Source organism: Luteibaculum oceani (assembly GCF_007995015.1).
GTDB lineage: Bacteria > Bacteroidota > Bacteroidia > Flavobacteriales_D > Luteibaculaceae > Luteibaculum > Luteibaculum oceani.
The window spans coordinates 57,672-115,342 of the sequence record NZ_VORB01000005.1; the positions used below are offsets into that span (position 1 = coordinate 57,672).

Genomic DNA, 57,671 nt, shown 5'->3' on the forward strand with positions numbered 1-57,671 from the left:
CATCACTTGTATCCACTACACGTAAACTATACTTAGCGGGTACGATGTTTAGTGGATCGACTATTCTGATGTCCAAAGGTCCAAATTGTTGCTGGTACTTAAGAGAATCCGTAGCAAAATTTGCACTGGTAGCAATTGCCAAACGAGACTCCTCAGTTAAACGCGTGTAAACACCACCGTTTCCTTTTCCTTCTAATCTGGTAATTTGAAGTTTATCTCCAAACTTAGATCTAAGCACGGTACCACCATCTTGATTATCTCTCTTGTGAGGAATACCAGATACCGCTCTAATAGATCCACCGGTTGCAGATTTTCTAGAAGGTGCATAAGGTTCTGGCTGTCCAGATCCTGTCATCGTATTGTATGGCTCATACTCATTGAAACCATAAGCAATAGCAACGAAGTAGTAAGGCTTGTTATTTACAAGTTTTCTATCCGTTCCTTTAGCAAATGCATCTTCAGTAACGCGAATAGCTTTTACTAATCCTTTATTCATTTCCTGTCCTGGAGCTGCTTCTACTTTCACTTCTGGGATAGGAATTTTAAGCTTAGGGTCAGTTGTATAATTAACTAGCTCTGCAACAGGTCTGGTTAAATCAGGTTCCCCGGTAGCAGTATCTGTGTAGTAATTAACTATATCTGACTGGGAAATTAGTACCGCTTTGCTAGGGTCGTTTAGGTCTGACACAGAAACGGTAGCATCCTTAAGTTGATACACCTGGTAACCTTCGAAGTTATAGGTTCTATCTTCAGCATCGTTAGGAATTTCAGGTCTGATTTTCTCGTACTTCTCTTGGAAGTTATTAGATGTTTGAGGGTTCTCTAATGTTAAGATAATCTCTCTATCTAATTCAGTAACGTTTACAGTAGGTGCATCAGGACCTTCGAAGATTTGGAAACAGTTATCGAACAAACTCTGTGCGATATCATCCACAGTTCTCAGTTTCTCAACTGAAGTAAGGTTGTTTCCTGTTTCTGCTCTTGCCCATACCACACCAACAGTAATGTTATTTACCTGTCCTGGTGTTAGGGTAAATGGTCCAGCAGATTGCATAAATCTTCTATCCCCTTGTGGTGTTCCAGCAGTAACCTCAGTCCAGTATACATTTCCGTTTTGAGCAGGGTAATCCACACCTCTTGTTCCGAATGAAACTGGATCGGTATCTCCTGGGAACATGAAATCACAGAATGCATCTTGCGCTACAACATCAGTAGGATACCCAGTTTGAGATCCTGAGGTAGGTCCGTGAGCTTGTCCACCATAAACGAATGGGGTAAAGTCTTTCCACAAACCAGATAGGTAGTTATAGTGATCTCTTGCAGAACCTGGATCTCCAGTTGCACCCGTACCACGGGTATAGTATACGAACTTACGCATACCGAAACGCTCATTATCAATGACTCCATCACCGTATCCAATACCTAAACCTAGGTAAGGAATACCATTTCCACCAAGACCAAGTGAATCGTTCCCGGAAATAGCTTCGTCATAAGTAACCGTTTTATCTCCAAAAGGAGCTAAAATAGGATCGTAAGGACCGTAGTTATCTACTCCATCATCATCCTGATATGGCCCTTGGAAGAAGTCGATACCAACTGCAGGAGGAATAGCACCATAACCAGGAGAGTTAGCTCCAGCTTGATCGTCGTTATCTCCATTGTAACAGTATCCTAATCCACGCTGAACGTCACATCCAACATAATCATCATCAGAAAAACCAAGATCGGTATCCACCCACTGACCGAAATAAGTGTTATTAAGCGTTTGAGAACCTTGGTTAATTAAAACGTAGTTACAGAAAGTCATGTTGTTGATAGCAGTCTGATCCGCAAAGGCGAAAGCCTGAGCACGAATCTCCATACCAATAGGACCACCGTTAGTTGCGGTGTGCGTATTCCCCTTATCGTTGAATACCCAATAAATAGTTGTATCACCAAAAAGTGGTACACGTCTAGATGAATCTCTACAAACTACAGTACCTGCTAGGTCATATCCAGGATAATCCCCTTGATCTGGCGTATACATACCGTCACCATTGAAATCGAAATAAGGAGCTAATTCTCTATCGTAACCAGCTAAACCGTTATTCGCTATTTCTGACCATTCAATAAAGGCATCAGGAGTTTCATAATTAAGGAAAGCCTCATTCGCAGCTGCTTCACCTTGCTCTGAAGCAATTTTCCAGTATGCATCATGCTTAAGTGCTTCAACCTTAGAAGCTCTCCAAAATCTGTCGAATTTCCCACATACGTCGGAAGTAATCTCGGCAGAACCATCGGTTAACAGAGGACCAGGATAAAAGTCATCACTACCTTGCCCTCTAAAGGTTACTGCAGCAATTTTAAGATCACCGTTTGGTCCTAAACCTCCCATCCAAAGTGCACCGGAGAAAATGGAGTGAACACCACCATTCTTTGGCACTTCGTAGAAAGCTGTACTATTCGCACGGTTCATCCACATGTTCCCACCATTCTCTATCCTAGCTCTAACGTTGTTAAAACTAAGCTGAGCAATAGCGGTGGCTGGTGCACAACCAGCTGCCGACTTGCGGATGCTATTTTTATTTTCTGCATTTCGCAGATATTCAGGCTCTCTTGCTTCTACAAGTCCGGTAAAAATTCCGAGACTCAATAGCAACAAAATATGTCTCATACCTATTTGTTTCATAATATTCTTAATGTCTCTGTTCGGATTTTAGAAATCTAGTCTTGCACCAATTTGAATGGTTCTCGGAGCTCCAAAGTTAAATGGACGAGTATTCCACAAGCTGTAGATATCTCTGAAAGAAGCTTCGCTAACCTGGTTTCTAATGATTTCTTGGTAACGTGGATCTGTTAAATAACCATCGTCATCCGGAGTACCTGTAAATGGATAAACTCCAAATATGTTTCTGGTATTTAATACGTTGTTTACAAGTAGGAATACGTTTAAGTTCATTCCTTTCTTCGTATCGTCACCATCCACTTTTCCAAGTGTAAATGACTTATCAAATACTAGGTTAATGTTAGTATTCCAAGGAAGGCGAGAACCGTTAATGGTTCCTTCTAGTCTTGATGCGTTTGGATCTGAAGAAGCAGTATACGGAGTTCCAGAACCTACTGCCAATACCGCGTTTGCTCCGAAATCTTCGAAGATTTTTCTAGCGAATCCTTCAGGACCATTGTAGTTTTTACCCGCTCCAAAACGGTAATCTACACGAGCATTGAACTTGTGTCTTTGGTCGTTATTAAGTGGAGCAATTGTTCTAAGGGTTGAGAAGTCGGTTGCGTTAAGGTTAACCACTGCACCACCTGCGTTAGAACCCGTACCATCAGCAAACTGAAGGGTATAGTTAACGTTTAATCCGATGTTGTTCGTTGCACGTAAATCGTACTCAATAGTTAATCCTTTTACGGTACCAAAATCCAGGTTATCAAAAGAGTAGTAATCCTGTGGGTATGCTCCAACATACTGGAATACCTGGATTTGATCTCTCATTTCTCTATAGAAAGCCTCGATTTTTAAAGCAGAGCTTTTGTTAAGCGCCTGCTGGAATCCAACTGCGTAATCTACAGTCTTCTCTGGAAGAAGGTTAGGATTACTTAATGGACTATTTGCAGAAGAACCAATATTTCTAATGAATTCGTAACGAACAAGATCAAGTGCGTTACTAGAAACTGGTCTACGTGTTAAGATATCGTAGTGAGCGAAGAATAATGCCACATCCGAAATTGGGAAAGAGAATGCTACCCTTGGCATTACGTTAATCTGAGGAGTATAGTCCTCGAATGCCGCAGCATTAACATCACTCTTATCATTTCTATCCTTTAAGTAAGGAGCAATTTCTGAAGTAGAAGTACGAATTGCATCGTCGGTAGAAACCTGACCTCTTGCGTTAAAGAAGGTATTCCCCTCTCTAAAACCTAAAATTTGAGTTGGGTTGTCTAGGTTGTCAACATAAACATAAGCATCATCACTGATACCGGCTGGAATTACAACGTCAGGACCAAGATTGATGTTATCGTTAGATCTATAATCTCCAGCAGTATATGCATCTCTAAATAAATAAGGATCTTTTAATACAGATTGGTTCGCATCGAAACGGTCAACTCTTAATCCAACGTTAAAGATGATATCATCGAAAGAGAATTTATCCATAATATAACCTGCTGCATAAACAGGCTGGAATGCTGCAACTGGCTTTTCTAGGTTACCGTTTGCATCTCTTTTATTGAAGTAATCCTCAATTGAAGGGTTGTAGTTAAGCTTGTTTCCATAGATATCGAAACCTCTGTGGTTTACTAATCTACCACCGTTGTTAAGTAATTCAAGTGGAGAGAAGAATTCGATATTGAATTGAGATGGATCTAAAGCATCGATGTTAATGAAATCGTCTCCATCTGGATCTAATCCTAGTGATGCTCTTAAGCTTCTATCGAAGTAGCTTTGGTTAGCAGAGTCAATACGCGTAGCGTAGTTAACATAAAGAGCTCCATTTATTTCAGTTGTATCAGGAGAAGGAGTAAGCACCTGAGCTGTATCTCCATTAGCATCGAAAATAACAACTGGCTCATTGAAAAGCTCCTTGATGTGCGAGTTAGCACGTGCTCTCATTACAGACCAAAGGTTGTTGTTACGGTTTCTTTCGTCACCAGCTAATCCGTTAAAAGACCAGTTTCGGTCAACACGCTGCTCGTACTCAAATCCTAGTGTTACCGCGTGGTTACCAAGGTCGGCAGATCCTGAAGCAGAAACACGATACTGGTTATCATCATTGATCCCGTATCCACCTACTGGCATACCTAGGTTGGTAAAACGACCATAAAGACGATCTGGACCATCCCCGTTTCTAAAACCTACTAGGTTATCCATACGATCGTAACGCTGAGAGTTTTGATCGAACTCATTAAAGAAAGCCTCTACATAGTTAGAGCTTAACTCGTTTACCATACTTCTTTCGAAGGTTACAAGTGTATCTCCGTCAACTGCGTTTCTTACGAAAAGTGGCTGTCCGTTGAAAATGGTATCAAAAGCCCACTGAGCACTATCCTTAAAGATGTTGTACTTACCATTGTAACCATATGCAAAGTAGTTATCTCCGTGTAGGGCACTTTCAGTTTTGTCGTAAGACTTACTGTAGTCCAACATAATAGAGTAATAAAGATTCTTAAGAAGACCTTCACTCTCTTGGTCATTAAATAATCTGTGTGAGAATCTTACATAACCACGGTAATCTAATGAAGTGGTAATCGGGCTGATATCCGCATTCATTAGGTGGTTAACAAAGCTATACCCGTTATTCTTAGAGAATACGGCAGAACCACCGAAGGTAAGGTCCATATCGTTCCCAAGATCAACAGTTAATTTGGTTTGAAGGAAAGCGTTTCTATTCTCAGTATTAATACTGGTAGGAACGTTAGTGAAGTCGCTTTTTCTTAGGAAAGAAGAGTTATAGTTAACCCCAGACTCCGCACCTGGCACACGAGAAATAGGATCTGCGATTAATGCAGCTCTTGCCTCATCAGAAAGTACGTTATGCCCAATAATAGAAGGTTGTCCATCTACATTAGAGGTATAGTTACCAGAAACTCTATATCCTATTAAAGACTCGCCCTTAGTTCCGTCTTCGTTCTTCTTTCTGATTAGCGGACCAGAAAAAGAAGCCTCAAGAATGTTGGAACCGAACTTATCTAACAAGTTAATTTGTTGGTCACCTACTTTAAACCCAGAAGTAATAGCCTCAACCGAACCATTAAATTCAGAAGCAGGACCTCTAGTAGTAATAGAGATAATTCCACCTGTAGCATCCCCGTAGTTAGCAGGAACCCCTCCGGTAATTACGTTTACCTCTTGAAGTGCACTTTTTGGTAGCGAAGAAGATCCACGCACTTTCACCCCATCGATGTAGATGAAGTTTCCACCCGTTCTAGACCCTCTAATAGAAATACCACCACCGGTACCGGCAGTAGATACCCCACCAACAGTGGTTGCAATACCAGCCGCAGAACGCGTAGGCATCTTAGCAATCTCTTCAGAAGTTACAGAACCCCCAGAAGCTCCACCATCTTTGTTAATAAGAGGTTTCTTATACTGTACAATCTCAACCTCACCTAAATCAACACCCGAAGTTAACTTCATGTCTTGGAAGGTGATAATGTTAGAACGTACAATTACGTCGGTAACTCTTTTGGTTGTGTAACCAACAAAAGAAGCCTGGACATCGTATTGCCCTGGATCTATAGGTTTGATGGTAAACTTACCGTTAAAGTCAGACGTAGTCCCTTTAATTTGCTTGTCCCCTTTGAAAATTGCCACGTTTACAAATGGCAGAGGCTCTCCGGTGCTCTCGTCGATAACTTTCCCTTGAAGCGTACCGCTACCTACTTGAGCGTAAGTAACAGTCGCACAAATGAAAGCGACAAGTAGAGCGCATAACTTTTTACCCATAAACTACTTGATATAATTAAGGTTGATTTTTAGCAGCGGACAAAATTAACCTTAATTAAGACAGAATACTAAATGTTAAGCCCCTGTTACTTTTCTCTTATGTGGTGAAATCTTTAATTCCTAAAAAATTAAAAAGGGGCAATAAAGCCCCTCTTTTAAATCCGTCGATTCTATTTTACCGTTTATCTAAAGTTTTTTAATTGGAATGACGCTTTTTATACCGCTTATGTTTTTTCAAATTTTTCTTCATGCGCTTTTTAGTCTTAGAAGACTGACTTTTAGCATGTTGCTTGCTTTTTCCTTTATAGCGAAATCCTGCAGCCTTTTCTTCTCTAGCCGCTATCTTACGTTGTAAGCGGACTATCTTTGCGTTACTGGGAACTTTCGCTTTCTTTTGGATGGCTATCAGTCTTTTTTTCAGGCGCTTCACCTTCGCCTCTTGCTTTCTAGCCTTGCGTTCCCACTTATCTATCTTTTCCTTTTTTGCTCTTTGATTTTTTGGTTTCTCCTGAGCAGTTAAATTTGCTGCAGCTCCAAATAAAATAAGAGAGAAACTTAAAAAGCTAAGAATTCGTTTTACCCTTTTAGTATTACTATTTGCCTTCATGAAAAATTCTTCTTTCCTAACGATTTACTCCTCAATACTATTGTTTTTATTCCTACTTGCTTGTAAGAAAGAGGAAAATAATTTCATCCCCGTCCCCGCGGTTGACTTCACAGTAAACATTAATAATCCACAATACATAAATCTAAAATCGACAGGAGGTTGGGTTTATGTTAGTGGAGGAAGTAAAGGCATCATTTTGTACCGATCAAGCGAAGAAAACATAAACGCCTTCGATAGGCATGCCACCTACCAACCAGATAATAATTGTAGAGTGATGGTTGATTCCTCTGATATTGCCGCCATTGATACCTGTAGTAATAGTCGCTATTTACTTAGCTCTGGTAATCCAATCTCAGGCCCTGCTACCCTGCCCCTTTACCAGTACGAAACCACCTTTAATGGTGATGTTTTAAGAGTATTCAATTAAAAAAGGGAAGCGAACGATCGCTTCCCTTCTTTTATATTTTAACTGGTTTTAGTGTTTTACAATCCGTTCCATTTTAACTGAACCTTGAGACTTAACGATTAACATATACACCCCTGCAGATAAATCTTCTGCACTTATTTTAAGGTGGATATGCTTGCTGGTTGAGTTCCCGTTAAATAGGGTTTTGATTTGTTTTCCGGAAAGATCCATAAGAGCAATCTCAATTTGCTCATTTAAAGCTACCCCAACGCTCACATTTAACTCAGCTTTAAAAGGATTGGGAAATACTGATAGTTCCTCTAAAACACCAGAGATGCTTGTAGTCTCTTCGAAGTCACCGCTTTTTCTCCCTTTACCTTTTCCGCCACTTCCGGCCGAACCACCATCGTCATCGCTTGCCGTTGGAGGTACATAAGCTTCTGCCAATCCATCGTCTAAACAAGTTGGATTTGTTCCACAAGCACCCAGATAGTCATCGTGCTCAGCTAAGTGATCCGCAACCGCATTTACAGAAATTGAAATGGTATGTGCATTTGCAGGATTCCCCGGTGGAACATGACAGATATCCACCTTACCAGGTTTGATATTCCCCTTTTTATCGCGCGAACGGATATCGATAACGCATACCATTATGGCGTCTGAAATTTCACACCCATTTGCATCGGTTACCGTTACCACATATTCGGTGCTGATTTCAGGACAAACTTGCTGGTCGGTTCCATCGAAACCATTAGACCAAGCGTAGGAATATGGAGCAACTCCACCTGAAATAGATAGACCAATATCTGCGCAAGCAGCTGGATCGTACCCTAAATAAACCGTTTGATTATCGCTAACAGATAATGACAAAGGAGTAGGTTCCGACAACGTATAGCTCGCAGAAATTGAAGTTCCATTTGCATCGGTAATTACCACACCATAAGATCCGGCAATCAACCCTGATACATCCTCGGTAGAAGCACCATGGCTCCAGTCAAAGCTGTACGGTAAACATCCACCCTCAACTGTTAAATCTATGCTACCGTCGGCAGCTCCAAAGCAGCTTATGTTAAATCCACCCTCAAATAAAGAAAGTACACCCGACTGTATTAGAGGCTCTGGAGTAACAGTTACCACAAAAGAACAAGAAGTACTATTTCCTGATGGATCGGTTGCAGTGTACGTAACCGTTGTGCTACCTACAGGGAATTCATCTCCTGAGGCATGACTAGAGCTAACGGAAACCGAACAATTATCTGAAGCAACTGGCTCTTCCCAGAATATTTGCGGGTCACAATCATCTCTTTGCGCTACTATAGAAATATCTGCTGGGCAAGAAATACTTGGCGCCTCCACATCTGCTACTTCAACTACAATCTCGCATGAGGAACTGTTTCCACTTGCATCTATTGCCGTTACGGATACGGTTGTACTTCCAAGAGGAAACTCACATTTTGCTGGCAATCCAGCATAAGTTAAATCCACGATTTCGCAGTTATCTGAAAAAAGGCCTAAGTCTATCTTATACAATTTAACTCCTATCCCACCGTAGTAGCTACTTACAATATCCATCCAGTCTCCCGATCCTCCCCAGAAATATAGGCGAAAAGTAATGCTTCCTTTTACGGTACCTAAACTACTTAAATCGTACTCTAAGATTTGACCAAAGGCCGGATTGGTGGCAATTTGATCTATATCACTTGCAAAACCATCTACACTAGATCTAATGCTCGATACCGTTCCGCCTTGCTGGAAATAAGAATACTTTTGAAACGCAAGTGAAGCCAAAGCAGTAAATTCATTCAAACTAACGGTAAACTCAACGTACTGAGATACATCGACTGTAGATGACTGAGAAACCGGACCAACGGGTTTAACGTGATAATTATATTGGTTAGGATAACCCACCCCAAATAAAGGACCTCCTGTGACTCCAGAGCTGGTAGATGCTGGTAACACATGACTAGCCGAGGTTTGATACCCCACAGGATCATAATGAAGAATTTCTTTTTTCAATTGAACTGAATGACAAGCCCCAGGATCAGTTGATGTACTGATATTAGTATGGCAAGTCACCGTGGGAGGAATTTCATCATGGACAATTACCGTTGCTAGACAGGAATCCATATTACCTGTATTGTCAGTTACAAAAAGTAGCACCTGATTACTTCCTATATCATCACAAGAAAATGCTGATTTACTAATAGAAAGTTGCATAGGACCGCAGGTAACCGAGGACCCATCATCTATATCACTGGCACTTAAAGACGCAGCACCATTTTGGTCGAGGTAAAGCGTTACATCTTTACATCTGGCATCTATCACACAGTTATTTACTACGAGGGTAAAAGACTGGATTGCAGTCCCACCCTGATGATGGTTTAAATCCTGTGCTTCAAGATTAATTTGTAGAGTCCCTACATCTGCAGCACCTGGGGTTCCTGAAAGCGTACCCGTTCCATCACCATTATCCACAAAAGAAAGCCACGCCGGTAATCCTGGTGCATATAATTTAATGGAATCTCCATGGATTAAGTCCGGATCTGTTGCAACAACTTGATATGAATAAGCCTGTCCTCTATTTGCCTCCACAACGGGAGTGGAAGTAAATGTGGGTTGCGTATTTAAAAGAATCGCAATTTCGTGCTTAGCCTGATCTCCATAGCTATCTTCAGCTGTAAACACTACGTGCTTATGACCCCAATCGGATGCCGTGGTATTCCACGAAAAATTGCCAGATGTTGGGTTTCCCGCTGGGGATGGTAAAGGACCGAAACTAGCTCCTGGATAAAGCGGGATCAAATTGCCACCCATATCTTTTCCATTTGCAGCAATTATCTGCACAAGGTCATTAACATCTGGGTCGGAAGCTTGAACTGGGAAAGATATAGTTGCCCCCGGTTGATACACCAAGTGCACCAATTCCTGGGGAGTAGGTCCTACATCAAAGACCGGTTTGAGCGAAACGATGATCGACACATTGGTACTGGTTTGCACCCCAATATTATCGGTGGCAACAAAGTTAATTACCGAGGTTCCTAAGTCACCTACCCCAGGAGTCCAGTTAAAAGTAGTTTGCGATGGATTACTCCCAGAAGTGGGCAGGCTTGGCGAAAAGGAAGATCCTGGAGGATTACCTACCGCATTAAGCGATACTGTACTTCCAGCATCTGTATCTGACGCTTTTACTGTGAAATTCACATTTTGTCCAGGCGATACCTGGTAAATAGTTCCACTGGCAGGCGTTACCGAATAATCGAAAACTGGAGGTGTACTGGTTTGAACGATTTGAATAAGGAAATCGGCCATGGTTTTAGACTGACCATCCTCACCTACAATACCTACTGCCCATAATTGGCCAACAGGTTTACCAACGGTATTCCACGAAACAACACCGGTTGAAGGGTTCACTGACAAACCACTCGGATTATTAGAGTTACCCATTTCGTTGTAGGTCGCTAAACGATATGAGAGGTTATCGCCATCTGGATCTGTAAAAGGAACTTGGAACTGAGCATTGGATTGTCCAGTTTGCACGGCCACGATGGGTGGAACCGAGGTAACTGGTGAATTATTGTTGTTACCAATATTTACAATGGTCTGCACATCCCAATATGCTCCTCCATTTCCAAGACCACCGATTCTACAACAGCTTCTCCAACGAGCATTGTAGTTACCATTAGCCCCGTAGGTTTTGGTGATTTCTGCTTCACCAAAAAACCATCCTGTCGAGGAATTTCCTTGAGCAGAAGTTACCGTTACCGAAATATTGGCACTACTACCATCGCCAAATTGCAAAGATCCAACGTTAACAGACTGTCCAACCTGTTGATTTGCCCACCTTCGGAAAGCAACGGAAACCTTAAATTTAACTTGGTTGGTGCTGTTGTTGATCTTTTGCCAACTGATAGAGCCATACCTAAAATGACTCGCCTCTGCGACAAATGCGGTACTAAGAAATAGTCCAATTAAGAAGACTACTTTAATTAAACTGTTGTGCCAAAAAAGATTGCTTCGTTGGACTTTTCCTGGTTGGGATGTTCGGTAGGAGCAGCAATTAACTCCATCATCCCCGTTTTTAAAGGTTTCCATAACATACTGGATTTGTTTAACAAAAATTTAGGGGAGCAAGGAACCTCTAAATTCCAATAATGTCCAATTATCAATTTATAATCAGTAGACATACTGACTATCATTAGTTTAATTAAACCACTGATTTACAGACCGATAATACTATTATATCGAATACCTTTTGTTTTTATTTATAGACAGATTACTTGCCGCTCTGTATAAAGCGTAGAAAACAACAGACCAGTGACGGGCACAGAAAAAATTAGAAATCTAAAATATGCGAAGTGATTTGTTCGAAAAGAATTAAAGCAGGAATACAGTAAGAAAGGAAGAGCTTAGCGTAATTTTTGCTTTATTTGAGCAATAAATCACCACAACCATGAGAGCACTTAGAGTTTTATTATTTGTGTTTATAGCTGCGGCTTTTACTCAATGTAAGAAAGAGGGATGCACCGATCCAAACGCCAATAATTACAACACCGAAGCCAAAAAAAGCGATGGATCTTGTACCTACCCTGTTATAACTGTCAGACAAGGAGGGGATGATGGAGACGTAACCGGAAGAGGAGGAAATGCTACCGCAACCCATACCTGGAACAACAGCTTAAATCAGGCAGAGTTAAACATGGATATTACCTCATCTAAAGGAGGAACTTATACCATTGTAGTTTTGGATGCCGATAATAACGAAGTGTTGAATGAGACCCTAACCGCAGGAGTAGGAGACGATTCCCTTACCCAATGTTCGGCTGCAGGAGTACCTGGAGAATGGAAGGTAACCATTACCCTAAGCAAGTTTAACGGAGACGGTAGTTTTACCCTTTCTGCTGGATGTTAACTCCTTGGATTTAAGGATTTCTTTACAAAGAGATAATATAGAAAGTTTGAAGTAATGTATACTTTTAAAAACCATGCAAAAATCTCCTGTCCATTAGACTGATTATTTGCAAGAGACGCAGCCACTAGAATGGTTCGCGAATAAAAATAACTCTATCAATGTTAAGATTTAAAACATATTTCTTATCCACTGTCTTAACAGTTATCATGTTCGAAGCAATTGGTCAAAGCCAGAATTTTATTGACACTGGTATGGTATGGCAGGTTGAGAATGTATATAATTTAGAGCAAAGGGTGGGTTCGCCTGAGTTGATTATTCATGAATACCTTTTCTTTAAAGGTGACACAACTATTTCGGACACTGTTTATAAGATTTTAGTGGCAAGGCAATTTAAAGCCACCGAGATACAGAATGGAAGTACCCATATAGATTCTACATTATATGAGCCTTATCCCAAGGCCTATTTCTTCGAAGACACTATAAGCGGAATTACTTATATGCGGATGCCTGACGGTGAAAAGGCTTTTCCAAGGTTTTATAACAATCTTCAGGTGGGTGATACTGTGCAATATCAATTATTAGAATTAGATAGAAACGGTAATGTGTTCACCAATTTGATTGTAAAGTCAATTGCTCCTGTTACATACTTTGGCCAAATTCGATATAAGATTGAATTTAAGTACAATAGTGAAATTCCTGATGGATACTTCATTACAGGTTTAGGTGGTTCAAATGGCCTAATTAAATACTTACAATGGGTAGAAAATTATGATAGGGGTCAGATCAATTGTTTAAGATATGAAGGGGATTATGAGAAATTTTTTCAAAACGGAGGCATGGATTGTGAGTTCAAACACTCCCCTACTGCAATATCCGAAAGGGTAGTGCGGAATTTTAATTTTCACTTATTTCCTAACCCTGCAAAAGATGTGCTTAATATCACGGTTGTAAATGATCGATTGCAAACAATTGTTGTGCAGAATATTGCAGGTGAAATCGTTGAAAGTTTTTCTGGAATTTCAGAAAGGACCCTCACAAACAATCCAAATAAAATGGCTATAGATATCAAGAACCTAAGTGAAGGGGTCTATTTAGTTCTTGCAGTGGGTGAATCTGGATATAGGTATACTTTAAGATTTTTAAAAAAATAAACCTCAATTAATAATGAAAGTCAAATAAAATGAGTTCAATAAGAGCAATTTTTGTACTACTGTTTTTGTTAGGAAATTATGTTTTCTGTTTTTGTAACATAATAAAGGTAATATACTTTATTTATTGTAACAAAATAAAGGTGAATCACCCTGATTTTTGTAACAAAATGAGGGTATTTTAAGCTTGTTATCATTCTACAGCAGCAAGTAGGTCACCTAATTAGGTTAAATAGGATCAATACAAAAAGTTGCGCAGAAATTGAATAATCAGACCATCACAAAAATTTATTATCATGTCTTATTTGAGCCTCCTTATGCTATTGGTAACAGAATACCTCGTTAATTATGTTGATGTAATAAGGCATGAAAGTCGAGGAAGCGGCTGCATCTCTATTTTGAAGAATAGAATAAGGCTCCAATGGAGTACGCCAAAAGTATTAATAATGAACCTTAAAGATAAGACACTAATCGAAATGAAAACCCTATTTTTAGCTCAATAATTTTAAGTTTTTTTTAATGTTTTCAATTTCTCGGGGTCTTTGGGTAGGATTTTTTTTTCGTAAAAACTTCGTGAAATTGAAAAGGCTGTTTCCTTATTTGTTTGCATTAATTAGTCATGTAGTTTATTCTCAGGACTCTGAAATAGTTAAGGAGGGAAATCATTGGGTTTCATCCTATGTAGAGGAGGACGCTTCATCCTCTACTAGATGTGGTGGGATTGAGGAATTTTATTTTCAAGGCGATTCAGTTATTGGTGATTCGACTTATGCGATCCTATGGGTAAAGGTATGGAATGAATATTGCTCAGGTCCAAATTCAAATTACAATCATAGTTATGATAATCCCGTTCCAGAAATATTTGGTTTTTATTATGAGAATAAGGTAGAGAAAAAGATATACATGGTACCCAATGACCATGCATCTGATTATTGTGATGAAGGGTTGATACTAGTATGGGATGAGTTGCTGGAGGTTGGAGATACCTCAACTACCTATAAATCCTCTTATGGTTGTGTAAGATTTAGGGTTGATTCTATTGTTGTTTCAACCGATAGTTTAGCACCAAGGAAAAAATATTTCATTTCTAGTGCTGATAATCACTTTGTGATTAATCCTAATACTTTTTTTACGGAGGGAATAGGTCCAACAAATGAATTTGGTGGAGGGGTGTTTTTGGGATTTAATACTTACATACCCGACCATAATAGACAATACTTCTTAGATTGCTTTTACCAGGATAGTGTCAAAATTGTAGGGGGTGATTGTATTCTCGATATGACTACTAATATTGAAGATTTTGATAATCTTATAGATGTGGTGGTATATCCAAACCCAGCTCGTGAAATGGTTGGGGTGCAGGTGAATGGTACTTTTGATTTAAAAGTAATAAACATTCATGGAGCATTAATTTACAAGGAGGATGACATCAATAGTAATCTGGAAATTGATACCAAAAGCTTTACTAATGGGATATACTTTTTGATCATTATTCAAGAAGGTTTGAATGAAATAATAACAAAGAAAATTGTAGTAGATAAATAATTTAATGAGGAGAAAGTTTATTGAAGTTCGATTAATATTTATTGTATCATGTTTCCTTTCAGGTTCAATGGTTGCCCAGAATGTGTTTACACAGGATGACAATTTATATAATCAGTTCCAGCAATTTTATGAACAAAATCAATCAATAAGCCCTGACAGTGGTTTAGGAAAGAAATTTAATCGTTTCGTCAAGTTTATTGGTCCACGGGTTTATCCCCACGGTTCTTTAGCGGAGTTAAACAATGGGTTTTATGATTATTTTATAAAATATGAGAAAACTAGATCTGTAAACGCAAGAAGCTGTTATCTTTACTTACTTTAAAGCATCAAATAGTACTATCCACCACTTAGATTAAGGTTATGAGGATCAAAATATTTTATCTAATTATCTTTTTATTGACACAAATTTTTGATGGCAGGAGCCAGGAAACCAAGCTCGTAAACCATGATATGATTTGGTCTATAACAGATGTAATTTATTTCGATACCAACCCAAATTCTTTCAAAAAATTATCCCTCTCGAAGTACTACTTTTTCGATGGAGACACTCTTATTGATGACACCCTATACGATGTTTTAAAATCTCGACTTTATCATGTTTATGGAACTCAGGCAAATGGCGACAGCATAAACGACTCCACTTTACATGATCCAGAAACAGCAGCTTTTTTCTTTGACGATATAAATACTGAAATCACTTTTATGCGCCTTCCCGAGGGTGAAAAAGCCTTTCCAAGATATTTTTGGAATCCCGAGGTGGGCGATACCATTCGGTACCATATGATAGAATACCAGCCAGATGGTAGTTATTATTTCGATTTGGTGGTTGACAAAAAAGATACCGTGGAATACTTTGGAGAGGAAAGATATTGGATTGAATTTGAAGAAAACCCTGAGATCCTTCAACAGTATTTCATTACGGGTCTAGGAGGGGGAAATGGGTTAATTCATCATGTGCGAAATTTCAACTTTCCTGACCTCTCATATATTACTTGTATGAGTAAAAATGGAGAGTTTGAACAATTCTATTCTAACCAACAAAACTCGGATTGCCATTTTGAACACGATCAGCAGACAATAACAAACATTTTAAACAGAAAAATGGAAAGCTTTGCGGTTGAGTTATCTCCCAATCCAGTAAATGAAATATTATCCATAACCTATAATAATCAACAAATAGAGGGGATTCAAATCATCTCTAATTTAGGAATAGTAACGGTTTCGAACAACTTAAGACACCGTCATTATGAAGATAGAAAACAGATTGAAATAGACTTCAGTTCCTTTCCATCTGGGTTATACATTGTGAACTTTACCAGCAAAAACGGCTCTGTGTATAGTCGTAAGGTGGTAAAAAGATAATTTCCGGAATCGCTTTATCTACGAGCGTGTACAGGTCCCGATAGCTATCGGGACGAATCTGAGGCCTAACTATGAAATTTTTTACAAAAAAAAGCGACCCAGATAACTGAATCGCTTTACGTAGTAGCGGGGACAGGACTCGAACCTGTGGCCTTCGGGTTATGAGCCCGACGAGCTACCAACTGCTCCACCCCGCAATGTGGGCGCAAATATATGTATTATTGCATCTCAAACAAACAACAACCAAAAAAATATTTTTTTCCATGCACAAAGCTGGCTTCGTTAATATCCTTGGTTTGCCCAACATGGGGAAATCTACTCTGCTAAATGCCGTCTTTGGTGAAAAATTGGCCATCGTTACGCCCAAAGCGCAAACCACCAGACACCGCATGATTGCAGTATATAACGAAGACGACCTGCAAATTGTATTTTCGGATACCCCAGGGATTATTCAAAAAACCCATTACAAAATGCAGGAATCGATGATGGCCGAAATTAAACCGGCATTCGAAGATGCCGACGTGTTTGTTTGGGTACACGACGCGAAAACACCCACCGAAGGGCTTGAGGAAATCCTGAAAAAAATTGATAATTCTAAAATTCCTACCCTAGTTGTCATAAATAAAGTAGACCTTTGCACCCAAGAACAATTGCTAAAATCGGTCGAACACTGGCACAGCCTTTTACCTAAGGCTGAAATCCTCCCAATATCTGCACTTGAGGGTCTTAACCTGGATCTACTCCTTAAAAAGGTAAAATCGTGGTTACCAGAAGCTCCAGCTTATTACGATAAGGAAGAATTAAGTGATAGACCCATGCGTTACTTTGTAACCGAAATCATTCGCGAGAAAATTTTCTTGTCTTTCCAACAAGAAATACCCTACAGCTGCGAAGTGGTTATTAATAGCTACAAAGAAAAAGATGGTTTAGACGCAATTGAGGCTTATATAATTGTAGAACGCGACTCCCAAAAAAATATCATCATCGGAAAAGGTGGAGAGAAAATAAAACATCTGGGAATCGACGCTCGAAAAGAAATTGAAGCTTTCCTACAAAAAAGAGTCTTTCTTAATTTGCAGGTGAAGGTGGATAAGGACTGGAGAAATAATCCAGCCAAACTAAAAAGATACGGATTTACAGAGTAGTTATGGGAAATGTAGTTGCCATTGTGGGGCGCCCAAATGTTGGAAAATCAACCTTGTTTAATCGCTTAACCGAGTCTAGAGACGCTATTGTTGATTCGGTAGCTGGTGTAACCCGAGATAGACACTACGGAAAAGCAGAGTGGCTTAACGTAGAATTTGGGTTAATCGATACCGGTGGATACACCCACAATACCGACGATATCTTTGAATCTGAAATTAGAAAGCAGGTAAATCTCGCCATCGAAGAGGCAAACATTATCCTTTTTCTTGTTGATGTGAATAGCGGAATTACCGATTTCGATGAAGCTATTGCCAACCTACTTCGAAAATCGAAAAAGAAGGTTTTTGTTGTAGCCAATAAGGTTGACACCTACGATAGAATTGCAGACATACACGAATTCTACAAATTTGGTCTTGGAGAGGTTTATCCCATATCCAGCTCTAACGGTTCGCAAACGGGTGATCTTTTAGATGCTCTTATCGCCGCATTCCCAGAGAAAACTCCAGAAGAGGAAATAGACATTCCAAAATTAGCGGTAGTGGGAAGGCCCAACGTAGGGAAATCTTCCCTTATAAACGTTCTTACCGGTAAGGAAAATAACATTGTTACTCCCATAAGCGGAACAACCCGCGACTCTATAAATACCCGTTACCAAGCCTTTGGTTTCGACTTTATGTTGGTGGATACTGCGGGAATTAGAAAGCGATCTAAAATTACCGAAGACCTAGAATTTTACTCGGTAGTTAGGTCTATGAGAAGTATTCAGGAAAGTGACGTATGTCTTCTACTACTCGATGCCAGCCTGGGTATCGAAAAACAAGATTTACATATCTACTCAGAGATTATAAAGGCCAAAAAAGGTATCGTTATTCTGGTGAATAAATGGGATTTGATTGAAAAAGAATCAAAAACCATGGAACAGTTTAAAAAATCCATTTTAGAACGCATTGCTCCTTTTACGGACGTTCCAATTATTTTCACCTCAACCATTACCAAGCAAAGAGTTCACAAGGCTCTTGAAACGGCAATGGAGGTATATCAGGCTAGAATTCAGAAAATCCCCACTTCTAAGCTTAATGATGTTATGCTAGAAGAAATAGAACGCTATCCTCCTCCAGCAATCAAGGGTAAATACATAAGAATTAAGTACTGTATGCAACTTCCAACGCATACCCCTGCTTTTGCCTTCTACTGTAACCTACCCCAGTATGTAAAGGATCCATACAAGCGCTTTTTGGAAAATAAAATCAGAGACCACTTTAATTTCCACGGGGTGCCGATTTCTATTTTTATGAGGAAAAAGTAATTCCGGACAGTGCGGCAGCACTGATCCAGAATCCCACTAGGCCACTTTTTGAGTTTAGGTGCGGGCTTATTTGAAGCTGTGCTTCCTAATTAAGATTAATTAGGGTTGGAATGGTATTTAAAATGGTGGTTTATGTGAAAATTGATATTGCTTAATGATTTCAATTTAAATCAAAGGGTCCCTGATCAAGTCAGGGACTTTTGCTTTGATTTAAAGTTTGGAGTAAATTAAGGTATGCCTACCACTGCAAAGTTTTATTTATACATCACAACCAATAAGTATCGCGGTACTCTTTACGTTGGGATTACCAACAATCTTCCCAGAAGGATATTAGAACACCAAAGTGGTTATGGAGGTAAATTTTCCTACACCTATAATTGCAAACTTCTTGTTTATTTCGAGCCACATGACTGCTACAAAGTTTTGCAAAGACGAGAACAGGTAATTAAACGCTGGAGGCGAAACTGGAAGTTAGAATTGATTGAAAAAAACAACCCTGATTGGAGGGATTTATGTGAGGAAATTTTACCCAAAAATTGGGAAGAAATAAAACTCAGAAAATTTATCCGGAAGGAGTACTAATTAGCCAATTCACCAATCAGCTATATGTACCCACTCGCCTGCAAATTAAACAGCTCGGCATAGAGCTTGGGCGAAGCCATTAGCTCCTCGTGTGTTCCTAACTCGTGGACTTTACCATCTTTTAAGACCAAAATTCTGTCTGCTATACGCACCGTGGAAAACCTGTGAGAAATGATGATTGCAGATTTTCCCTTGGTGAGATTAATAAATCGATCAAAGGTTTCGCTTTCCGCCCTAGCATCCAGAGCTGAGGTTGGCTCATCCAACACCAAAACCTCTGCATCTTTCATGTAAGCTCTTGCCATAGCCACTTTCTGCCATTGGCCCCCTGATAAATTTGTCCCCTTAGAAAATCTCCTTCCCAGCTTTTGATCTAAACCATCGGGAACCGCATTTATAACTTCGCTTGCCAAACTTTTTTCGCTCGCCGAATTAATTCGCTGCTGATCATCCAATGCTGAAATCGCGCCCACCGCAATATTTTCTCGCATGGTAAGCTCAAACTTTACAAAATCTTGAAAGATCACACCAAAGTATTCCTGGTATTCCGCCCTATCAAACTCATTTATGGGTGTTCCATCCAAGTATATGCATCCTTCGGTAGGTTCGTAAAAATTGAGCAATAGCTTTATTAAAGTCGTTTTTCCCGCGCCGTTTTCTCCTACAAAAGCCAGCTTCTCACCAGCCTTAAACTCAAAGTTTATCCCCCTTACTACCCAAATATCCGTCCCGGGATATTTAAAGCCTACATTCTCGAACTTAAAGCCTTCTTTAAGCTCGGCTGGCATGGGTTTTTTCCCATGCCCTGAATCCCCAATTTTTATGTCAAGAAAGTCGAAGTAATCCTGCAGGTATAAAGCGCTGTTGGTTATGGAAGTAAAGCGAATAAAGAAGCCCTGAATCCTACCCCTTAAGTTGTTAAAAGACCCAGATAAAAAAGTAAGATCGCCCAGAGTGAAAATCCCTCCAACCGTTTTAAAAATTATAAGAATGTAAGCACCATAATATGCTAAGCTGCTTACGATATTAAATCCGCTTCCCCACAGAGCTCGGCGTTTAGAAAGGCTTTTGCTATCGGCATAATATTGCCAAGAAAGCTTCTCGAATCGGGAAGCCAGGTATCCTGCCAAACCAAATAGTTTCACCTCCTTGGCGGTAACATCGCTGGCGCCTGCGTAGCGTAAATAATCGAGCTCACGGCGTTCTTGTGTCCAACTTCGCGCCAAGGAATAACTGGTACCGCTAAATTTTATCTCATTTATTAATGTGGGAATCACCGATACCAGCAACAGAATAATAAGCACGGGTTCGAAAGCCACGATTCCGGCCATCAAGGAGATTACCACAATTAAATCTTGAACTTGGGTAAGGATGTTGGACATTAATCCTACCCTACCAGTAGTTTGCTGGCGGGCTCTTTCTAGCTTGTCGTAAAAATCCGCGTCTTCTAACTGACTTAAATTTAAATCGGAAGTCTTCTTAATAATCTTAACCGAGGATTGTATGGAGTACTGATCTCCCAAAAGCCCGTCGGTATAGGATGTGGTTCGAGCGATAATATCTGATGAAACTGCTAGCGCAAATTCCAATAGCACCCATTGCAACAGCACCTGGTAGCTAGCCTTTTCTGCGCCCATTTGTAGCACCACCTCGTCTACAATCAACTTGCCCACCCATAACATAGCCAGTGGCAGCAAAGCTGAAACTAATCGGCAAAGTGCATTAACTGTAAAAAGAATACGATTGGAATGATAGATTTCAACAAAGAAGCGCGGTACCGTCTTTAAAGCTGCTACGCTTTCCTTAAAGCTAAACTTATCGGGTTGAAATCCTTTTTTGGCCATAGATTGCTAATTGGCTAATTAGCAAAAAAGGCGGGATGACCCGCCTTTTTGTTATTTAGAAAAATACTTTTTTCAACTCGTCTAACTTGTCTAGCTTCTCCCAGGTAAACAGCTCTACATCTACCGTTTTCTTTTCTCCGGCTGGTGTAACAAATTCTTTGCTTACCACCTTTGACTCGCGGCCCATATGTCCATAAGCTGCGGTTTCACTGTAGATTGGGTTTCTTAATTTCAAATGCTTCTCTATTAAACCTGGACGTAGATCAAACACTGATTTTAACTTCTCAGCAATCTCACCGTCAGTTAAATTCACCTTAGAAGTACCGTAGGTATCGATGAATAATGAAGTTGGTTCTACCACTCCAATAGCATAAGAAACTTGCACTAAAACTTGGTCTGCAATTCCAGCAGCAACAATATTCTTTGCCATGTGGCGCGCCGCATAAGCAGCAGATCTATCTACTTTACTTGGATCTTTTCCAGAGAAAGCTCCACCACCGTGTGCTCCTTTTCCACCGTAAGTATCTACAATAATTTTTCTACCAGTTAAACCAGTATCTCCGTGAGGACCACCAATTACAAACTTTCCAGTTGGATTGATGTGATACTTAATGTTATCAGTAAATAATTTTTGAATTTCTGGATCTAACTTGGCTACCAACCTAGGAATTACGATTTCGATAATATCCTTTTTGATTTTTGCCAACATCTTTTGCTCATCCGCATCAAACTCATCATGCTGCGTAGAAACAACAATAGCATCTATTCTTACCGGCTTATGATCGTCAGTATACTCAATAGTCACCTGAGATTTAGCATCGGGTCTTAAATAGGTAATTTCATTGTTCTCTCTTCTAAATGCAGCGAGTTCCTGAAGAATCTTGTGAGATAAATCCAAAGCCAGCGGCATGTAGTTTTCGGTTTCGTTAGAAGCGAATCCAAACATCATTCCCTGATCTCCTGCTCCTTGCTCTTCTAGCTTACCGCGGTCTACCCCTCTATTGATATCGTCAGATTGCTCGTGAATTGCAGAGAAAACACCACAAGAATTAGCCTCGAACATATAATCGCTCTTGGTGTATCCTATTTTGGTAATTACATCACGTGCAATTTTCTGAACATCTAAATAAGTACTGGTTTTAACTTCTCCTGCCAATACTACCTGTCCAGTAGTTACTAGCGTTTCGCATGCTACCTTTGAGTATGGATCCCATGCTAAAAAGTTATCTAATAATGCGTCAGAGATCTGATCTGCAACTTTATCTGGATGCCCTTCTGAAACGGACTCCGAGGTAAATAAATAAGCCATCTACTTTGAAAAATTAATCTGGAAGGGGAGCTGAGAGTACTGCTTTTTAGCATTTTTTAATGTGGTTGCAATACGCGCAAATTTCTCCACCCAGAATGTTCGGCGCAAAACTAATACACTTATGTGATTGTGCAAATGTATTTTGCTGATTATTCGACAATTAATCTTTTGTTACGTCCTTAAATACTTCTTCTAAACTTCTTTTTTCCTTGTTAAGCCCTAAAACGGCTAGGTCTTTTTTAACGGCCAAATCGAACACAGATTTTCTTAAATCCATGCTGGCTTTGTATTCCAGCAACCACTGGTGATCTTTTAAGTGCTTGGCGGTTACTATACCCTCCAAGCTCAATAGATCTTTCTCTGCAATTGCACCTGAAAATTCAACAGATAATACCGCCGTATCTATTCCTTCCTCAACAATTTCATCCACCTGATTATCTGCCACAATATTTCCCTTGTTAATAATAATAACGCGGTTACATATCGCCTCTACTTCCTGCATAATATGGGTAGAAAGCATTACCGTTTTAGATGCACCAACACGCTTAATCAGGTCTCTAATTTCTATTATTTGATTGGGATCTAATCCACTGGTAGGTTCATCCAAAATAAGTACCTCTGGATCGTGAATAAGCGCCTGCGCTAAACCAACCCTTTGTCGATACCCTTTTGAAAGCGCCCCAATTTTCTTTTTCTGCTCCCGAGTTAAACCCACCTGGGCTATCATGTCTTCTACTCGAGCCTTTTTATTCTTAATCCCAAAAATATCCGCAACAAAATGCAGGTATTCCTTAACGTACATATCCAAATAAAGCGGATTGTGCTCTGGTAGATAACCCACCTTTTCTCTAACCAAAAGTGATTGTTCCTCAACATCCAATCCAACAATAGAAGCCTTTCCCTCGGTAGGAGGAATAAAACCGGTTAAGATCTTCATCATGGTACTCTTCCCTGCACCATTGGGTCCAAGAAATCCTACCACATCTCCCGTTTTAATTTCGAAAGACACTCCGTTTAACGCCTTCTGAATTCCGTATTCTTTGGTGATATTTTCAACAAGAATCGACATGTACTCTTTTAGTTTCGGGCGAAGTTAGAACAAAATCTACATCTTTACAGTCCTAGAATATTTGATGTGAGAGGACAGGTTTACAAGTCGACAGGAAGTTGGTATAAAGTTAAAGACGAAAAGGGGGAATTTTGGAATTGCCGAACCAAGGGAAAACTACGGTTGGCGGGGATAAAATCTACGAACCCCGTGGCCGTTGGTGATTTTATAGAGTTCGAAAAAGACGAAAATAGTCCGGAGCAAGAGGGAATTATTAAGGAAATTTATGACCGCAAAAATTACCTGCTACGTAAATCAACCAATCTTTCTAAGCAAACCCATGTTATTGCGGCAAATGTCGACCTGTTATTTTTGGTGGTTACCATAGATAATCCTCCAACCTCTTTTGGGTTTATCGATAGATTTTTGGTGATGGCTGAAGCTTTTAACGTTCCGGTTCATATTCTCATTAACAAATGGGATTTATACCAAAACGAATCGCTTGAGAAGGCCGAAGAATACGTGCAATTATATACTTCGGTTGGATACCCTGTTACTCGACTTTCGGTAGAGACTGGTGAGGGTATTGAGGAACTAAAAACGCTAATAAAAGATAAGTGCATTGTTTTTTCAGGACACTCAGGAGTTGGGAAGTCTTCGCTTCTTAAATTATTGGCTCCAGACCTGGATATCAGAATTGGCGACACCTCCTCTGTACACCAAAAAGGTAAGCACACCACCACCTTTGCCGAAATGTTCGACCTAGATTTTAATGCCAGAATTATTGACACCCCTGGAATAAAAGGATTTGGAATTACCCGTTTGGAGAAGGATGAAATTGCTTTATATTTTAAGGAAATGAAGGCGCTTTTAGACGACTGCAAATTCTACAACTGTAAGCACCTAAACGAACCCAATTGTGCGGTTAAGGAGGCGGTTGTAGACGGAGAAATAGCCGAAAGCAGATACTACTCCTACTTAAACATGATGGAGGACGACGAAAGCAATTTTAGATCGAATAAATACCACTAAAATGAGGGTTGTTTTACAGCGAGTTAACCATGCATCGGTACAGGTAAACGGAAAAGCGATAGGAGTAATCGCAAAAGGGCTTTTATTACTAGTGGGAATTGAAGATGCCGACACCATAGAAGATTTGGAATGGATGGCAAAAAAGGTGGCAGGAATGCGCATTTTTTCTGACGATGAAGGCAAAATGAATTTATCGGTTCAGGATATTTCCGGAGAGGTTTTGGTTGTAAGTCAGTTCACGCTGCATGCCTCTACCAAGAAGGGAAATAGACCAAGCTTTATCAAGGCAGGCAAACCCGATTTTGCGGCATCCATGATCTCAGATTTTCAGAACATCCTTAGTGTTAAGTACCAGCTTCCCATTCAAACTGGAGAATTTGGAGCCGATATGAAAGTGACCCTTGAAAACGACGGTCCCGTTACCATCGTAATTGATTCTAAAAACAAAGAGTAATGACCATTTCCGAAGCGCAAGAAAAGGTAGACCAATGGATTAAAACCGTTGGAGTTCGATATTTCAACGAACTCACTAACATGGCACAGCTTACAGAGGAAGTGGGTGAAGTGGCACGCATTATTGCACGTAGATACGGCGAACAAAGCGAAAAAGAATCCGATAAAAAGAAAGATCTCGGCCAAGAACTAGCTGATGTACTGTGGGTGCTAATTTGTTTGGCAAACCAAACAGGCGTGGATTTAGAAAAAGAATTGAAAACGAATTTTGAAAGGAAAACGTTACGAGATAGCGACCGACACCAACAAAATCCAAAATTGAAACAATGAAATTTAAAATAGCGATTGTATCTATATTGGTTTTAATCCTCGGATGTAAAAAGGAAAATCCAGTGGGTAACTGCGTGCAAAGCAACCTAGCCGCCCCAGTGGGTAATGAAAAAATGCTTCCCGATGAATTGCTAGTTTATCATCCATCCATTAGCACACCAGAAAACTTAGCCAGTACTTTAAAAGCCATACTTCCTGAATTAACCGTACTAAATAAATACAACTTAATGCCAGTCCTTCGGATTGCAGGTGGGGTTAACGAGTTGGAGCTACTTTCTAAAGCTCTTCCCGAATTGGTGGTGGAACCCGTACAGGCAATCTCCATTTTTCAATCTTGCTCCACTGCTCCTGTTGACCTCAACGAACAGGTAATTCCATGGGGAATATCTCGGGTAAGAGGAGGAGTAACCAGTCCGCGCAGAGCTTGGGTAGTGGATACGGGAATAGATCTAGACCATCCTGACTTAAATGTGAATGATAGCCTAAGCGCCAATTTTGTAGGATCTGCTGGTTTAATCGGTATTCCCATAGGAGTTTTTGCCAACGACGTAAATGGGCATGGAACTCATGTAGCGGGAACTATAGGAGCTAAAAACAACAGCTTTGGGGTTATTGGAATGGCGCCAGGCTGCGAATTGGTATCGGTTAAGGTACTTGATGATGATGGCAGAGGGAACTCAGGAGATCTAATGAATGGATTGGAATACATTAATGAAAATGGCGATCCGGGCGATGTAGTGAACTTAAGTTTAGGTGGAGCGAACAGCTTTCTGCTTAATCAAATGGTACAAACCCTTGGAAGTCGAGGTTTTTTAATTGCCATTGCTGCAGGCAACGACCGAGAAGACGCCAGTGGTACATCCCCAGCATCGGCTAATGGTGCCAATTTGTATACGGTTTCGGCTTTTTATAAGGGAGACAATTTTGCCTCCTTTTCCAACTTTGGCAATCCACCAATCGATGGGTCCTCGCCAGGAGTTGATATTCTATCTACCCTCCCCGATGGCAAATACGGGTACTCTTCTGGAACTTCGATGGCTGCTCCGCACATGGCGGGAGTGCTATTAATTTCGCAAGGCGAACATAACAATGGTGGGCAGGTGGATAATGATCCGGATGGTAATCCAGATCCCATTTTAATTGTAGGAGCTACGCCTTAAGGAGAACGTATTAGCGTTTAGCAGAGCACAGACCATTAGCTGTCATTAGCACAAAATCTAATGCCAAATTATAGTCGAGAGACTCATACTCTAACCCTATCTTTCTTAGGTTATTGTAATAATCCCTAAGGTGGGTGTAATAATTTTTCTCAAGCTGTATTCCTGTTGCTTTAGGACCCAATTTTTGGAGAAAAAACCACTTTTCTAGTAACCTAGCTGTTCTGCCATTACCATCTTGGAAAGGGTGGATTTTAACGAAAACTAGATGGATTAGTGGTGCATAGAAAAACACCTCTTCAATCGATAACTCAGCTGCTAGAAGAAGCTGGATATCCTTAAACAAAGTATCCATTTCGCTAGCTAGTTTCATTTGTGATGCCGCCACATAATCTATTCGGTCGTCATCGCCAATTACATACATTGGATTGTTTCGATAAACTCCTCTGTGGTTAAGGGGAAGAATATTAGAAGTAATCAGTTTATGGGCCTTTTTTAGATTTTCCTCATTTAATTCTGCATCGTCTATCATTTCGTAGGCACCATACAAATCATCAGCTCGCTGGGTGTAATCTGGATTAAAGCGTACGTTTAGAAATTTATGCTTAAAAAAGCTATCGAATTCAATATTTTCACCCTCAATTTTTGAAGAGTAAACCGAGGAAACTGACTTGTAAAACTGAAAATAATCGACGGGCATGTCAAACTCTTGGGCTTTTTCCAAGCATTTAACCAGATCGAAATTCATTACTTCCGAATAGCGTAAAAACAAGTCTTTTGGAAGTATGGATAGCTTCAGGTCTGACATACAGCAAAGATAGAGGAGAAATTCAGATGATTGCGCAGTCCAAAAGGAAACCATGGACCACTTTCAAAAGCAAAGGAGGCCAAATACAGTTTGTACTTGACCTCCGTTACTCCCTGATAAATTAATTTTAATTCGCGAAAATCATTCGCTGAACCCCGAAGGATTTACCTTCAATCTCCAAGCTATACAGGTAGGTTCCAACAGCACCATAACCATGGCGATACAACACCTCGTTATTTCCAAATTTAACTTCGGTTGCTAATTGCTTAACCACTTTTCCTTTTAAGTCCCTTATGGTAATAATGGCATCCTTCCCCTCCCATTGTGAGTCAGCCTCAAAAACAATGTAAGTAGCTTCGTCAAATGGATTGGGTCTATTTTGCTCCATTCTTATTCCAGCCGGAACATCAATATTTCCTCTAGCATCATCGATTCCAACGGGGGTAAACAGTCTTTCCTCGTTGCTAAACAAACTCTCTATCCCCATAGCATCTACTGCACAGGCACTAATAAAATGCTGAGGAGCTGTATCAATTCTTGGAATAGTATCTATAAGTTTGGTAGTCTCATAGATGGTATGAAAATCATGACCAAAGGCCCGAACACCAATTTTATAACTAGGGGCTTCCTCCGCAGGTGTAATGATTACCTCAAATGCATTTTCTAGTTTATTTACTTGGATACTTGGGCTTAATGGTCCGTTAGCCGCTGCAGCCGCCGAGGCTCCATTTATAACCCCATTTCTTGCCAAATAATTGAAATCCACAAAAAAGCTATCCACTTTAAGGTCTCCATCGGTATCCACTCCTAAAACATCCGATTCGGTGTGCTGACGATCAACATAGCCTGCATCAATAGACGCATCGCCGTGTTCATTGGCTGCACAATAACGAATAGCTGGATATCCTCGCTGGCGAAATGGGATGTGGTCTCCTCCTCTTCCACCTCTATCCTCAGGCGACATAATCCTAAGCTCCATTGGAACCGAAACGATAGGTAATAAATCGTCTTGGTACTGCATTTTGGCAAATCGCGCTAAGCCCTTACTTGGTGAATCGGTAGCTCCGTGAGAAAATATCCTAACAGAAGTAGAATCCACATCTCCTTCTCCAGTACAACCTGGAGGCGAGGCTGTTTTCCCGCATATAATTCCTCCTATTACATCGTTATTGAAAACGGCCCTTACATTAATGTTGTTTTGTTCGCAATATTCCGCAAAAGCAGCCGCGCCAAATAGTCCTTGCTCTTCGCCTATGGTAACCATGTACACAATGGTTCTTTTGGTTTTGTAGTTACCCATAACACGAGCTAACTCCATTACCAAAGCAGTTCCACTGGCATTGTCTTCAACACCTTCGGCATCACACTCTATGTCGCAAACCCCTTCGCATCGCGAATCAATATGCCCCTCCACCACGATAATGGACTTATCCGTTGTATCCGTTCCGGGCTGAACCGCAATAATATTTCTGTGCTGGGTAATGTCACATATCCGCTGATTAAACTGAAAATAAGCCGGAATTAAACGAGGCGAACTCGCCGTAAATGATTCAAACTTACCATGCACCCACCTTCGTGCAGCGCCTATTCCAATACTATCAGAAAGGGTGTCAGAACCTGTATTTCTGTTCTTAAAAGAAGCTAGCTTAATGATATATGCCTTTAAGCTATCTGGATTGATCTGGGAGTTGACCGTGGACGGAAACTCCGAGCTTAAAATTTCTAATCCTGCATTAAAATTTGCGGGATTGTAATTACCTGAGATTACATTCTCGGCTGTGGCATTAGTAATAACAAAGCCAGTTTGAGCCATAATACCTGTGGTTAACAGGAAAAATGACATAACAAGGGATAACTGCTTTTTCATGATAGCGATTTTTCAGGTTTAAATCTATAAAAGAGTACGGCACAATGGATTGTTCCTTTGGGGGATGTTTATAGGAAATTGAAATCCAAAGTTCACCTTGAATTGCTTCAAACAAAAAAGGGCCACTCAAAAAGAGTAGCCCTTATATTTTATCTAAGCTGGATTTTACTCCGCCATTTCTTTAGCGTGCTTTGCACACACTTTTACTTTTTCTTCTTTAAATGACTCTCTTGCATTTAATCCCAGTTTCGCAAAAAGTTTCATGTCTTCATTTTCCGCTGGGTTCGGTGTGGTAAGTAGCTTATCTCCTGCAAAGATAGAGTTGGCTCCAGCCATAAAACACATCGCTTGTCCCTCTTCTGTCATGGAAAGTCTTCCAGCAGAAAGTCTAACCATAGATTTTGGCATTAGAATTCTTGCGGTAGCAATCATTCTCACCATATCGAAAATATGTACATCTTCCTGGTCCTCTAATGGCGTACCTTCAACAGCGACAAGCTTGTTAATGGGCACAGATTCAGGCTGAGGATCCATATTTGCAAGGGTCTGTAACATCCCAATACGGTCGTTATCATCTTCCCCAAGGCCAATGATACCGCCAGAACAAATAGTTAATCCTGCCTTTCTAACATTTCCAAGGGTATCTAATCTATCATCGTACCCACGGGTCGAAATTATATCACCATACTTCTCTTCAGAAGTATCAAGATTGTGGTTGTATGCATACAGTCCGGCCTCTTTAAGTCGAGATGCTTGATGCTCGTTAATCATACCAAGGGTGGCACAAACTTCCAGCCCCATATCATTAACCTCTTTAACCATTTCAACTACCTTGTCGAAATCACGGTTATCTCTTACCTCGCGCCAAGCAGCACCCATACAAAAACGAGTAGAACCTGCGTCCTTTGCCTTTTGGGCATTGGCCAAAACCACGTTCTTATCCAATAGCTTATGTACGTTTACATCTGTACTATATCTAGCAGCCTGAGGACAATAAGCACAGTCTTCTGGGCATCCACCTGTTTTAATACTCAATAAAGTACATACTTGCACCTCATTTTCCATATGGTTGGCTCTGTGTACCTGTGCGGCATCGAATACCAAACTCAACAATGGTCTATTATAGATTTCCTCTATTTCTTGTCTAGTCCAATTCGTTCTAACTTCAGTCATATCCCGAACTTCTTTGTAATTGGCGAAAATAAACATTGCGATTAAAAGCTCGGCCTTTCAACCACGGAATCCTCGTTATTCTTCCAATTTTATCGATTAAAAATCCTTTTCAATTAAAAGGCTAATGGAGTTTCCTCCAAAACCAATGGCATTTACAATTGCCGACCTCAACTCCTGTTTTTTGGGTTTACCGGCTTTAATATAAGGTGGAAGAACAATTTCATTTTCTCTAAGCATCAACAATGCCATTTCAAGAGAAAAGCCACCAGAAGCACCAAAAGTGTGCCCTATTTTCCATTTATTATTGGTAACGGGTGGATGCGAACCACCAAAAACAGATCGTATGGCATTCATTTCAGATTGATCTCCCAGTATCGTACCTGGAGCATGACTTACAATAAAGTCTACCGTCCTTAACGATGCACTCTCCAAAGCCATCTGCATACTTTGCTGGCAGGCCAAACCATTTAAACTCACCCCGCTGGGTGATTTTACATTTTCTTTACTGATACCTATGGACCGGATTTTGAACTGGGAGTTTTGGTTTTTGCCTAATAAAACTCCAATCGCACCTTCTCCAAGAATCATGGTATTGTCTTCCTTAGTCTCATCTAGTGCCCGACAGGGAATCGCCTGCTGTACATCTGCATTACTATAAATTCCAAGGCTTTTCATTTGCTGAAAAGTAAAAGGAGTAAGAGCCGCTTCGGAGCCAACTACCAAAAATTGTTCAGCCATACCTGCATTTAACCAGGCCGCGGCATTTGCCACTCCATGAGAAAAAGTGGAGCAAGTAATACTGTGGGAAATTGCTATACCTGTAGAACCTATTTCTTGCGCTATAAAACTGGCAATATTTCCTGCCGTGGTCTGGGGAGATGTTTGTAATGGCACATCCCCGTTTTCTATAAATTGTTGAAACGACTCCTCTAATTTTCCGGTAGCACCCCTGCTAGATCCCGCATTAACACCCAGCTGGTCTGACAAGTGGTTTTTACCTTTTAAACGATTGGCGACAAAAGCCCCCAGCGCTATACTTCGGTCGAGCTTCTGATAATATTTTTTGGTTTCGGTAAATGCGGAAATTTCCCTTTCCTGTTTATCCCAAAGCTTTCCACACCACAGATTTAGGTGCTGCAAACGGTGAGTCGGGCTCTTGTAATGATCCCAAATTTCTGAAACGGAAGAACCCAAAGGAGAAATGGATTCCCACCCTAAAACATCAAGATCTACTCGCATTAAATTTTTTGAAGTGCGTTTTTAATCGATCCGTAAACCGTATCCAACTGCTCGTTTGAAATAATGTATGGAGGCATGATATAAACCGTATTTCCAAGCGGTCTTAATAACACTCCATCGGCGATAAAGCTCTTTTTAAGTTGCTCCTTTATATCTGAAAAATACCCCTCCGATTTATCTTGAACATCAAACGCCAAAATGGTTCCGCGCAACCTAATATTCTTAACCTTATTAAATTGGGTTAACTCCGGAATAAAGCCTTTGTGCTTATTTTCTATACGTTCCCAGTTCTTCTTAGTTTCTCCACCAGAAAGTATTTCAAGGGTTTTATTAGCCGCAGCACAACCTACAGGATTGGCAGTATAACTATGACCGTGATAAAAGACTTTATCTACCTGATCATTGTTAAAGGCCTCGGTAATTTTTTTATTGGCCAGTGTAAGACTCAGAGGCATAAAACCTCCTGTTAAACACTTAGAAACCGCCATTAAATCTGGTGCAATCTCGAGGTGGTCGGTGGCAAACATTTTACCTGTCCTACCAAAGCCGGTCATAACTTCATCGGCGATACAAATAGTTCCGTATGACTTAGCAATGTTCATCAACTCGGCCAAAAATTCTGGAGAATACATTTTCATACCACCCGCTCCCAGTACTAGGGGTTCAAAGATAAAAGCAGCTATATCCTTACTGGAAACTAATTCGGTAAAACCCTTTTTTAATTCCTCAAAATTCTCTTCAGTGGGAACTTCTATTTGATGAACTTGGAATACAAAATCTTCGAAAGGCTTAAAGAATGTCCCTTTTTGGCCAACAGCCATTGCTCCGAAGGTATCCCCGTGGTAGGCATCCTTAAAACTTACAATACCCTTTCTCGGAGACCCTAAATTTGAAAAGTACTGTATTGCCAATTTTAACGCTACCTCAACAGCAGTACTTCCATTATCAGAAAAGAAAACTTTATCAAATGGATGTTTGGCTATTTCCTTAATGGTTTTAGAAAGTTGGATGGCAGGCTCATGTGTAAATCCAGCAAAAATTACATGCTCTAAGGTTAGCATCTGCTTGTAAACAGCATCTGCAATTTCCTTATGTGCATGCCCCAAAGGATTCACCCACCAAGAAGAAATCGCATCGATAAGCCTAGCTCCATTGTCCAATTCCAGATAAACGCCTTCACCTTTGGTAACCACCGGAAGATTTCCATCGGATTTTAGAGGTGAAAAAGGATGCCAAACGTGTTTAAGATCCTCTGCCTTTAAATCTATCATAGCTCCTGCTGTAATATGGATGCTCTTACAATTTGTGCTTGCTCCTTAACAAAGGATGCATTTAATGGTTTTGCCCAAGGAATTCGGGCAATAATGGGCAACTTACCCATTTCTTCATAAGCCTGCTCAGAACCTTCATTCTGATCGCCCATAATAATTAGTCCGGCCACATCTATGCTTCTACTTTGAAGCGCGGCAATGGATAAAAGCGTATGATTTATACTTCCCAGATAATTTTTAACCACTAAAAATACCCTAGGGTTTAACTCTGTGATATAATCTAAATAGGTAAATCTGGTGGTAATGGGAACCATTAACCCTCCCGCACCCTCGATAACCAGGTTATTTTCTGTAGCGGGTGGATCTAGAAGTTCTCTATCTATCTCTACTTGCTCTAATTCGGCAGCTTTATGAGGCGACATAGCAAACTTTAGGCAGTAACCTTCTGGAAGAACTTTACCCTTATTTAGCGTGGCGTGTTTTTTTACAAAAATGCTATCACTATGCTCCAAATCTCCCGCCTGGACTGGCTTCCAGTAATCTGCATCTAAAGCGGTACACAGAATAGATGAAAAGACAGTTTTCCCTATACCTGTTCCAATTCCCGTTACAAATAATGGTTTATTGTGCATGTGCCTGTAATATTTTCTTTAGTGAATCTATTTCAGATTTGGTGTTGTAACTATGTATGATGACCCTAAACCCCTCCATTTGTTCTGGAACGGTAGGATAGCGTATTGGAAAGACCTGTATTTGAGCTTCTTCCAACGCCTTTTTTATACCATCATGCTTAATTCGGGGGCAAGGTACAAACTGTATTGCACTTAGGCTGTTTGCTTCTCGGTTATTGCCTTCCCCATGCCAATAAGCAAGGTTTAATTTCAAATTATCTCTTGCCTTATCTGCCTCAAACACCCGATCTATAGAATTTGCAACAGCTTCTGCAATAACCGGACTCGGAGCTGTTGTATATATGAAGCTTCGTGCAAAGTTGATTAGGTAATCTTTTAGTAGGTCCGAACCCGAAATAAAAGCTCCTTGAACCCCAAATGCCTTCCCCAATGGAAAAATGCGGGCGAAAAGGCTGGGATGTTCTTTATAAGCAAAAGAAATTCCTCTACCCTGTGCCCCCGTAATTCCAACGGAGTGCGCCTCATCCAAAATCAAAAATGCATGGTGCGTTTCACATAAATCTAAAAGTGCCGGTAAGTCTGGACCATCGCCGTGCATTGAGAAAATGCTTTCGGTAACCACATAGATGTTATTATACCCAGATTTACCCTTCAAAAGCTGTGCAAGGTGCTGTAAGTCGTTATGTTTAAACTTCAAACTTTGGGCACGAGAAAGCTGAAGACCATCTCTAATACTAGCGTGAGAAAACTCATCGAACAAGTAAAGATCCCCACGCTGACCAACGGCTTGCAACAAACCTATATTGGCTTGATAACCCGAGTTAAAATACAAAGATGGAGCACCAAAAAAGGAAGAGGCATTTTCCTCTAGTTCCTCGATTTTAGAATAATTACCCGTAAGTAACCGCGAACCTCCAGATCCTAGGAGCTGATTTCCCGAAAAATGGTTCTTAGCAATCCCCAAGTAATCATTCGAACAAAAGTCTACCCACCCTTTTTTAGGAGGGGACAAAGACCGCAGTAAACCGAGTTCGGTTCTTTCCTCTAGTCGCTTTCGAATATTTTCTGGAACTGCCATATAAAAAAAAACCCCGTTAGAAATATCCAACGGGGTTAATATACCTTGAAAAAATAATTACTCTGCGAGAATAATCACCTTGTTTTTCATTACCTCAACAACCCCTCCGTTAATTTCGAAAGTGTTCTTATCGGCGCCTGAAACCTCAACAATTCCCTTTTTCAGGGTAGAGATAAGAGGGGCGTGATTATCTAGTATTCCAAGCGATCCATCCACTGCAGGAACTACTACACTTTTGGCTTCGCCTTGGAATATTTTTTTCTCGGGAGAAATGATCTCGAGTAACATAATAATTAGTTTTTAGCTTCAGCTAACATCTTCTTACCAGTCTCAATTGCTTCTTCAATTGTTCCTTTTAAGTTAAATGCAGCTTCTGGATATTCATCAACTTCTCCGTCCATAATCATGTTAAATCCTTTGATGGTATCTTCGATAGGTACCATAACCCCAGGAATTCCAGTAAACTGCTCTGCTACGTGGAAAGGCTGAGAAAGGAAACGCTGAACTCTACGTGCACGGTGAACCACTTTCTTATCTTCTTCAGAAAGCTCATCCATACCAAGGATAGCGATGATATCTTGTAATTCTTTATAACGCTGTAGAATCTCTTTAACACGCTGTGCACAAGCATAGTGCTCTTTACCAACGATTTCTTCAGAAAGAATTCTAGAAGTAGAATCTAGAGGATCTACCGCTGGGTAAATACCAAGCTCAGCAATTTTTCTTGAAAGTACCGTAGTGGCATCAAGGTGAGCAAAGGTAGTTGCAGGAGCTGGGTCAGTAAGGTCATCCGCAGGTACATAAACTGCCTGTACCGAGGTAATAGAACCTTTCTTAGTAGAAGTAATACGCTCTTGCATTGCTCCCATTTCGGTAGCAAGTGTTGGCTGGTATCCTACCGCAGATGGCATACGTCCAAGAAGTGCAGACACCTCTGAACCAGCCTGAGTAAAACGGAAGATGTTATCGATAAAGAATAGGATATCCTTACCACCAGCAGAGTCAGACTCTTCGCCAGCACCATCACGGAAGTACTCCGCCATGGTAAGACCAGAAAGAGCTACACGAGCACGTGCTCCAGGAGGCTCATTCATCTGACCGAAGATAAAGGTAGCTTTAGATTCCTTAAGCTTCTCTCCATCAACTTTACTAAGATCCCAACCACCTTCTTCCATAGAATGAAGGAAGTCGTCTCCATAAGTTACAATTCCAGACTCAATCATCTCGCGAAGTAGATCGTTACCCTCACGAGTACGCTCACCTACACCAGCGAATACAGAGTATCCGTCGTAACCTTTTGCAATATTGTTAATCAACTCCTGGATAAGTACAGTTTTACCTACACCTGCACCTCCAAATAAACCAATCTTTCCTCCTTTTGCGTAAGGCTCAATCAAATCGATAACCTTAATACCCGTAAAAAGAATCTCGGTAGAAGTTGATAGTTCTTCAAACTTAGGAGCTTCGCGGTGAATAGGATAGGTTTCTTTTTTCTCAACCTTTCCAATACCATCAATGCTCTCACCTACTACATTGAAAAGACGGCCTTTAATGCTGTCTCCGATAGGCATAGAGATGGGCGCTCCAGTAGAAACTACCACACCTCCGCGGTTTAAACCTTCGGTAGCGTCCATCGAAATGGTTCTTACCGTATCTTCTCCAATATGCTGCTGAACCTCAAGTACAACAACTGATCCATCATTTTTTGTGGTTTCTAATGCATCGTAAATGTTTGGTAATATAACCTCTTCACCTTCGAAGCTTACGTCAACCACAGGACCAATAACCTGTGTAATTTTGCCTTTGATTTGAGACATTGTGAACGATTTAATGCGGAACGTATAATTCGAGCGCGAAAGTACTACAAAGCGACTTGTAAACAAAACCTCAGGACAAAATATGCTGATTATTAACTAAAAAAGCATTGTTTTACTCCATTTAAAACTGGTTATTTGCTCTGAATTTCATGAAAATTTACAGAGATCTTTCCGAAACCAAAGGCATAAAAAATCCAGTTATCACAACTGGAACCTTCGATGGTGTGCACGTTGGCCACCAGAAAATTTTAACGCAACTCATCCACGAAGCTAAAAAAATTGATGGCGAGTCTGTAGTGCTTACTTTTTGGCCTCACCCTAGAATGGTTGTATTCCCAGACGATCACAACCTTCAATTATTAAATACAATGGAGGAAAAGGCTCAGCTTTTAGAGTCATTTGGAATAGACCACTTTATTATTTACCCCTTTTCGAAAAAATTCTCACGCCTCTCGGCCAGAGAATATGTTAAAGACATCTTAGTAGATGGTATCGGTGTGAGCAAAATGGCCGTTGGTTACGACCACCGATTCGGAAAAAATAGAGAAGGAGATTTTAATACGCTCACAGAACTAGCTAAAGAGTACCAATTTCAGGTACAAGAAATTTCCGCAGAAGACGTAGAAAACGTTAATGTTAGCTCTACAAAAATTAGAAAAGCTCTTCTCGATGGAGATGTCTCAACCGCAAAAGCCTATCTAAACTATCACTACTTTCTAAAAGGTAGGGTGGTAAGCGGAGAAGGTATTGGGAAACAATTAGGCTTTCCGACCGCAAACATTTTGGTTGAAGACAGCTACAAACTAATCCCGAAAATTGGTGTGTATGCCGTTAAGGTTAACCTTGGAGAACAAGTGTATAAGGGTATGATGAATATTGGGGTTAGGCCCACCGTAGCAAACAATGCCCCAAAAACAATAGAGGTACACCTTCTAGATTACAACGGTGATTTGTATAACCAAGAAATAAAAGTTTCCTTTATCCAGAGACTGCGAGACGAAATTCGTTTTGAAAACGTTTCGCAACTAAAAGATCAACTTAATGAAGACAAGAAAAATTGCTTGGAGCTTTTTAGCCTTAATCCTTAGCACCTTCCCTTTTCTTGTTGATGCGCAAATAGACTATTGCAAATACAAGCGAGAAAGCGATTGCATGAGCACTCGGGCTATTAAAATTAAAGCTCGGGACTTAGATGCATACCTTTTCGACCTTGAGAACTACAACGGTAAAGCCCCCAAATATATCTTTGTTCAAGGCGATTTATCCGATAGTAAAAACGCCGATAACCTCTCGAAATACGAAATCAAAACTCTGGTTCTTCGAAAAGCACGCCTGACCAAAATCCCAGATTGGGTGTTTGATATTAAAACTTTGGAAACTTTAGATCTTGGCGATAACTACATCGATGAACTAAGCCCAGAAGTTTGTAACCTATACGAACTAAAGGAGCTTTATCTCTGGGTTAACGACCTCCATAATTTACCTTTTTGTGTAAATGAAATGGTTAACCTCAGACGAGTGGATATGACAGGTATTAAGCTTAATATCGACGATCAAAAGAATCTGACTAACAGCTTTAGAGCCGTTAATTTTATTTTTTCGGAACCCTGCCTTTGCAATTTCGGTGAAGAGGATTAGCCTCTACTGAAAGGAATTAGAGGTCTATCCAACCAATTCCCATCCTTTTTTAGCCAATATCTTTCGAAAAAAAGTAAGCAGACCACTGCAATTACCGACCCCACCAAAATATCTACCATAAAGTGCTGGGAAATATACACCCTAGAAAATCCTGTAATAGCAGCCATACAAAAGCACAAAAATTTCGCCCACTGAGGCTTGACCAAAATTGCGAGCATAAAAAATACACTAAAGGCACTCTGTGTATGTCCACTTGGAAAACTGTGATGCCCACGTAATACCACTCCCTCTACCCAATGGTAATGCTCGTAAATTTGCATCATGTTTTTAGGACGCATAATGCCCGGAAATAAGACCAATTTCCCCAACATGGTTAAAACCCCTGCACTTAAATAACCACAAGCAAAAGTTAGGGCTTTACGAGTGGACAGAACTGCACAAAAAAGGGCAACCAGAATAACAGGGATCCATTCACCCAGTTTGGTGATTCGAGGAAAAGCGTAATCGCCCCAAGTTCCATGAAATTGATTAATCCAAAATTGCCCCTCTAATTTGGGTACAGTAATCACAAATATTAAAACTGCGATGCCCACAATGCCATGGGCTAACAAAAAGCCGCTGTGCTTTAATTTATTTAAGCTCAACTTCATTATGCAACTGGCATTTTATTGATATCTCATTAATTATATTAGGATCCTGTTCTATTGCATTACCTATCACCACCAAATGCGCACCTGCGTTCCAAAATTCACTCACTTTTTCCGCAGATTTCACCCCTCCACCAACAATTAGAAATGAATCTACCTGCTGCGCTACTTCGCTTACCAAGCTACATGGAACCGTACTTTTTGCACCACTACCTGCTTCTAAGTAAATATGATCCATTCCTAAAAAGCGTCCTGTTTTTATCCGAGTAAGAATGGCGGATATATCATCGTAGCGCATGCCCTTAGAACCAGAAACTTTTTCCACTGAAGTCTCAATTCCACCGTCTAGCACCATATATCCAGTTGGATAAATGTCAATGCTTTCTATTTTATCTATCGTTTCAATGGCCTTGGATTGCTCTTGAAATAAATACTTATACCTATCTGAAGAAATCAGACTGATAAACAACAAGCCATCGAGATACTTGTTTACCTGATTCCATTTCCCAGGAAAACCTATTATAGGTTTGTCACAGCGCTGCTGAATAAATTTTGTAACCTCTTCAAAATTGTTGCATAGGTTAGAGGATGCTCCAACTAAAACTAGCGCACAAAGCGACTGATTAATAAGGTCTATTTTTTTCCCCAGTTTACTTAAATCTGTCTCTTTTTCTGGGTCTATTAGAACCGCAAAACTGGGATTTTGAATACTACTTTTTAGGCTTTTAACTCTGCCAGGCATATGCAAAAATTCTTATGTAGGGCGTATGACACATCAATGTTATCCTTCCCTTTCACCTCGCAAGAAAGGCTTTTTGTATCAATACCTGCAACATCGATTTTAATATCCTTAAAAGGCAGATTGCTTCCATAAATTTTAAACACCGCTTCCTTCACCGCCCAGAACAAATCCATCCAAGGCTGTTCTCGATACTTCTCACAAAACTCAAACTCAAATTCATTTAAAAACTTGTGAGAAATCCGGGTTACCTTTTTATCGTAATGATGGATATCCATACCCAAGGGGTTTTCCCCAAAAGCATATCCAACCAACTCTTTACAATGCGAAATGGTAATTTCATAAGGTTGATCTGGTAATTCCGGCTTTCCAGATTCTTGTTTTTGAATGATACCAGAGCTACCAAATTCTTGGGCGATAAGCCCCAAAACCGAAGCTTTCTGCTTGGTTTTCAGATCCGACTTTACTTTTTTTAACTCCTCCCTTTCCCTAGCTGCCAACCAGGTACTTAAAAATGAACCATCTGGGGAAAACCTAGAGATGTCATACAATCTAACTTGATGCCGACCTCCGTCTTCAATAAAATGGTTAATATTTTTTATCCCGGTAAACATTTGCTTTATCCATGTGTTTTGACTACCTGAAAGTAATAAACTAACTTTGCAAAAATTTATTTATCACATGAGTGCTACTAAAGTAACTGAAGCCTACAAAGTTAAAGATATCTCACTTGCTGCATGGGGCCGCAAAGAAATTCGATTAGCTGAGGCTGAAATGCCAGGTCTAATGTCTCTAAGAGAGGAGTTCGGAAAAGAGAAACCTCTTGCTGGAGCTAGAATTGCGGGATGTCTTCACATGACTATCCAAACTGCAGTATTAATTGAAACACTCGTTGAACTGGGTGCGGAGGTTACTTGGTCGAGCTGTAATATTTATTCTACTCAAGATCACGCAGCAGCTGCCATTGCAGAAGCTGGAATTCCTGTTTATGCATGGAAAGGCATGACAGAAGAAGAATTCGACTGGTGTATTGAGCAAACTTTGTTCGCCTTTAAAGACGGACAGCCACTTAACATGATTCTTGACGATGGTGGAGATTTAACCAACATGGTATTAGATCGCTACCCAGAACTAGTTGCTGGAATCCGTGGAATTTCTGAAGAAACTACTACTGGTGTTCTTAGACTTCACGATAGAGAAAAAGCAGGTACTTTACCTCTTCCTGCAATAAATATTAACGACTCAGTAACCAAGTCGAAATTTGACAACAAATACGGATGTAAAGAATCCCTTGTAGACGCGATCCGTCGTGCTACCGATGTAATGATTGCTGGAAAAGTTGCAGTTGTTGCTGGATATGGAGATGTTGGAAAAGGTTCTGCAGCTTCTTTAAGAGGTGCTGGAGCAAGAGTTCTTGTAACTGAGATCGATCCAATTTGTGCACTTCAAGCGGCAATGGACGGATACGAGGTTAAGAAAATGGATGATGCCGTTAAAGAAGCTGATATTGTTGTAACTGCTACGGGTAACAAAGACATCATCGTTGGTCGTCACTTCGAAAACATGAAGGACAAAGCTATCGTTTGTAATATCGGACACTTCGATAACGAAATTGATGTTGCTTGGTTAAAGAATAATCATGGTAATACCATGGACGAGATCAAGCCACAGGTAGACAAGTACACTATCAATGGAAAAGATATCATCCTTCTTGCTAATGGAAGATTAGTAAACCTTGGATGTGCAACGGGTCACCCATCATTTGTAATGTCCAACTCATTTACCAACCAAACCCTAGCACAAATTGAGCTATGGAAAAACGCTGGTAAGTACGAGAATAAAGTATACGTTCTTCCAAAACACCTTGATGAAAAGGTAGCTATGCTTCACCTTGCAAAAATTGGTGTTGAACTTGAAGAGCTTTCTGCAGACCAAGCTAAGTACATCGGTGTTCCAGTAAATGGACCATTTAAGAATGATGCTTACAGATACTAATATCTAATTTCAATACTTTTAAAACCTCCGAGCATTCCTCGGAGGTTTTTTGTTTTAAATAACTAAGAATCAATGTCGAATTCAGTAAGAAATTTACAACCCAAAGCACTTTGGAATCACTTTGCAGATTTAAATGCGGTTCCAAGACCGAGTAAAAAAGAAGAACGCGTAATACAGTTTATGGTTGATTTTGGCACCCAACTGGGCTTGGAAACCAAAAAAGATGCCATTGGTAACATTATCATCAAAAAGCCGGCAACAAAGGGAATGGAAGACCGTAAAACGGTAATTCTTCAATCGCATGTTGATATGGTACACCAAAAAAACAACGATACCCAATTCGACTTCGATCAGCAGGGGATAGAAATGATGGTAGATGGGGATTGGGTAAAAGCCAATGGAACCACCCTAGGTGCAGACAATGGCATTGGAGTGGCAGCAATAATGGCGCTTTTATCATCCACAGATATTGAACACCCTGCTTTAGAGGCCATGTTTACTGTAGATGAAGAAACAGGAATGACCGGTGCCAAACAGTTAGATCCTACCAACTTTTCTGGAGAAATATTACTTAATCTCGATACCGAGGACGATGATGAACTAAGTATAGGTTGCGCTGGAGGAATAGACACCAATACCAGTTACGATTATCAATCAGCCAACACCCCTGCTGGTGTTCAATCTTTTTCCATTGAGGTAAAAGGACTAATGGGTGGGCACTCAGGAATGGACATCGACAAAGGTAGAGCCAATGCCAACAAGTTGATGAACAGACTTTTAATGGACTTCTCTTTCCCCTTCTACCTTCACGAAATTAATGGAGGAGGCTTGCGAAATGCAATTCCCAGAGAATCTCTTGCCACCATTTCTATTGACCCGAAGTTAAAAGCTGATTTAGAAGCTACGGTTAAGACTAGCTTAGCAACTTTTAAAAGCGAGTTTACTCCGGTAGAAAAGAACATTCAGATTACTTTAGAGTCATGTTCCACACCGGCAAACTGTGTTGCTGAATCAGATCTAAATAAAATTTTAAACGCCATTGAAGCCGTTCATAATGGGGTGTTTAAAATGAGCCTGAATTTTGATGATCTAGTTGAAACCTCCTCGTCTTTGGCTCAGGTTATTGTAAAGGACGGTAAATTCCTTACCAAGTCACTGCAACGTAGTAGTGTTGAAAGTACCAAAAGTGCAGTAGCATCATCCATTAAGGCTTGTTTTGAGTTAATGGGTGCAACGGTGGAGCAAACTGGGGATTACCCAGGCTGGGAACCTAATCCAAACTCAGAAATTCTATCCATTATGGAGGCACTGTACAAGGAGATGTACGAGGCCAAACCAAACGTTATGGCGTGCCATGCAGGATTGGAATGTGGAATACTTGGAAAACACCTTCCCGAAGTGGATATGATTTCTTTTGGACCAAACATCAGACATGCACACTCACCAGATGAATGCTGCCAAATTAGTTCGGTACAAAAGTTCTGGTACTACTTACTGGAAACCTTAAAAAGAATACCAAAAAAATAAATGGATAAAACCCATTTAATAAAACTGGCTAACACAAAAATGCCCTTCGGTAAATACGAAGGGCGTTTTTTAATCAATTTACCCGAACATTACTTGGTTTGGTACCGAACTAAGGGCTTCCCAAAAGGGAAATTGGGTCAAATGATGGAAGAGGTTCTAGAATTAAAAATTAATGGTTTAGAGCCCCTTATAAGGACTTTAATCCAGTAGCCTACATATCTGCCCACTTTTCCATTAAAACATTTAGTTTGCTATCTAATTCCCCGTATTTGGAAAGAATTTCATCTTGTTCCTTCCCTGGCTTTACCTCGTCAAGTTTTTTCGTGAGGATACCCAGTTCGGCTTCTACCTTTTCAATCTCTTTTTCCAGCTTTACTTTTTCCCGTGAATCGCTATTTGCTTTTGGCTTTTGGTCTACTTTCGGTTTCGGCTCCTTTTTAGCTTTAACCGATTTTTCCGTCATGGAATAAGCGGTAAGATCTTCCTTCTCCTTTTCTTTTAAGAAAGCATCAATATCCCCTGGGAACTCTTTACTCTCTCCCTCTCTTAACTCTATCACCTTGTTACACCAACCCGCCAAAAATTCTCTATCGTGGGAAACAACGATTACCGTTCCTGGATAGGATCTTAAGGCATCTTTAAGGTGATCCTTAGAGGGAATGTCCAAGTGGTTAGTAGGCTCATCTAATACCAGAATATTACTGGGGTTGATTGCTAACTGTGCCAACACCAAACGCGTTCTTTCACCTCCTGATAAAACCGTCACCTTTTTGTCAACATCATCCCCAGAAAATAAGAATGATCCTAAAATGGTTCGGCACATGGTAAATTGGTCGTTTGGAGCAAACAATTCCATGTGCTCTAGTGGAGTTCTGTTTTTGGGAATTAGGTCGGGGCCATCCTGACTAAAATATTGGACCTCTGCATTATGACCCCATTTGCATTCCCCACCATCCTCCTTAAGTGCGCCACACGCTATTTTTAAGATGGTAGATTTTCCAACTCCGTTTTTTCCTACTAAGGCTACTTTATCCCCACGCTCAATTTCAAAACTGATATCGTTGAATATCGTTTTGTCTCCAAAACTTTTTGCGAGACTTTCTACTCTCAATGCAATTTTTCCTGGATCTTTAGAATACAAGAACTTACCAGCAATCGATTTCTGGTTGAAGTCGTCAACTTCAATCACGTCCATTCTATCCAGCTTCTTTTCCAAGGATTTAGCCATGGAAGCCTTTGTTGCCTTTGCTTTAAAGCGATCTATAAGTTGCTTCGTTCGCTCTATTTCTTTTTCCTGATTTCTTTGAGTAGCTAATTGCTGCTCATTTCTAATTTCTCTTTCAACAAGATATTTTGAATAGGTAAAAGGATAATCGTAAGCTTTGCCCTTAACGATTTCAATGGTTCTGGAGGTTATATTATCAAGGAATCTTCTATCGTGGCTAATTAGAATTATTGCGCCTCTAAAGTCCTTTAAATAGCGTTCTAACCACACCACAGAATTTATATCTAAGTGGTTGGTAGGCTCATCCAGCATTAATAAGTCTGGATCCTCTAATAAAATTTGAGCAAGGGAAATTCTCATTTTCCATCCACCCGAAAAGGTTGAACAAGGCTTGGAAATATCCTCATCCGTAAAGCCCAATCCCTTCAATACTTTTTCAGCCTTAGCCTCAATTTCATGGGGATTAACAGTCCCCAATTTTTCCGATAGCTCAGAAACCTTCTCAATAGCCTTGGTATATTCCGCACTTTCGTAATCAGTTAGGGTAACCAACTGGTTATTGTAGAATTCAAGTTCCTCTTCAAGGCCAGACAATTCTTCTTGAGAAGAAAGCACTTCATCTAAAACGGTTTTTTCCGACTGCCATGGTAGATGCTGAGGTAGATACCCAATTCTACAATTGCCAGCCAGGGCAATTTCCTTAGGTCTTGGAGTTCCTGCTATTTTTCCTAGTAAGGTTGTTTTACCAGACCCGTTGATTCCAGCCAGAGCAATTTTTTCCCCAGGACCTACGAAAAATGAAATATTATCGAATAGGGCTCTTTCCCCTAAATGGTATGTATAACCGTTAATTGAAAGCATATAAAATAAAAAAGCGCCCCAAAAGGGCGCTCAAAATTAATCTAATTGAAAAGAAATTTTAGTAACTCCAAAGATCGTGTTCGAAATTGAAAATCTCTTGTTTGATTTCCTCAGATTTCAACAACTGATCGTAAGGTGAAGTGTAAACAGATGCAATCGATCTGTCGTAAACGTTTTCTTCCTTAATGATGTGAGAAGAAAAATATCTTTTTCTGAAAATATCGTCGAAAGTAATTCTCTGGGTTTTGTTTCTTCTGTTAAATGCCTCGTAGTTAACCAATACGTGACGAACCTCTGGGAAATAGAACCAAGCAGTTTGCTGTGTTTTTACAGTTCCGTCCTCATCAGTGTATTTACAAATTGGCATAATACCAAGAATCTTAACCCTTAGCTCAGATCTTTGCTTATCGAAATACCAATCCTCTTTAATTCTATATCTAACAACATCTTCCGCTTCGAAATCCTGCGTTTTTGTGATGTAATTGGTTTCACCAAACTCATCGATGTCAGTTAAAGTAATTTTTCTTGAGAATAACTTAGCATCTGCAGTATCTGCTGGAATAGGAAATCTAAACTCATCAGATCCAATAAATCTAGAATCGAATGCTTGGATTAATCCTGCTTGATACGCATCGCGAAGAACATCAAATAGATTTTTTCTATCTGCAATATCATCTAACGGGTAATAAAGAGGAAGGTTAACCTTCTCAGCCACCTCAATTTCTCTCCATACTCTCTTAGACCATAAAACATCGGCCTCTCTAATTGGAGGATCTGGAAGCACTTCCTTTTGCTGGAAGTTTCTTACAGAATCAATGTCTAATTCTGGGTCGTAATCTAGGAATGTATCTTTATACATTCTTTTTTTCATCTCAGGAGTAAGAACCTGAGCTTGCGCAACTGTAGCTACCGCTACCGTAAGCAAAATTCCAATTACTCTTTTCATATTAGATTACTTTAAATGACAAGTTTGCCAATTTCTTTTCTTCACCATCAGGACCAATAGCCCAAATGTTATTAAAGGTAACGATTTGGTTTTTACGAACCTCACTTAAGGCACGCTTAACCTCACCACCAATCTTATTACCTCTTTGATCAAAGTTTACTACGTTACCTCCTTTTGTCATACTTAGAGAGAACTTAGTCACTTTAAACTGTACCCCTTCGAAAAGGAAGTCTTCTAGAATACACTTAATTTCATCTCCAGTGGTAAGTGCTACTAACGGAATAACGTTATCCGTAGGCTTCTTACCCATAAAGAACGGAGTTGGAGGTGGAATCTTTTTAATACGGAAAGTTTTTTCTCCAGCCTGCTTCATATTTCCAGAAACATTTTCAGCAGATACTATCAATTTACACTCCCTCGCATCTACAGATCCAGGAACGTTAATAAGATACTTTCCAGCACCACCTGCAGGATCAGGCTTGATCTTTACACCTGCTACATTACAAGTAACTCTCAATTTATCCGAGTCGGCACCAGGAACTGATACAGAAACTGGGTTATCGAGTCCCTTGTAGAATACATTCATTTTAGATGGATCGATTACCGCATCGGCATCAGAAACTTTAAACGTAAACTCGAATGGGTAAGGAACAGTTCTTCCACCAGAAACTTCGTAGTTAATTACACCTTTCCAAGTTTTCTCTCCGGTTGTTGTTCCCTTCATTCTGATTTTACCAACTCCATCAACCACATCAATATCCACAGGTTCTCCTTTAAATTGACGAGATTCTTGGTCGTAATCAGATCCAATTTTAATCTCTGGGAATTTAGTAGAGTCGTACGCTGCTAGAAAAACATCAGCTCTAAACGAATCTCCAACTGCGATGTAATTCGACTGTGTATTTACAACAGCCATAAGCTTGTTAAACTTAAAGGAAGCAGCATCTACAGATTGATACAGGTATGCAATCACATCCGATTCCGCCGTTCTAACATCAGCCTGCATTTTAGAAAGCATGGTTAGCGTTGCCGCAACAGTCTGGTGATAGAAAGTAAGCGATGCCCACTCCATTTTAACTCCAGACTTATCTTTACCACCTTCGAATTTGAACTCTTCTTGTAAACGCTCTACAAACTGAGGATCGTCTTTTACCATGTTGATTAATTCATCGCGGAACTTCAACATTTCGTTTTGTAGCGCCTTTGCAGAATGCTCATCCTCCTTTAATTTCTTTGCGGGATCTGGCCCTAACAAGAAAAATCCTGGAGAATCGTAATCGTCCTTCTTTTCAATGTACTCAATACCTAAAACAGTATCCCTTCCAGAAGCATTCTTTCCCATGTACTCCTGAAAATTTTCAGGGTTTTGAGTATTAGTATAAGCGATCACTTTAGCCTTCATCGTATTGATATACTGATGTAGGTCGTTGGCAAGTGTTTCTACTTTCTTAGCCTTTTGGTAATAAGGCTCTACTTTCTTTTGGTTTTCGTTGTAGGATGCTAAGAAATCCGACATCTGACCATCGATTTTATCTTGGAAACTTGAGGTACTTTTCTCAATTCCTTCATCAATGATGGCAAATGCGTCTAGGATGTCCTTAGATACGTTTAGTGCTAACAGAGCTGTTAGCACTAAGTACATCATCCCAATCATTTTCTGCCGTGGGGTTTCCTTTCCTCCAGCCATATATTATTAGAATAACTTAATTCTTAATTCTACGAATGATTCTCGACCTTATGCGTTGGTCTTGTTGTAATTCATGGCAGCAAGCATGTTACCATAAACTGTATTTAGCGAGGTTAAATTCTCAGATAATTGAGAAATATTGTCCTTGTAACGCTTAGTATCCTCAACAGAGTCTTTAAGATTTCTCACTAACTCTTCGATACCAGCAAAAGCCTCACCGGAAGATCTTAAATGATCGGTTGCACCCTGTAGTTGCAATTCGTAAGCCTCGTTAAGCTTGTTAAGGTTAGCAGTTAAGCGCTGAAGACCTTCACCAGCTTGTGAACTGTAGTCGCCAGACTCCATTAAACCAACAAGAGACTCAGATGCTTTTTGATAGTTATCGGAAAGCTCAGTAACCTTAGATGAAGCACCTTTAAGAGAGGTAACATACTCATCAGTTGCAACCGTGGCATCAGCTATTTCATTAAGCTTAGACGCTTGATTTGAAAGGGTTCTGAAACCATCGCCTAAATTTTCTAATAACTCAGGAGTAATTTTGGCTTCTTCCAACATGTGGTCTAAATCACCTAAACCAGCTGATTTCTTTCTTCTTGGCCCTAGTTCTTCTGAGTCTTCCATTTCGTTAAACTCATCATATACCAATGACCAATCGTATTCTTTTGGAATAGGTTCGAAAGCTGAGAAAACGAAGATTATCGCCTCTGTACTTAACCCCACAATAAGAAGAATCCCTGAATATGGCCAGTGCATGATTTTAAATAGTGCACCAATAATTACAACTGCGGCACCAATACCATACAGTTTGGCCATGAACTTCTTCCATCCTTTACTTCCTGGTTTCATAAATAACTTTGTTGTGTGTATTAAACGGTTGGGTAATTACTATTATTATTCTAGACCATTAACTAGTTAGCCATTCCAGCTCCAGTAACGTCTTGACCTCTTCCTAAGTAAGACATTGCAGATCTAAATCCAATGTATGACTTCGCAGAATCTTGGTACTCGTAAGCTCTAGTTCCAACTTGTAAGTAGTATGGAATATCTTTCCAAGAACCACCACGAATAACTTTTCTCTTGAATACTGGAAGCTCATTTTGCTTAGCATCATACGTATAATCTGGGTTCAACTCTCCCATATACTCGTATACCGACTCATCATAAGCAGTTACGGTCCATTCTGCAACGTTACCAGCCATGTTAAATAATCCGTAGTCGTTTGGCTCGTATGAATCCACTCTTACTGTGTAGAATCCACCATCCTCAACATAGTCACCTCTAAGTGGCTTAAAGTTAGCTAAAGGACAACCCTGACGGTTTCTTAAATAAGGACCACCCCATGGGTACTGACCTAAATCTAATCCACCTCTTGCAGCATATTCCCATTCTGCCTCTGTAGGAAGTCTGAATGAAGGCATTGCAAGATCTCCTCTACGCTTCTTACCTGTATTCATTAAGTTGGTTCTCCAAACGTTGAACGCTTTAGCCTGGCTCCAAGAAACACCTACAACAGGATAATCATCGTAAGCAGGATGCCAGAAATAGTTCTCGCTCATTGCATCGTTGTTTGAACCAACGAAATCGTGAATCCAACAAAGTGTATCTGGATATACAGAAACTAATTCCTTAACAATGTACTTTTTACGGTTGTTGTGAGAAAGCACTGGAGAAGCACCACCTTTAGAGTTAGTGAACATTTGCGTGTTGTCTCTTTCTAAACGAGTTGATGCAGAACGAAAATCTACCCAATAGTATTCGTACACCAACTGACGTGGATCGATTTGACGCTTCCCGTAGAATTGCTCATCCTCTTCGATAAACAATTGCTCTAAAACTTCTTTCTCTTCCTCACCATACCAATCGATGTCAGCTCTCCAGTTAAGAATAAACTCACCAGTCTCTTCATCCTCGGTGTAGTAATCTTCTAAACCTTCCTCTGCCAATAGGTAAAGTGCAACAGAATCTCTCACGTAGTAAACAAACTGACGGTATTCTGTGTTAGAGATTTCAGTATCATCAATGTAAAAAGATGAAACTGATACTGTTCTTGGTCGGGTGGTGTGCGTATAAGCAAGATCATTGTCGTTGTTACCCATGGTAAACGACCCCATGTGGATATACTGCATACCATATGGTGTTGTTGGAGTGTACCCATCGAAACGGCTTACACCAACTAACTCATAATTTCCTCCACTCGAACATGAAAATGCGGTAACTGCAATTAATGCAATCGCCGCGAAACGAATCCACTGCTTCATAATAAACACGCTTAGGTTGCGAAATAACTCTTATTTTCTCAATTCTGAATTAACAAATTTAAAAATTATAGGAATCTCACGTTTTTATATCGATTGATTACTGTTGGTCTATCGATAAAATGACTGTATTTCACCGAAATTTCATGACTACCATTAGAAACGTTAGAAATGGTAGTTGTAGTATAGTCGTAACTATAGGTAACTCTAAATCTACCCAAAGAGTTATACCATTGATACCCCGCTACAGGAGCAATAGCATCAAAAGACCGATAACTCGCACCAATAAAGAATTTCTCCTTATACAAGGCCAATAAACTCAAATCCACCACATAAGCGGAAATACTATTTAAATCAGACTTAAACATTAAGCTTGGATGCAAGGTTATCTCCTGACTACCAGGTAATTGATAATCTAATCCAGCTTGGATTTGCACATTTCTACTCCCTAACTTCGAAATTTCTTCAAATCGGGGAGCCAGAATATTTGCAAAGGATAAACCCACAAAATATTGCGGAGCTCTAAACAAAAACCCAAAGCTTAAATCAAACCGAGTTGATGCGTTAGCAATACCGTTTAAAACGGGATCGAGCTCTGGGTTATCTATAGCATTTAACTGATTTCCAAAGGAATATGAATAAACTGCTGGGGCAATTCCAAATCTAAAAGTATTTAGACCCATCCTCTTTTCCCCTGCAACACTGAAATTTGCATTAACTGAGGTGTAAGCTCCAATCTTTTCGTAGTTAATGTTAACGCCAGCACCAAGGTTGAGTGGCAATACTTTTGTGCTGAAATTCAGTGTATTGGACTGAGGAGCACCGTCTAAACCAACCCATTGTTGTCGAGAAATAAAAGAAACATCAGTTTGATAATCTCGACCTGCAAATGCCGGATTATAGAAAAGGTAGTTATTAAAATATTGCGTGTATTGTGTTAGTTGCTGCCCAAAGACATTGGGTGTAATCCAAAAAAATCCTAAGATCAATATTGGAAGCCTAAAACTTGTAAGTATTTTCAAATTCGACGAGTTTATCAACACCAGCATCTTAATAACGCAAGTATAAAGGTAAGGTATTAATTGTCTTTAAATAAAGATACCCACCAAGATTCTGGTATTCGATTGTTCTTTGCCGCCTCAAAATCTTCTTTTCCACAGGGTATCATATCCAACCTCGATCGCATGGAATTTTCATTCCCGCGAGATGGAGCTTCGAACCACCATCTTCCAGAGTGAAGTGATTTATAGAAAATAATCTCCCGACTAAATTCATCCATGAATACTGAGTACTTTCTAAATCTCCCGTCTTCCACATTGGGCAACTCCACCTTTCTTTGAGATAATCCCTCTAGAAAACACCAAATTACCTCAGATACCAATTTCGCTCCCGTATTACTCATAAACTGATTCGGGAAAGTGAAATCGAAAAGACCAAACACCTTTACGTAATCACTAAAGCCAGCATATCGTGCCATTTGACAAAACTCCTCGGTATAAAACCCATTGGGATTTGCCTCAATTCCGCATTGCGACTCCCCATACTTTAAAGCGGAAAAATCGAAGAAAACCAAATCTGCCAACCTGAAAACCGGTTCAGAGCTCGCAATGTTCCCCCGCAATTTTCCTAGGCGAGAAGCATCGTAATTTACCGACTTAAAAAATTTAAGAACCTCCTGGTTTTGAAGATAATTCTGAAGTCCTAAATGTAAATACTGATAAATGAACCCCGGACTATCTGCAAAGAACTTATACAAGTAGTTTTTGTGGCTTATTTCATCCTGGTTTGGATCAAAATCTATTCTGTAATCCACCGAGACAGCAGCATACAATTGCTCGAACTTTTCTTGTGCTTTAAGCAGCGGTAAGGCTAAATCGCCACTACCTCCAAGAACAATAAGTACAGCATTTCTCTTCCCTACCTCTACCGATATTTGCTCCAGAGCAAAGTAAGTATCCTGCAAAGAAGCGCCTGGATTTATATTACCTAAATCACAGATTTTAGATTTAAAAAATTGTGGAAACAGATGATACAGACGCTCGCGAATCTGATCGGGTTCTCCATTACTATTTAAACCCGCCCCACGGTACTCTGGTACTCCAACAATATATACAGAATGGGAAGTTTCATTTTGATTGAAACCAATTAATTCTGCACCTATACTACCTGGGACGCAATGCTCCCTCGAAATTTTACTTGGAACAAGAAATTCGGAAGGAAGACTCATTTTTTCTTCTTGGTTTTAGTCTTCTTCGCCGGTGCTTCATTAATAATTTGCTCGCACTGTGCTCTATCTAATTCTTCAGGTTCAAATCCTTTTGGGATTTTAAAATTCTTTCTACCCACAGCAATGTAAGGTCCGTATCTTCCTTTCAAGACCTTTATCACAGGCTTACCATCAAAAATGTTAATGGTTTTTTCCTTGTCTGCTTTAACTTTTTCCTGAATTAGCTCAACAGCTTGGTCGTAATCTACTTCCATAGGATCCAATCCAGAAGCCTTTAAACTTGCAAAAGTGCTTCCCCATTGAACATAGGGTCCAAAACGACCAATATTAGCTTGAACTTTTTTACCTTCTAACTCTCCTAAAACTCTAGGTAATTTAAACAACTCTAATGCATCTTCTAAGGTAATAGTAGCAATAGACTGGTCTGATCTTAAAGAGGCAAACTGCGGCTTATCCTCTTCCTCATCCGTTTTTCCTAACTGCACCATGGGGCCATAACGACCGATGCGCGCTATTACTTCCTTACCGGTTTTTGGATCTTCACCCAAATGACGCTCTCCAGTTGCCCTTTCAGAGTGCTCCAGAGTATTCTCAACCGTTTCATGAAAAGGTCCGTAGAACTTTTCTATCATTTTTTTCCATTGGATTTCACCAGAGGCTATTCTATCAAACTGATCTTCGACCTCTGCAGTAAATCCATAGTCCAATATCCCCTCGAAGTTTTCTACCAAGAAATCATTTACAACCATTCCTATATCGGTGGGAAATAATTTTCCTTTTTCCGCACCAGTAATTTCCGTTTTTTGACTTCTAGCCACTTCTTTACCGGCTAATTCCAACTGAATATAAGATCGCTCTTTCCCAGGTCTTTCCTCTTTTACTACATAACCTCTTTTTTGAACGGTTGAAATGGTTGGAGCATAGGTGGATGGTCTTCCTATCCCTTGTTCCTCTAATTTCTTAACCAAACGAGCTTCAGAATATCTTGGAGGATGATGCGTAAATCGCTGCGTTCCTGTAATTACATCGTATGCAATACTCTCCCCAATTGTCATCGATGGTAATATCCCAGCCTCTTCCGCCGGCTCATCGTCAGTAGATTCTATATATACCTTTAAAAATCCATCGAACTTTATTACTTCTCCCTTCGCTCTAAAATCGTAATTAATCGCGTTATTCTCTAGGAGAACTGTAGTGCGCTCAATCTCGGCATCGCTCATTTGACTGGCAATAGCACGCTTCCAAATTAGCTCATACAATCGTTGTGCTTGATTGTCTCCTGAAATTTCAGCTCGAGTAAAATCGGTTGGACGAATGGCTTCGTGCGCCTCTTGCGCCCCCTTCGATTTACTGGTATATTGGCGTTGCTTATGATATTTATTTCCGAACTCAGAAGTAATCGCATCCCGGGCTCCATTAAGAGCGGTTTCCGATAAATTCACAGAATCCGTTCTCATATAAGTAATATATCCAGCTTCATACAGCTTTTGTGCTACTCCCATGGTCTGGGAAACAGAAAAGGATAGCTTTCTAGAAGCCTCCTGCTGAAGCGTAGATGTTGTAAATGGCGGAGCAGGTGTTTTCTTTCCCGGTTTAACCTGAAGGTCTTTTACCGAAAAATGATCTCCTTTAACTGCTTCAAGAATTTCTTTTACCTCCGCTTCGGAGTTAAGCTTATCGGAAATTTCAGCCTTAAATAGCTCCCCTTTCGTATTCTTAAATTTCCCGTTTACCTTAAAATAAGTTTCAGGCTTAAAATCGAGAATTTCTCTTTCTCGTTCCACTATAAGTCGCACAGCAACCGATTGCACCCTACCTGCAGATAGCGCTGGTTTTACTTTTTTCCAAAGAACGGGCGACAGTTCAAATCCAACCAAACGGTCTAAAACCCTACGCGCCTGTTGCGCATCTACCAAATTGTTATTTATGGTTCTTGGGTTTTCTAAAGATCTTAAAACTGCAGGCTTAGTAATTTCATTAAAAGTTATCCTTTTGGTTTTATCTGGATTCAATTTCAAAGCTTCCGCTAGGTGCCAACTAATAGCCTCCCCTTCGCGGTCCTCATCCGTTGCAAGCCATACCATTTCGGCATCCTTCGCTAACTTTTTAAGTTCGGTTACTAGCTTTTTTTTATCCGGATCTATAACGTAAACCGGCTCAAAACCATCCTCGATTTTTACCCCAGTTTCTTTCTTCTCTAAATCTCTAATATGTCCGTAGCTCGACTTAACCACGAAATCTTTTCCAAGATATTTTTCAATGGTTCCCGCCTTTGCTGGTGACTCGACAATCAATAAGTTTTTGGCCATACTGGCTTCTTTAATTTTCCACAAAAAAACAGAATTATAATGAATACTGTTCCTTAAGCTCATTTATACGACTGAAAAGTGAAAATAGTTTCTGTGATAATAAGTGTCAAAATGTCAGTCAAATCATCTTTAAATAGTACCTTTGCTGTAAATTATTAGTGCGATGACGGGGAAGGAAAAGTTGTTAGCAGAGGAGTTACAAGGATCGCCCACGGTGATAGACACCAAAACGGGTAGCAAAAAATTATTTTTAGAAAGTTACGGTTGTGCAATGAATTTTTCGGATAGCGAAATTGTTGCCAGCATTCTTGCTGAAAATGGCTACCAAACTGTTGACCAAATAGACGATGCAGATTTAATTTTAGTAAATACCTGCTCTATTAGAGATAAGGCAGAACAAACGGTTAGAAATCGTTTGAATCACTTTAAAGGATTAAAGCGCAAAAACCAACACCTTAAAGTTGGTGTTCTCGGTTGTATGGCCGAACGCTTGAAATCTCAATTACTAGAAGAGGAAAAATTGGTGGATTTGGTTGTTGGACCTGACGCCTACAGAGATATACCAAAATTATTAGACGAGGTTGAAGAAGGTCAAAAAGCAGTTAATGTTCTTTTAAGTAGAGAAGAAACCTACGCCGATATCAACCCGGTTAAATTAAACACCAACGGAATTACCGCTTTCATTTCTATCATGAGAGGCTGTGACAACATGTGCACCTTTTGTGTAGTTCCCTTTACCAGAGGTAGAGAGCGAAGTAGAGATCCAAAATCTATTGTTGAAGAAGCAAGACAACTTGCTGAACAAGGCTACAAAGAAGTAACCTTACTTGGTCAAAATGTAGATTCATACCGTTGGAATATCACCAAAAAGGGGGAGGTAATAAACCCAGACGAAGAAGTAGTAAACTTTGCCAACCTTATGGAAATGGTGGCACAAGTATCTCCAGATTTAAGGGTTCGTTTTTCTACCTCACATCCAAAAGACATGACCGACGAAGTCCTGCAGGTGATGGCGAAATACGAAAACATCTGCAACTACATTCACCTACCCGTACAATCAGGTAATTCTGAGGTTTTAAAGAAAATGAACCGCGGATATACCAGAGAATGGTACATGGATAGAATTGCCGCTATTAATAAGTACATACCCGATTGTGCAATTAGCACAGATATTATTACTGGTTTCTGTGGAGAAACTGAAGAGCAGCACCAAGAAACCTTGAGTTTAATGGAGCAGGTAAAGTATGACTTTGCTTATATGTATAAGTACTCCGAAAGGCCAAAAACCCTAGCTGAAAGAAAATACGAGGACGATGTTCCAGAGGAAGTAAAAAGCAGAAGACTTACGGAAATTGTAGACCTACAAATGAAACACTCTTTGGAGCGCAATAAAAAAATGGTTGGTAAGGACTACAAAATCCTAATCGAAGGAGTTTCCAAGAAAAATAAAGACGAACTTTTCGGAAGAACTAGCCAAAACACGGTTGTTGTATTCCCAAAAAAGGATGCCGTTCCTGGCACCTATGTTAATGTTCACGTACACGATTGTACTGCGGCAACTTTAAAAGGAGAGTTGATTTAAAAATGACCCCTGACATCCAACAAATAAAACAGCGCTTTGGCATTATTGGGCACAACCCTTTGCTGAATAGAGCATTGGAAATTGCAAAACAGGTAGCTCCAACAGATATGTCTGTTTTAGTTACTGGGGAAAGCGGTTCGGGTAAGGAGGTAATGCCTCAAATTATCCATCAATTTTCGCATCGCAAACACAACCCCTACATTGCTGTTAACTGTGGAGCTATCCCAGAAGGCACAATAGATTCAGAGCTTTTTGGCCACGAAAAAGGATCCTTTACCGGAGCAACCGACTCTAGAAAAGGTTACTTCGAAGAAGCCAATGGAGGTTCTATTTTCTTGGATGAAGTGGCCGAACTGCCGCTACAAACTCAAGTACGTTTATTAAGAGTTTTAGAAACGGGTGAATACCTTAGAGTAGGTTCTTCGAAAGTGCATAAAACCGATGTTAGAATTATTGCAGCTACCAATGTTAATATGGAGCAAGCAGTAAAAAACGGGAGCTTTAGAGAGGATTTATTCTACCGTTTAAACTCGGTTCCAATAGAAATTCCGCCCTTGCGCAAACGAGGAGAAGACATCTATTTGTTATTTAGAAAATTTTCAGCTGACTTTGCTGACAAGTATAAAATGCCTCCGGTACAGCTTACCGAGGATGCCAAAGAAATTTTAATGCGCTACAGCTGGCCGGGAAATATAAGGCAACTTAAAAACGTTACAGAACAAATTTCTATCCTGGAACCCACCCGAGAAGTGGATAGCCAGACGATGACCAAATACCTTCCGCCGGCTTTTAAAAAGCAAGTTCCAGTAGTTTATAAAGACGAGAAAAAGAATCAAGAATCTTTTTCGGAAAGGGAAATACTCTATAAGGTTTTATTCGATCTAAAAAATGAGTTGAGCGAATTAAAACAGCTGGTTATGCGCGGCAACATGACGGGTAATCAGGATTATAGCGGAGCCGGAGCAGTAAGTTATTACGACAATAGCAGCTACGAAACTTCGGATCAGTTAAATCCACCGCCCCCACTGCAATTACCTCCAAAAAAGAGCGAGGATTTTGATATTCACGAGGAAGTGGAGGAAAATTACAGTATTGCAGAAACCGAAAAAGACCTGATTAAGAAAGCCCTGGCAAAGCATAATAACAAAAGAAAAAGTGCGGCCAAGGAGCTAGGAATTTCGGAGCGAACCCTTTACCGAAAAATTAAAGAGTACGATTTAAACTAATGAGGATACTACAAATCGCATTTTTTGGCCTAGTCGTTCTTTGCTTAAACAGTTGCAGGGTTTCTTATTCCTTTTCGGGGGCAGACATTCCGGCGGAAGCAGAAACATTTTCCGTAGACTATTTCACCAGTACCGCTGCCTTGGTATCTCCAAATTTTAACCAACAATTTACCGAGGCCCTTAAAGATTTGTTACTCGCTCAAACGCCTTTAGATATCGTGCGAAGCAACGGAGACATTATGTTTTCGGGTACCATAGTAAAATACGAAACCCGTCCCGTAGCAGCCCAAGGAAACCAAACTGCGGCACTG

The 57,671-nt window shown here is 40.1% G+C and carries 47 protein-coding genes and 1 tRNA gene (2 of these 48 cut by a window edge); 20 read left to right on the top strand and 28 right to left on the bottom strand.

The features are described 5' to 3' along the window. From FRX97_RS06270 to FRX97_RS06280, 3 genes are all read right to left on the bottom strand, one after another. Positions 1–2,653 carry the 5' portion of a T9SS type A sorting domain-containing protein gene (locus FRX97_RS06270; protein ID WP_147014336.1) on the bottom strand. 1,643 nt of this gene lie to the left of the window's left edge, so only the first 2,653 of its 4,296 coding nucleotides appear in the window; it begins with the start codon at positions 2,651–2,653; its stop codon lies off the left edge, out of view. A gap of 42 nt (positions 2,654–2,695) precedes the next feature. Further along, positions 2,696–6,427: a carboxypeptidase regulatory-like domain-containing protein gene (locus FRX97_RS06275; protein ID WP_147014337.1), complete on the bottom strand. Its 3,732-nt coding sequence runs from the start codon at positions 6,425–6,427 to the stop codon at positions 2,696–2,698. Between the two features lie 196 nt (positions 6,428–6,623). Then, positions 6,624–7,034 (bottom strand): hypothetical protein, encoded by a 411-nt coding sequence (locus tag FRX97_RS06280; protein ID WP_147014338.1) that lies wholly within the window; start codon positions 7,032–7,034, stop codon positions 6,624–6,626. On the opposite strand from FRX97_RS06280, the gene FRX97_RS06285 reads away from it, so the two are divergent. After that, positions 7,033–7,461 (top strand): Rieske (2Fe-2S) protein, encoded by a 429-nt coding sequence (locus FRX97_RS06285; protein WP_147014339.1) that lies wholly within the window; start codon positions 7,033–7,035, stop codon positions 7,459–7,461. The genes FRX97_RS06280 and FRX97_RS06285 overlap by 2 nt on opposite strands. Positions 7,462–7,509: 48 nt before the next feature. Here the strand turns inward: FRX97_RS06285 and FRX97_RS06290 are convergent, their stop codons facing one another. Then, positions 7,510–11,532, bottom strand: coding sequence for an HYR domain-containing protein (locus FRX97_RS06290; RefSeq protein WP_147014340.1), 4,023 nt, complete (start codon positions 11,530–11,532; stop codon positions 7,510–7,512). 358 nt (positions 11,533–11,890) lie between these two features. On the opposite strand from FRX97_RS06290, the gene FRX97_RS06295 reads away from it, so the two are divergent. The 4 genes from FRX97_RS06295 to FRX97_RS06310 all read left to right on the top strand — a co-directional run bounded on the left by FRX97_RS06295 (position 11,891) and on the right by FRX97_RS06310 (position 16,404). Continuing rightward, the gene (locus FRX97_RS06295; RefSeq protein ID WP_147014341.1) at positions 11,891–12,349 is read left to right on the top strand and encodes a hypothetical protein; all 459 of its coding nucleotides are present in this window, start codon (positions 11,891–11,893) and stop codon (positions 12,347–12,349) included. Positions 12,350–12,507: 158 nt separating this feature from the next. Further along, positions 12,508–13,500: a T9SS type A sorting domain-containing protein gene (locus tag FRX97_RS06300; protein WP_147014342.1), complete on the top strand. Its 993-nt coding sequence runs from the start codon at positions 12,508–12,510 to the stop codon at positions 13,498–13,500. 576 nt (positions 13,501–14,076) lie between these two features. Then, positions 14,077–15,042, top strand: coding sequence for a T9SS type A sorting domain-containing protein (locus FRX97_RS06305; protein ID WP_170227049.1), 966 nt, complete (start codon positions 14,077–14,079; stop codon positions 15,040–15,042). Positions 15,043–15,492: 450 nt separating this feature from the next. After that, positions 15,493–16,404 carry a T9SS type A sorting domain-containing protein gene (locus FRX97_RS06310; RefSeq protein WP_170227050.1) on the top strand — a complete coding sequence of 304 codons (912 nt, stop codon included), beginning with the start codon at positions 15,493–15,495 and terminating at the stop codon, positions 16,402–16,404. A gap of 124 nt (positions 16,405–16,528) precedes the next feature. Here the strand turns inward: FRX97_RS06310 and FRX97_RS06315 are convergent. Further along, positions 16,529–16,601 (bottom strand) — tRNA-Met (locus FRX97_RS06315). A 66-nt stretch (positions 16,602–16,667) separates the two neighbouring features. Here FRX97_RS06315 and era point away from each other — a divergent pair. The 3 genes from era (at position 16,668) to FRX97_RS06330 (ending at position 19,438) form a co-directional block, all read left to right on the top strand. Continuing rightward, positions 16,668–17,549 carry a GTPase Era gene (gene era, locus FRX97_RS06320; protein WP_170227051.1) on the top strand — a complete coding sequence of 294 codons (882 nt, stop codon included), beginning with the start codon at positions 16,668–16,670 and terminating at the stop codon, positions 17,547–17,549. Between the two features lie 2 nt (positions 17,550–17,551). Continuing rightward, a complete protein-coding gene (der, locus tag FRX97_RS06325) occupies positions 17,552–18,856 on the top strand; it encodes a ribosome biogenesis GTPase Der (RefSeq protein WP_147014346.1) in 1,305 nt (434 codons plus the stop codon). A gap of 234 nt (positions 18,857–19,090) precedes the next feature. Then, on the top strand, positions 19,091–19,438 hold the full coding sequence (locus FRX97_RS06330) for a GIY-YIG nuclease family protein (RefSeq protein ID WP_147014347.1): 348 nt from the start codon (positions 19,091–19,093) through the stop codon (positions 19,436–19,438). A 20-nt stretch (positions 19,439–19,458) separates the two neighbouring features. Here FRX97_RS06330 and FRX97_RS06335 read toward each other — a convergent pair whose 3' ends face one another. The 3 genes from FRX97_RS06335 to gldA form a co-directional block, all read right to left on the bottom strand. Beyond that, complete coding sequence (locus tag FRX97_RS06335) at positions 19,459–21,282, bottom strand: ABC transporter ATP-binding protein (protein WP_147014348.1); 1,824 nt, start codon at positions 21,280–21,282, stop codon at positions 19,459–19,461. A gap of 55 nt (positions 21,283–21,337) precedes the next feature. Further along, a complete protein-coding gene (gene metK / locus FRX97_RS06340; protein ID WP_147014349.1) occupies positions 21,338–22,591 on the bottom strand; it encodes a methionine adenosyltransferase in 1,254 nt (417 codons plus the stop codon). 160 nt (positions 22,592–22,751) lie between these two features. Further along, on the bottom strand, positions 22,752–23,660 hold the full coding sequence (gldA, locus tag FRX97_RS06345) for a gliding motility-associated ABC transporter ATP-binding subunit GldA (protein ID WP_147014350.1): 909 nt from the start codon (positions 23,658–23,660) through the stop codon (positions 22,752–22,754). Between the two features lie 66 nt (positions 23,661–23,726). Between gldA and rsgA the strand changes: the two genes are divergently transcribed. Genes rsgA through FRX97_RS06365 form a run of 4 tightly spaced genes read left to right on the top strand, consistent with a single transcriptional unit; the run spans position 23,727 to position 26,614 of the window. After that, a complete protein-coding gene (gene rsgA, locus FRX97_RS06350; RefSeq protein WP_147014351.1) occupies positions 23,727–24,671 on the top strand; it encodes a ribosome small subunit-dependent GTPase A in 945 nt (314 codons plus the stop codon). Position 24,672: 1 nt separating this feature from the next. Further along, positions 24,673–25,125 carry a D-aminoacyl-tRNA deacylase gene (gene dtd / locus FRX97_RS06355; protein WP_147014352.1) on the top strand — a complete coding sequence of 151 codons (453 nt, stop codon included), beginning with the start codon at positions 24,673–24,675 and terminating at the stop codon, positions 25,123–25,125. Continuing rightward, positions 25,125–25,454, top strand: coding sequence for a nucleotide pyrophosphohydrolase (locus FRX97_RS06360; protein WP_147014353.1), 330 nt, complete (start codon positions 25,125–25,127; stop codon positions 25,452–25,454). Before dtd ends, FRX97_RS06360 begins: the two co-directional genes overlap by 1 nt. After that, positions 25,451–26,614, top strand: a complete 1,164-nt coding sequence (locus FRX97_RS06365) for a S8 family serine peptidase (RefSeq protein ID WP_147014354.1) — start codon at positions 25,451–25,453, stop codon at positions 26,612–26,614. Before FRX97_RS06360 ends, FRX97_RS06365 begins: the two co-directional genes overlap by 4 nt. A 10-nt stretch (positions 26,615–26,624) precedes the next feature. On the opposite strand, the gene FRX97_RS06370 is transcribed toward FRX97_RS06365, so the two are convergent. The 9 genes from FRX97_RS06370 to atpD all read right to left on the bottom strand — a co-directional run bounded on the left by FRX97_RS06370 (position 26,625) and on the right by atpD (position 36,496). Beyond that, positions 26,625–27,419 carry a Fic family protein gene (locus FRX97_RS06370; protein ID WP_170227052.1) on the bottom strand — a complete coding sequence of 265 codons (795 nt, stop codon included), beginning with the start codon at positions 27,417–27,419 and terminating at the stop codon, positions 26,625–26,627. 127 nt (positions 27,420–27,546) lie between these two features. Then, the gene (locus FRX97_RS06375; protein ID WP_147014356.1) at positions 27,547–29,286 is read right to left on the bottom strand and encodes a M28 family peptidase; all 1,740 of its coding nucleotides are present in this window, start codon (positions 29,284–29,286) and stop codon (positions 27,547–27,549) included. A 165-nt stretch (positions 29,287–29,451) separates the two neighbouring features. Continuing rightward, on the bottom strand, positions 29,452–30,459 hold the full coding sequence (gene bioB / locus FRX97_RS06380) for a biotin synthase BioB (RefSeq protein WP_147014357.1): 1,008 nt from the start codon (positions 30,457–30,459) through the stop codon (positions 29,452–29,454). A 96-nt stretch (positions 30,460–30,555) separates the two neighbouring features. Next, a complete protein-coding gene (locus FRX97_RS06385; RefSeq protein ID WP_147014358.1) occupies positions 30,556–31,698 on the bottom strand; it encodes a beta-ketoacyl synthase N-terminal-like domain-containing protein in 1,143 nt (380 codons plus the stop codon). Then, positions 31,698–32,969, bottom strand: a complete 1,272-nt coding sequence (gene bioA, locus FRX97_RS06390) for an adenosylmethionine--8-amino-7-oxononanoate transaminase (RefSeq protein ID WP_147014359.1) — start codon at positions 32,967–32,969, stop codon at positions 31,698–31,700. The genes FRX97_RS06385 and bioA overlap by 1 nt, the downstream gene beginning before the upstream one ends. Further along, entirely contained in the window at positions 32,966–33,601 is a 636-nt protein-coding gene (bioD, locus tag FRX97_RS06395; RefSeq protein WP_147014360.1) for a dethiobiotin synthase, read from the bottom strand. The genes bioA and bioD overlap by 4 nt, the downstream gene beginning before the upstream one ends. Further along, positions 33,591–34,679, bottom strand: coding sequence for an aminotransferase class I/II-fold pyridoxal phosphate-dependent enzyme (locus FRX97_RS06400; protein WP_147014361.1), 1,089 nt, complete (start codon positions 34,677–34,679; stop codon positions 33,591–33,593). The genes bioD and FRX97_RS06400 overlap by 11 nt, the downstream gene beginning before the upstream one ends. 57 nt (positions 34,680–34,736) lie before the next feature. After that, positions 34,737–34,967, bottom strand: a complete 231-nt coding sequence (atpC, locus tag FRX97_RS06405) for an ATP synthase F1 subunit epsilon (protein WP_147014362.1) — start codon at positions 34,965–34,967, stop codon at positions 34,737–34,739. Between the two features lie 5 nt (positions 34,968–34,972). Beyond that, complete coding sequence (atpD, locus tag FRX97_RS06410) at positions 34,973–36,496, bottom strand: F0F1 ATP synthase subunit beta (RefSeq protein ID WP_147014363.1); 1,524 nt, start codon at positions 36,494–36,496, stop codon at positions 34,973–34,975. A gap of 149 nt (positions 36,497–36,645) precedes the next feature. Between atpD and FRX97_RS06415 the strand changes: the two genes are divergently transcribed. Together FRX97_RS06415 and FRX97_RS06420 are read left to right on the top strand one after the other, a co-directional pair. After that, positions 36,646–37,584, top strand: coding sequence for a bifunctional riboflavin kinase/FAD synthetase (locus FRX97_RS06415; RefSeq protein WP_147014364.1), 939 nt, complete (start codon positions 36,646–36,648; stop codon positions 37,582–37,584). Further along, a complete protein-coding gene (locus FRX97_RS06420) occupies positions 37,538–38,134 on the top strand; it encodes a leucine-rich repeat domain-containing protein (RefSeq protein WP_147014365.1) in 597 nt (198 codons plus the stop codon). The genes FRX97_RS06415 and FRX97_RS06420 overlap by 47 nt, the downstream gene beginning before the upstream one ends. Here the strand turns inward: FRX97_RS06420 and FRX97_RS06425 are convergent. Genes FRX97_RS06425 through FRX97_RS06435 form a run of 3 tightly spaced genes read right to left on the bottom strand, consistent with a single transcriptional unit; the run spans position 38,131 to position 40,134 of the window. Continuing rightward, positions 38,131–38,784, bottom strand: coding sequence for a phosphatase PAP2 family protein (locus FRX97_RS06425; protein ID WP_147014366.1), 654 nt, complete (start codon positions 38,782–38,784; stop codon positions 38,131–38,133). The genes FRX97_RS06420 and FRX97_RS06425 overlap by 4 nt on opposite strands. Next, positions 38,765–39,523 carry a geranylgeranylglyceryl/heptaprenylglyceryl phosphate synthase gene (locus FRX97_RS06430; protein WP_147014367.1) on the bottom strand — a complete coding sequence of 253 codons (759 nt, stop codon included), beginning with the start codon at positions 39,521–39,523 and terminating at the stop codon, positions 38,765–38,767. The genes FRX97_RS06425 and FRX97_RS06430 overlap by 20 nt, the downstream gene beginning before the upstream one ends. After that, positions 39,499–40,134, bottom strand: a complete 636-nt coding sequence (locus FRX97_RS06435) for a 4'-phosphopantetheinyl transferase family protein (RefSeq protein ID WP_147014368.1) — start codon at positions 40,132–40,134, stop codon at positions 39,499–39,501. Before FRX97_RS06435 ends, FRX97_RS06430 begins: the two co-directional genes overlap by 25 nt. A 67-nt stretch (positions 40,135–40,201) precedes the next feature. Here FRX97_RS06435 and ahcY point away from each other — a divergent pair, with 67 nt between their 5' ends. The 3 genes from ahcY to FRX97_RS06450 all read left to right on the top strand — a co-directional run bounded on the left by ahcY (position 40,202) and on the right by FRX97_RS06450 (position 43,252). Further along, entirely contained in the window at positions 40,202–41,515 is a 1,314-nt protein-coding gene (gene ahcY, locus FRX97_RS06440) for an adenosylhomocysteinase (protein ID WP_147014369.1), read from the top strand. Positions 41,516–41,587: 72 nt separating this feature from the next. Beyond that, entirely contained in the window at positions 41,588–43,042 is a 1,455-nt protein-coding gene (locus FRX97_RS06445) for an aminoacyl-histidine dipeptidase (RefSeq protein ID WP_147014370.1), read from the top strand. Then, entirely contained in the window at positions 43,043–43,252 is a 210-nt protein-coding gene (locus tag FRX97_RS06450; RefSeq protein WP_147014371.1) for a DUF3820 family protein, read from the top strand. Position 43,253: 1 nt separating this feature from the next. Here FRX97_RS06450 and FRX97_RS06455 read toward each other — a convergent pair whose 3' ends face one another. The 8 genes from FRX97_RS06455 to topA all read right to left on the bottom strand — a co-directional run bounded on the left by FRX97_RS06455 (position 43,254) and on the right by topA (position 54,552). After that, positions 43,254–45,128: an ABC-F family ATP-binding cassette domain-containing protein gene (locus tag FRX97_RS06455; RefSeq protein ID WP_147014372.1), complete on the bottom strand. Its 1,875-nt coding sequence runs from the start codon at positions 45,126–45,128 to the stop codon at positions 43,254–43,256. A 58-nt stretch (positions 45,129–45,186) separates the two neighbouring features. Beyond that, a complete protein-coding gene (gene porN / locus FRX97_RS06460; RefSeq protein WP_147014373.1) occupies positions 45,187–46,074 on the bottom strand; it encodes a type IX secretion system ring subunit PorN/GldN in 888 nt (295 codons plus the stop codon). Position 46,075: 1 nt separating this feature from the next. Further along, a complete protein-coding gene (gene porM, locus FRX97_RS06465; RefSeq protein ID WP_147014374.1) occupies positions 46,076–47,761 on the bottom strand; it encodes a type IX secretion system motor protein PorM/GldM in 1,686 nt (561 codons plus the stop codon). A 48-nt stretch (positions 47,762–47,809) separates the two neighbouring features. Beyond that, positions 47,810–48,607, bottom strand: a complete 798-nt coding sequence (gene porL, locus FRX97_RS06470; RefSeq protein WP_147014375.1) for a type IX secretion system motor protein PorL/GldL — start codon at positions 48,605–48,607, stop codon at positions 47,810–47,812. A 62-nt stretch (positions 48,608–48,669) separates the two neighbouring features. Further along, on the bottom strand, positions 48,670–50,019 hold the full coding sequence (porK, locus tag FRX97_RS06475; RefSeq protein ID WP_147014376.1) for a T9SS ring complex lipoprotein PorK/GldK: 1,350 nt from the start codon (positions 50,017–50,019) through the stop codon (positions 48,670–48,672). A 65-nt stretch (positions 50,020–50,084) separates the two neighbouring features. Next, positions 50,085–51,038 (bottom strand): PorP/SprF family type IX secretion system membrane protein, encoded by a 954-nt coding sequence (locus FRX97_RS06480; protein ID WP_170227053.1) that lies wholly within the window; start codon positions 51,036–51,038, stop codon positions 50,085–50,087. 56 nt (positions 51,039–51,094) lie between these two features. Then, complete coding sequence (locus tag FRX97_RS06485; RefSeq protein ID WP_147014378.1) at positions 51,095–52,243, bottom strand: arginase family protein; 1,149 nt, start codon at positions 52,241–52,243, stop codon at positions 51,095–51,097. Continuing rightward, positions 52,240–54,552 carry a type I DNA topoisomerase gene (gene topA, locus FRX97_RS06490; protein WP_147014379.1) on the bottom strand — a complete coding sequence of 771 codons (2,313 nt, stop codon included), beginning with the start codon at positions 54,550–54,552 and terminating at the stop codon, positions 52,240–52,242. Before topA ends, FRX97_RS06485 begins: the two co-directional genes overlap by 4 nt. A 163-nt stretch (positions 54,553–54,715) precedes the next feature. Between topA and miaB the strand changes: the two genes are divergently transcribed. The 3 genes in view from miaB to lptE are tightly spaced (at most 2 nt apart) and all read left to right on the top strand, a layout consistent with a single transcriptional unit that may run on beyond the window. Then, the gene (gene miaB / locus FRX97_RS06495) at positions 54,716–56,134 is read left to right on the top strand and encodes a tRNA (N6-isopentenyl adenosine(37)-C2)-methylthiotransferase MiaB (protein WP_147014380.1); all 1,419 of its coding nucleotides are present in this window, start codon (positions 54,716–54,718) and stop codon (positions 56,132–56,134) included. 2 nt (positions 56,135–56,136) lie between these two features. Then, positions 56,137–57,360 carry a sigma-54 interaction domain-containing protein gene (locus tag FRX97_RS06500; protein ID WP_147014381.1) on the top strand — a complete coding sequence of 408 codons (1,224 nt, stop codon included), beginning with the start codon at positions 56,137–56,139 and terminating at the stop codon, positions 57,358–57,360. Continuing rightward, a protein-coding gene (gene lptE / locus FRX97_RS06505) for an LPS assembly lipoprotein LptE (RefSeq protein WP_147014382.1) crosses the window boundary here: on the top strand, positions 57,360–57,671 show its 5' portion. The gene runs 195 nt beyond the window's last position; the window shows 312 of its 507 coding nt (coding positions 1–312); it begins with the start codon at positions 57,360–57,362; its stop codon lies off the right edge, out of view. The genes FRX97_RS06500 and lptE overlap by 1 nt, the downstream gene beginning before the upstream one ends.

Bases quoted from the DNA above. Each gene is read 5' to 3' on its own strand.
- FRX97_RS06275 (WP_147014337.1), bottom strand. From the start codon at position 6,427: ATGGGTAAAAAGTTATGCGCTCTACTTGTCGCTTTCATTTGTGCGACT.
- FRX97_RS06285 (WP_147014339.1), top strand. From the start codon at position 7,033: ATGAAAAATTCTTCTTTCCTAACGATTTACTCCTCAATACTATTGTTT.
- FRX97_RS06280 (WP_147014338.1), bottom strand. From the start codon at position 7,034: ATGAAGGCAAATAGTAATACTAAAAGGGTAAAACGAATTCTTAGCTTT.
- FRX97_RS06290 (WP_147014340.1), bottom strand. From the start codon at position 11,532: ATGGAAACCTTTAAAAACGGGGATGATGGAGTTAATTGCTGCTCCTAC.
- FRX97_RS06295 (WP_147014341.1), top strand. From the start codon at position 11,891: ATGAGAGCACTTAGAGTTTTATTATTTGTGTTTATAGCTGCGGCTTTT.
- FRX97_RS06300 (WP_147014342.1), top strand. From the start codon at position 12,508: ATGTTAAGATTTAAAACATATTTCTTATCCACTGTCTTAACAGTTATC.
- FRX97_RS06310 (WP_170227050.1), top strand. From the start codon at position 15,493: ATGATTTGGTCTATAACAGATGTAATTTATTTCGATACCAACCCAAAT.
- era (WP_170227051.1), top strand. From the start codon at position 16,668: ATGCACAAAGCTGGCTTCGTTAATATCCTTGGTTTGCCCAACATGGGG.
- der (WP_147014346.1), top strand. From the start codon at position 17,552: ATGGGAAATGTAGTTGCCATTGTGGGGCGCCCAAATGTTGGAAAATCA.
- FRX97_RS06330 (WP_147014347.1), top strand. From the start codon at position 19,091: ATGCCTACCACTGCAAAGTTTTATTTATACATCACAACCAATAAGTAT.
- FRX97_RS06335 (WP_147014348.1), bottom strand. From the start codon at position 21,282: ATGGCCAAAAAAGGATTTCAACCCGATAAGTTTAGCTTTAAGGAAAGC.
- metK (WP_147014349.1), bottom strand. From the start codon at position 22,591: ATGGCTTATTTATTTACCTCGGAGTCCGTTTCAGAAGGGCATCCAGAT.
- gldA (WP_147014350.1), bottom strand. From the start codon at position 23,660: ATGTCGATTCTTGTTGAAAATATCACCAAAGAATACGGAATTCAGAAG.
- dtd (WP_147014352.1), top strand. From the start codon at position 24,673: ATGAGGGTTGTTTTACAGCGAGTTAACCATGCATCGGTACAGGTAAAC.
- FRX97_RS06360 (WP_147014353.1), top strand. From the start codon at position 25,125: ATGACCATTTCCGAAGCGCAAGAAAAGGTAGACCAATGGATTAAAACC.
- FRX97_RS06365 (WP_147014354.1), top strand. From the start codon at position 25,451: ATGAAATTTAAAATAGCGATTGTATCTATATTGGTTTTAATCCTCGGA.
- FRX97_RS06370 (WP_170227052.1), bottom strand. From the start codon at position 27,419: ATGTCAGACCTGAAGCTATCCATACTTCCAAAAGACTTGTTTTTACGC.
- FRX97_RS06375 (WP_147014356.1), bottom strand. From the start codon at position 29,286: ATGAAAAAGCAGTTATCCCTTGTTATGTCATTTTTCCTGTTAACCACA.
- bioB (WP_147014357.1), bottom strand. From the start codon at position 30,459: ATGACTGAAGTTAGAACGAATTGGACTAGACAAGAAATAGAGGAAATC.
- FRX97_RS06385 (WP_147014358.1), bottom strand. From the start codon at position 31,698: ATGCGAGTAGATCTTGATGTTTTAGGGTGGGAATCCATTTCTCCTTTG.
- bioA (WP_147014359.1), bottom strand. From the start codon at position 32,969: ATGATAGATTTAAAGGCAGAGGATCTTAAACACGTTTGGCATCCTTTT.
- bioD (WP_147014360.1), bottom strand. From the start codon at position 33,601: ATGCACAATAAACCATTATTTGTAACGGGAATTGGAACAGGTATAGGG.
- FRX97_RS06400 (WP_147014361.1), bottom strand. From the start codon at position 34,679: ATGGCAGTTCCAGAAAATATTCGAAAGCGACTAGAGGAAAGAACCGAA.
- atpC (WP_147014362.1), bottom strand. From the start codon at position 34,967: ATGTTACTCGAGATCATTTCTCCCGAGAAAAAAATATTCCAAGGCGAA.
- atpD (WP_147014363.1), bottom strand. From the start codon at position 36,496: ATGTCTCAAATCAAAGGCAAAATTACACAGGTTATTGGTCCTGTGGTT.
- FRX97_RS06415 (WP_147014364.1), top strand. From the start codon at position 36,646: ATGAAAATTTACAGAGATCTTTCCGAAACCAAAGGCATAAAAAATCCA.
- FRX97_RS06420 (WP_147014365.1), top strand. From the start codon at position 37,538: ATGAAGACAAGAAAAATTGCTTGGAGCTTTTTAGCCTTAATCCTTAGC.
- FRX97_RS06425 (WP_147014366.1), bottom strand. From the start codon at position 38,784: ATGAAGTTGAGCTTAAATAAATTAAAGCACAGCGGCTTTTTGTTAGCC.
- FRX97_RS06430 (WP_147014367.1), bottom strand. From the start codon at position 39,523: ATGCCTGGCAGAGTTAAAAGCCTAAAAAGTAGTATTCAAAATCCCAGT.
- FRX97_RS06435 (WP_147014368.1), bottom strand. From the start codon at position 40,134: ATGTTTACCGGGATAAAAAATATTAACCATTTTATTGAAGACGGAGGT.
- ahcY (WP_147014369.1), top strand. From the start codon at position 40,202: ATGAGTGCTACTAAAGTAACTGAAGCCTACAAAGTTAAAGATATCTCA.
- FRX97_RS06445 (WP_147014370.1), top strand. From the start codon at position 41,588: ATGTCGAATTCAGTAAGAAATTTACAACCCAAAGCACTTTGGAATCAC.
- FRX97_RS06450 (WP_147014371.1), top strand. From the start codon at position 43,043: ATGGATAAAACCCATTTAATAAAACTGGCTAACACAAAAATGCCCTTC.
- FRX97_RS06455 (WP_147014372.1), bottom strand. From the start codon at position 45,128: ATGCTTTCAATTAACGGTTATACATACCATTTAGGGGAAAGAGCCCTA.
- porN (WP_147014373.1), bottom strand. From the start codon at position 46,074: ATGAAAAGAGTAATTGGAATTTTGCTTACGGTAGCGGTAGCTACAGTT.
- porM (WP_147014374.1), bottom strand. From the start codon at position 47,761: ATGGCTGGAGGAAAGGAAACCCCACGGCAGAAAATGATTGGGATGATG.
- porL (WP_147014375.1), bottom strand. From the start codon at position 48,607: ATGAAACCAGGAAGTAAAGGATGGAAGAAGTTCATGGCCAAACTGTAT.
- porK (WP_147014376.1), bottom strand. From the start codon at position 50,019: ATGAAGCAGTGGATTCGTTTCGCGGCGATTGCATTAATTGCAGTTACC.
- FRX97_RS06485 (WP_147014378.1), bottom strand. From the start codon at position 52,243: ATGAGTCTTCCTTCCGAATTTCTTGTTCCAAGTAAAATTTCGAGGGAG.
- topA (WP_147014379.1), bottom strand. From the start codon at position 54,552: ATGGCCAAAAACTTATTGATTGTCGAGTCACCAGCAAAGGCGGGAACC.
- miaB (WP_147014380.1), top strand. From the start codon at position 54,716: ATGACGGGGAAGGAAAAGTTGTTAGCAGAGGAGTTACAAGGATCGCCC.
- FRX97_RS06500 (WP_147014381.1), top strand. From the start codon at position 56,137: ATGACCCCTGACATCCAACAAATAAAACAGCGCTTTGGCATTATTGGG.